Below are 57,671 nucleotides of genomic sequence, written 5' to 3'. Positions count from 1 at the left end.
AAATCATAAAGCCTAGAAATAATGCCCCAGTATCTCCCATGAAGATTTTAGCTGGATGGAAATTATAAAATAAGAAACCAATTGTAGCTGCTGCTAAAATTGCTGCAAAGGCTAATACGAACATATCGCCCATTATAAAGGCCTTACCAGATAAAGTAATAAGTGCAATTGAAGAAACGCCTGCAGCTAATCCGTCTAAGCCATCAATTAAGTTAATCGCATTCGTAATACCAACAATCCACAATATAGTAAATGGAATACTTAGAAAACCAAAATCTAATTGCCCACCAAATGGCAAGTTAATGAAGTCAATTTGAATACCGCCTACAAAAATAACGATTAGTGCAGCAACTATTTGACCGAGCATTTTTGCCTTCGCTGATATTTCACGCATATCATCAATGACACCTGTTGCCACAATAATACAAGCTCCGATAATAATCGCTAAACTAAATTGACTTTGTGGCTGTAGGACCGCCACACCTATTAAAAACGCAAGGAAAATTGCCAGACCACCGAGCCTTGGCATGATACGTGCATGTACTTTTCGATAGTTTGGCGCGTCAACGGCACCTATTCTAAACGCTAAACGTTTAACTAGTGGAGTTAACAAAATGGAAGCAACGAATGCTGCTATTAAAGACACGTAAAGCATGTCTCTCCTCCTCAAAAAAATAATCTACATTTGAATCCAATTTGATTATAGCACGAACATGCTCTGAAATATACTTTTTCTAATCATTTTCCGCTATTTCACATTTTCCATTTTTCTCTATTATTCTACCTTTATTACTTAATGTCAAATGTAGTCATCATTCGTAAAATTTGATAGAATAATGATGTGTCTAGCATTTAGACAACTTTAAAGGAGCGTAAATTCATGTTCTCAATTTTTAAACGCAACAATGAGCAAACAAGTGCTCGTCAATTAAAACGCTACTATAAAATAGTAGAACAAATTAATAATCTTGAAGAAAAATACGTCAATAAGTCAGATGCTGAGTTAAGAGAAATGACTTTTATTTTCAAGGATCGCTTAGATCAAGGAGAACCAATTACATCCATCATTCCAGACGCATTTGCAGTTGTACGCGAAGCCTCAAAACGTGTATTAGGAATGCGTCATTTTGATGTACAGCTAATTGGCGGACTCGTATTAACTGAAGGCAATATTGCTGAAATGCCTACAGGTGAGGGGAAAACGCTTGTTGCTTCACTTCCCTCTTATGTACGGGCATTAGAAGGCAAAGGTGTTCATGTCATTACAGTAAACGATTATCTTGCGAAACGTGACTATGAGCTTGTTGGACAAATTCATCGTTTCCTCGGTTTAACAGTCGGATTAAATGTACCGATGATGGAACCAAATGACAAAAAAGAAGCTTATAACGCTGATATTACGTACGGTGTCGGTACCGAATTTGGTTTCGACTATTTACGTGACAATATGGCACATAGCTTAGCTGATAAAGTACAACGCGCTTATCATTTCGCCATCATTGATGAAGTCGATAGTGTGCTTATTGACGAAGCGAAAACGCCATTAATTATTGCCGGTAAGATGCCTGCAAATGATGAATTACACCGCATTGCAGCTATGTTAGCAAAACGCTTTAAAGCAGAAGAAGACTACGACTTTGATGATGAAACAAAGGCCACTTCTTTAACGGATAAAGGCATTGAAAAAGTTGAGGCTGCCTTTAATGTTGACAATTTATACGATTTAGAACATCAAACACTTTATCACTATGTGATCCAAGCGGTTCGTGCACATGTCATGTTCAAGCGTGACGTTGATTATATCGTGAAGGATGACAAAATCGAGCTTGTTGATATGTTCACAGGTCGTATTTTAGAAGGTCGTTCTCTTTCCGATGGCTTACATCAAGCAATTGAGGCAAAAGAAGGCGTAACGATTACTGAAGAAAACAAAGCACAGGCACAAATTACAATTCAAAACTATTTCCGTATGTATCCGAAGCTTTCGGGAATGACAGGAACTGCGAAAACACAGGAAAAGGAAATCCGCGAAGTGTACGGAATGGAAGTTATTCAAATCCCTACAAACCGACCACGTCAACGTGTAGACCAACCTGACATTATTTTCAAAACACAAGCAGCGAAATATAAATTTGTAGCTGCCGAAGCAAAACGACGCCATGAAAAAGGGCAACCTGTTTTAATCGGTACTACGTCCATTTTGCAATCTGAAACCGTTGCAGACCATTTAAAAAAGGAAGGCTTAAAATTCCAATTACTGAATGCCAAAACAGTTGAGCAAGAAGTAGAGCTAATTTCGCAAGCTGGTCAAAAAGGGCGTATTACGGTTGCAACCAATATGGCTGGTCGCGGTACAGATATCGTGTTAGGTGACGATGTCCATGCCCTTGGTGGTCTTTACGTAATTGGTACAGAAAAACATGAAAGCCGCCGCGTGGATAATCAGCTACGAGGACGTTCTGGTCGTCAAGGTGACGTAGGTGAAAGTCGCTTCATTCTCTCTATTGAAGATGATATGTTCCGCCGTTATGCAAAAGAAGAAGTTGAAAAATTCACAGCAAAAATGATTGTAGATGAAAATGAAGTCATCCAAAACAAAGATGTTCAGGAGCTTATCAACCGTACACAACGTATTGTAGAAGGCTCACAATATGGCATGCGCGAATACAATTTAAAATTAGACGATGTCATTAATGATCAACGTACCGTTATTTATGGCTTACGTGACAAAATTTTAGCTGGTGAAGATGTAATGGGAGAGCTACAAAAAATGCTGCGTGAAACGGTCGATTTTGCAGTGCGCGATGCTGCACCTGAAGAGCTCCCTTCTGTAGAATGGAATTATGACCAAATGGAAAGTGCATTGAATTCATTATTCATTACTCCGGTTACAATTGATCGTGAAGTTGGCAAAGTAAAACAAATTCTAGCGGATATACAGCCTTCTGAACAAGAACTGTTAGATCATATGGAGAAATTCGCAGAAAATGATGAAGTCATGACGGTTATTCCACAAGTGATGTTGAGCTATATAGATAGTGGCTGGGTGAAACATTTAGAAGCAATGGCTCATTTAAAAGAAGGTATCGGCTTACGTCACTATCAACAAGAAGATCCGATGCGCATTTACCAACGAGAAGGACTCGAATTGTTCGGAAAGAATTTCCAAGAATTGCGTCGTTCTATTATTATTGAAATTACAGGCTTCATGAAAATGGTTGAAGGACAACAGGAGGTTTAATAATGGGTTTATTTTCATTCTTTAAAAAATCAGATAAAATCGTACAAGAAAACACAATTGACTCAAAAGATTTACTAGGAAATGCGTCTACAAATAAAGGGGACAATCGTGATGTTGTAACGAAGCTGTCATTCCATCCTGAATGGAATGTACCACAAGAACAAAAGTATATTTTTAACTTCCTTGCAAATGAGCTAGAGCCATTAAAACCGAATCAATTATCTCTATCTTCTATTAGTATTGAAGATGAGCCACGCACAGGTAAATGGCTTGTTCGTGCATTTTTCCGCTCATCATTAGCCGAAGCAATTGAGTTAGGTGAAATTGAATTATTCATTATGGATAAAAACGATGAGCTTGTAGCATCTAAAAAATTCGATTTTAAAGCGCTAGGCACAATTCCAGCTGAAAGTGCTCGTCCATGGGTTTTTGAATTTGAAAAATCAACGATCAAAGTAGACGAAGTGCCAGAAGATGGTTGGAAAATCGCATTTAACCTTGTATCTTTACGCGGTCACCAATTAGAATTAGATCCGTCATGGGAACAACAATTACCAGCAGCACAAAAAGAAGAGCTTGCTAAAATCGTTGATACTTTACCGAAATTAGGTGAAACAGAAGTTAACTTTACTGGTCTTCAAGCAAAACTTGCTGATAATGGTAACCTGAATGTTTCAATCTTTATCCGTAACGGTCACAATAAAGCAATTAATCTAGAACAATTACCGCTAGAAATTATCGACGCAACAGGTAAACAAATTGCCAAAGGATCATTTAAAATGGATCCGATCCTAACTGTCCAACCAAACTCAACAAAACCTTGGACATTCATCTTCCCAGCTGAACTAGTTGATGCACAACAAGCAGACTTATCTCGCTGGACAGCACGTGTAACACAATAATAATAAATGAAATCCTTCTTTCTACGGAAAGAAGGATTTTTGATTTCCTAGATGTACGGAGCGATTTACATTGGTTTACTGGCGATTGACTCATTCAATCAAATAAAAAAGCGATTTTTGCGCTAATGCAAAAATCGCCTGTTCATTATTTTACTGTATCGAATCGTTTATACCCTACTAATCTAGTTGACCAATAAGAGTACGTCACATCCGATAGTTCCACACCATCTGTACCCGCGTGGATAAATTTATTATTGCCAAGGTAAATACCCATATGAGAAATGCCCTCTTTATAAGTATTTTCAAAAAATACTAAATCCCCTGGCACTGGATTTTTCACATGTGTTGTACTGCCATTAAAGTAGCCTTCGCTGCTATCTCTCGCTATTTTCACACCACTTTGATTGAATGCATAATAAATAAACCCACTGCAATCAAGACCTTCTGGCGTATTACCGCCATAAAGATAAGGTGTTCCAATTAAAGTATTCGCCACTTCCACTGTCTTTTTGTAAATAGCTTGTCCATTCGCTGTAGGATCTTTTGTTGTTACTTTTGATGGGGTCCCCGTATCTGTAGTTACATTATTATGTACTGTATCATCCTCGGGTACGACAGCTACTGGAGAAATTTTCAATACTTGTCCAATATAAATCGTGTCGTTCTCTATGCCATTCCACTCTTTTATTTCCTTTATTGTCACATTATATTGCTTGGCGATTTTTGATAATGTATCACCTTTCGCAACTGTATGAACAGCAGTTGAAGGTTTTGAAGGTGTAGTAGTTGTTGGTTTTGAAGGTTTTCCTGTTTCAGCTGTTGCCTGCTTTGTAATTTCTAACTTTTGTGCTACATAAATCGTATCCTTCGATAGATTATTCCATTTTTTTATATCTTGTATCGTCACTTGATGACTTTGAGCGATTTTGGATAACGTATCGCCTTTTTGTACTGTATATGTTGCAGCTTCAGCATTTTGTATCGCAAAAAATGAAGTAGCAATAGTGCTTAAAGCGAGAATTCTCAATTTTTTTGATTTAAGCATATCCAATAGCCTCCGTTCATGTTAGAATATTTCCTTGTGTGTCTATCATACTAAAGAATTGTCAAAACAAAAATCGGAAATACTGACTATTTTTCAAACAATTTATCAATCCTATATAATACTACAGAATCCGACTGTTTAGCATTACTGTAATAATTGCAAGTTTAATAGTCCTATGATAACATACATTTCTGTATTTAAAATTTTTAGAAAGTTTTAGCTTTTCAATTATAAAGGAGTTTTTATTATTTATGAGAAACATCTTAGTTTTCATCAAAGAGAATTTAGCTGTAGGCTTATTACTTTTTGCCTTGTTCTTAGGGGCAGGTAATATTATCTTTCCACCGTTGCTCGGGCAACAAGCTGGTGAACATATTACAACAGCCATGGTTGGCTTTTTAATAACAGGCGTAGGCTTACCTTTACTGGCAATCGTTGCAGTTGCAAAAGCAGGCGGCGATTTACAACTACTTGCCAGTCGTGTTCATCCAATTTTCGGTATCATATTCACTTCAATTGTCTATTTAGCAATTGGGCCTTTCTTCGCTGTTCCACGTACAGGCTCTGTGTCATATGAAATCGGCATTGTGCCATTTCTTTCAGAGGCAGCACAAGAACATTGGGCTCCACTATTCATTACATCTATAGTATTTTTTGCTTTAATACTTTATTTAGCATTCAACCCATCGAAACTTGTCGATCGTGTAGGGAAAATTTTAACCCCTGCGCTCTTAATTGTTATTTTACTACTAGCTGTTAAGAGCTTTATTACCCCAATGGGTGAATCAGGCACAGCGGTTGGAAATTACACGGATTCACCATTTTACGAAGGTTTTGTACAAGGCTATTTAACGATGGATGTTCTTGGTGCTCTCGTATTTGGTATTGTTATTTTACAGGCGTTACGTGGTATGGGAATGAACGATACTAGAAAGCAAGTCAAAACAACCATTTTTGCAGGGATTGTCGCTGCCATTGGCTTGGCCTTTGTTTATATTTCACTTGGCTATATCGGCAATACAAGCATTGGAGCAATTGGTACATCTGATAATGGTGGCGTCATCATTGCAAAATCAGCAGAATACCTTTTTGGGGATTTTGGCAGTATTATTTTATCAATTACGATTTTATTAGCTTGTATTTCTACTGCTGTGGGCTTGTTGACAGCCAATGCACAGTTTTTCAATAAGCTATTTCCACAAATCTCATATAAAACATTTTTAATCGTCTTTACGTTATTTAGTGTAGCAATTACAAATGTTGGATTATCGACAATTATTAATACTTCACTTCCAGTATTATTAATTATCTATCCGCTTGCAATCGTACTGATGGTGTTATCACTTGTCGATCATTTCTTTAAAGGTGGACGAATTGTTTATGTGTTGGCGTTAATTCCGACATTCTTTGTCAGTCTTTACGATGGCTTAAAACAGATGAAAATCACGTTTACTTCTTATGAGAATATTTTAAATATTTTGCCACTGTATGAGCAAAGCCTTGGTTGGCTTGTTCCTGCAATGATTGGTACAATTATAGGTTTTATTATTCATAAGCTTTTTAACAAAAACTAAACTTCAAACAAACAGACACGTCTTCCTTTTATAGACGTGTCTGTTTTCATTCGCTGTAATTTGGTAATTCATGTATAATAAACATAAGTCATTAGAAAAGAGGTGTCTTATGAAAAAAGTATTATGGTCCTTCATTTTTATACTGAGTGTTATCCTATTTCCTTTATCAAACGCTTCTGCTGCAAATAACGAACAGCAACTCGTTGAGGAAATAAAGGAAATCATTACAGAAAATTATGTTGGTAAAGTAAATGGTAACTTACAAAATGCGAAAACTATTTCAGAAATCATTAATATGTTAGACCCTTACTCAACATATTTTACTAAGCAAGAATTTGAAGAATTTATGAATAGCATTAATATGTCGACAATCGGTATTGGTGTTGTCATTGAAGAGCATGATGACGGCATTCATATTTTACAAGTAATTGAAGAAAGTGGAGCAGCTGAAGCTGGTGTCGTGGCAGGAGATATAATCATCGGCATTAATGGTCAATCCATTGTAGATAGCTCAACTCAGGAAGCCTCTTCCCTGCTAATCGGTAATGAAGGCACCGATGTGCAAGTTAAGCTATTACACGAGAATGGGACTACTTCTACTAAAACTATTACACGTAAAAAATTCACACTACCAAACGTAGAATCTGCTTTATTGTTTGGTGATGTTGGCTACATAGCAATGTCTTCTTTCTCTGAAGATGGCGCACAACTAGTGAAAGACGCACTGACTCAGCTTAAGCAACGTGGTGCTACTTCTTTTATTTTAGATTTACAAAATAATGGTGGAGGCTATGTTGCAACAGCTGAACAGCTGACTGGATTATTCCCAAAAGCAAAAATCGCCTATTTATTACAGGAAGCCCATGCCTCTTATGAAGTGCGTGCAGCACAACAAAACATGAAATTCCCAACTGATACACGTATTTTAGTAAATCGCTATAGTGCAAGTGCTTCAGAAATGCTTGCAGCTTCGTTACAAGATCAACAATCGGCGATTCTATATGGTGAAACTACTTATGGTAAGGGCGCAATGCAAGGTTTCTTTGAATTACATGACGGTAGTTATTTAAAGCTTACTGTGGGTAAATTTACAGGTCCTGCTGGTCAAACGATTAACGAAGTAGGCGTGAAACCAACTATTCAAACGAAGACGGCACCTCTCTTCCAAGCTCATTACGATGCCATTAAAGCACAATACAAAGAGTATCAGGAACTAGTAAGCCTAAAAAATGTACCAACTACAAAAACATTTGTAGTTAAGTTTTCGCAAGCATTCTCTTCACCAATTCCTGAAGGAAGTGTACAGCTTATTGCTTTAGGCGGAGACGAAATTCCAATTACTACAAAAGTAGGAAAAGACAATTCCTTACTCGTTACACCTAAAAATCCTTTAGGAAAAGGCCAAGAATATATGTTGCTCGTTCATCCAACTATTCAAAAACCTACAGGTGACAAACTGCAAAAAGGTATTTATCTTCATATTGCAGTAACTAACTAACAACAAGCCATGAATAAAAGCGTTTGATTTGTCGCTCCAAAGCGGAAATCAAACGCTTTTTTATATAACATCCCCTTTTATGTGCCCCAACCAAGAGCGCGTCTGAAACGAAAATAAAAAATCCCTCCCTATATTGAGAAGGATTTTTCACTCACTGAATTTTCTATCACACATATGGAGGTTCTTTTAATATAAAAAAGACATGAACTAAATTTCGCGCAAGTTCACATGGCTTGCTTTTTTGTTCTAGTAAATTCGTTAATATTAAACGTTCAAAAGAGCCAACAAAACTATCCGCAACTATTTTGATATCGATATTTTGTAATTTAAACAATCTATCACAATCATGTCGATAAACTAGCTCAATAAATCGCTGTGTAAGCTGCGATTTAACGCTTGATGATTGTTTCGATTCAAAAAAGCCAATTTTCGTTAACTTTGGATTTTCAATAATATAGAGAAACATCAAATATAATTTATGTTCTAGCATATGAATAAAGCCTTCCAGCCCTTTTTCAGCCTGTTCGGAATGATTGTCCATAATCTCATAAAATCCAAGCTGAAATTGTATGTTTAAGTCCTCATAAAGCGATTCTTTACTTTTAAAATATAAATAAAATGTGGGCTGTGTTACATCTGCTGCTTTCACTATATCGCTTATTTTCGTAGCATGGTATCCCCTTTCAGCGAAAAGCTCCACAGCTTTTTCCAGTAATAATTGTTTACTTTTTTCACCATTTGAGTTGATTTTCCTACCTCTTGCCATCATTGTCACCTTACTCTGTTAAAAATTATTACCCTGTTTAAAAATTAATTTTAAATAGTAAACCATCACAAAACCCAACATTTTACTTTTCACTATCTGAATAATGTTAATTATAATATAATTCCAAAAATTACACTATGCATATTCAACAAAATATGATGTTTGGTACTTTTCTAATCTATTGAAAAGCAATGTAATAAGCTAAAAGCATTACCTTAAACAGAATTGATTTATGCTTGACAAGAAATACAAAAAGCATGCTGGAAGTACTACTTCCAACATGCTTTTCGCGCATTTTATTTTAACCATAATGCTTATTGCTTTAATAACTTCTTTTTCAGTTTATCCGTAAATTCTTTTACTTCTTTGATACCAAATACTAAGTAGGAACCTACAAAGACAGCAATAAAGATAGCTAGACCTACAATAAACGTTAACCACTTGTATTCAAATACTAAATAGTGGCTGGAGTAATACATAACTACCGCAATGACAATCATTGGTGGCACCGCTCTGAAAAATTGTAACTCTTTGCTAAAGATGCCCATTTTCAAGTCGTATTTAGGTATTGCATAAAAAATAAGCATCATAAAGTTTGTAATGGAACTAATTAATGTACCCCATGCAATAGCCTCAGCACCGTAATTTTCTACCATCAACATAATAACAGCAATATTGACACCAAATACATTGATTAAACTAAAAATAACTGGCGCCATGGAGTCGCCCTTTGCATAATAGAAACGCGTGATATACGTATTTGCCGCTAAGAAATACATGGACAACACGAATATTGCTAATACAGGTGCAGTAATGGCTGTCGAGTAAGCATTGAATTTACCATACTGGAATATCACCTGAATCAGGTTTTCAGCGTAAAAGTAAGAATATATTGTTACTGGTACAAGTAGCAATAGTAGATAGTGTAGCCCTTTAGAATAAAGGCTCTTGATTGACACAAGGTCATTGTTGGCTTCTTTTTGACTCAAAATTGGATAAATTACTGTTGTCACAGCTGTAATTAAAATCGCTTGCGGGAATTGCATCAGCTTGGAAGAATAGTTCACAGCTGCCACAGCCCCCTCTGAAAGCATACCAGCAAAAACACGCTGTAATAAGGCGTACAGTTGAATCGTCGCTCCTCCGAGCATTATTGGTAACACCATAATCCATAATTGCTTCGAAGAAACATTTCGCTCCAAAGAAAAACCAACTTTATGGGAATCTAATTTGCGATAACCAATTATTAAGAAATACACCATTATCGCCGCACTAGCTAAAGCACTAATACCATATCCAAGTGGCCCGATTCCTGGAATATAAGATAATCCAACAGCAATGACTAGGAAAATCGCGTTGTAAATTAAAATGGCAAAGCTTGATAAGTGAAATTTTTCGTTTACATTCAGTAAACCACTATACCAAGATGATAAAACAAGTAAGATAGATGATGGCATCATCCAAAAGTACAAGTTTTTCAATAAGTCTAAATCACTTTGACTATAATCATCTTTATTTTTACCTTGGTTGAACATATCCATAATTGGATTGGTAAATGCTAATAAAATAATCGTCATAATAGACACAGTCAACAGTACAATCGTAAAGGACTGTTTTACAAATAATGCTCGGTCTGTTGTTTCCCGATTATAAATTGAGATAACGGCTGTCGTAAAAGCGCCACCAACTACTAAATATAAAAAATTGGGAATGGTGTAAGCTGTAAAAATACTATCAGCGATATGGGAACTCCCATATTGAAATCCGATAATCATTTCACGTAAAAAGCCGAAAACACGGGCAACGATATTAATAATCGCTACTGCCCCTACAATTTTAATAAATTTATTCATAAGTCATCCCTACCTTTAATGGTCGACTTATAAATGTCTATACATCTAGCTGTAATATTTTTTTCATCGTGAATAGCTAATATTTCATTAACCGCTTCACGATTCATATATTGATCTTTCGGCGTGTTCACTGCACGCAGCATCTCCTCAGATAAAGCCATAGCGTTCCCAGGCTCCACTAAATGCCCTGCCCCTTCACCAAGTAGCGATACAAGCCCACCTACTTTAGAAGCGATGACAGGCGTATCTGTTGCTAGTGCCTCTAATGCTACAAGACCAAAACCTTCTAAATGTGATGGTAACACAAAGACATCACTTGCCTGGAACCACTTTACAAGTTCTTGTTGTTTTAGTGGGTCTATAAATTTGACGTCTTCACTGAAGAATGGTTGCAAGGATTGGAAAAAACTTTCATCTCTTCTAGATCCTATGATTTTCAGCTCGATAGGTCGCTCCACTTTTGTTTTTAACATTTGGAATGCCTGCAAAAGTTCCTCAACGCCTTTTTGCTTAATGACATTGCCTACAAAAAGAAAAATAAATGGTTCTTTCGCTAATTGCAATTGTTGACGTACTTCAGCCTGGCTCCCCTTTGAAAATACATGACGATTGACACCCATGCTAACAACAGAGATTTTGTCGGGTGCTATATCAAAGTCTTGCTCGATTTGTTTTGCTAACACGGGACCTACTGCAATAACATGGTCACTTTCACGTAAAATGCTCGCTGTCCAATTGCGAATTCTCGCATTTTTCTTTGCCATACGTTCAATGTCCCCACCATGAGCAGTAACAATGTACGGTATACCAAACATTTTCTTTAAAAGTAACGATAACATCCCTGAAGGAAACACATAGTGTGCATGTGTTACATCGATTGATTTTCGATATTTCAAACCCTTCATTAATGTAGAAAATCCCCATTTAGCATATTTGACAATCGTGTTTTTCTTGCCTGTAGCTGGGTTTGTATTCACTGCTATTTCAACGTCTAGTCCAGCTTTTTCAAGTGCTGTCACTTGGTTTTTTACAAAAATACCGAATGATAAATGATCAGATGAAGGATACATATTACTAATGACGAGTATTTTTTTCATAGACGTGTCACTGCCTTTTTCATTAATTCCTGACCATACATGGCCTCTTTATGAATATGTGTAGCAATTTGTTTCGTCTCTGCAATTGACTGTTCCCAATTGCTACTTAGTTTGCCAACTAATTTAGAAAGAGCTTTCTCATCATCTTCTATATCCTGCATCTGTAAGCATCGATCTGATGCGCCGACAAAGGACATAAAATCCTGCACCTTTGTATGATAGGATACAGCAATAATGGGAGTCTCTGAATTGGTCGCCAATATTAGCGAGTGTAAACGCGTACCAATTATAATATCTTGCTCGCCTGTTACTTCAAGTAAACGTTCAGGCACAAGATTTTCCTCAATTATTTCTGTATGAGCATGATGTTGCATTTTTTTCTGAATATCTTTTGTCACGGTTACATCTTGCGGAAACTTTGTTGCAAAAAATGTAATGTGAACGTTTTGCTCAGAAATGACTTGATCTAAATTTTTCGCCATACCTGTTACATATGCATCGTATTTTGCTACATTTCCTTCTGGTCAATAGTTTGCATTATAGTACGGAACAGCTGAAACACCAATTTTTATTGGCTTTTCCGCGTAATCTTTGCGATCCCCTTTTAACGTAAATGCAGGGTCACCAATGACTTCTATCGGTTTTTTGACCCCAATACTGTGTAAAAGTTTTTTAGACTGAGGATCACGCACAGAGATATTTGCTGCATAACGACACATAACACGGATACTAATTTTTCCTGAAAATGTATCTAGTGGTCCTGCACCACATCCGTAAATAATGTAGGGAATATTATTTTGTTTTGCCATCATTGCATATGTTCCATAAAGATGGGCCTAACGCTTATAAAAATCCATTAAAATACCACCACCACCAATAATGAGGAGGTCAAAGTTTGCTACATATTGTTTGTTATTTTTATACGTATGGATAAACGTTTTATATAAGTTGCCCTTTTTATAATACAATGGATAGCTATGTACCCCATAACGCGCGGATGTTTGTTGTGTGTTATTACTAAAAACGGTAATGTCGTCACTCGTTACCGAAAATGTTTGTTTTACTTGTTGAAGAATGCCGTATAATATTGATTCATCACCATTATTATCATTGCCGTAATTCCCCACAATGCCTATTTTCATTAAAAAACATCCTTTTACTTTTTAATACAGAGATTATACCACAATTGCACTTATTCGTTCTTTTTAAAAATAGTAAAAAAAAGGGGAGCCCCGAATTTCAACGAGATTCCCCCCTTTTCTAGCACCTTATGACAATACTAAATCCTATAAAACAGCAAAAAAGTACTACTTTATTTTTGCTTCTGCTAGTCATCTATTGCTAACTTTTACTTATGAATTGCTCTATAAAGGAACAAACCGAAATGTGCTCGACTAATCGCTTCATTTGGTTTAAAAATGTTACCATCATAGCCTGTCGTAATTTTGTTAGCAGCTAGTTGTTGTACAAATGTATACGCCCAATGATCTTTTGGAACATCCTTAAAGGCAATACCACTTGTTCCATTTAATTGATATGCGATGGCAACAATTTTCGCCATTTGTGCTCGTGTTAATGTTGCATTCGGGTCAAAAGTATTGTTTTCGCGGCCACTCATAATGCCTGCTTCTACAACGGCTGCAATTTCTTTAAAGTAAATGTGATTTGCCGGTATATCTTTGAAGTTTGGATTTTTCACATTTTTTGTATTTAAACCTAGTGCACGGCTAATAATGACAGCTGCATGTGCACGTGTCAGTTTGTCATTCGGTCTAAATGTTCCATCAGCCTGTCCCGTAATAATATTTTGAGACGTTAAATATTCAATCTCTTTAAAGTATACGTAATTATTTGGAATATCTTTAAATAGCGCTGGCTTCGCTACAGTAACCGTAGCAACTTGACTCTTCGTACCTAAAGTTGCAATGACCTTACCTGTTGTACCAGCATTTTGTGCGGTAAACTTACCATCGCTTGTAATGGTACCAATATTGCCTTCTACGGACCATTTCACTTGAGATGGATCATAAACAATCGGCTTACCTGCATCATCTTTTGCGTCGATAGTAAATTTCACAGATTCACCTGCTCCAACTGTTTTAGAGCTTGGCATAACAGCCATTGTTGTAGGAGCATCTACTACTTTGACTTGGAATGATTGTACCGCGGCGCCATCATAGCCGATGTAAATGCGTTCCTCACCAGCTTGCGTTGCTGTATAGCTTAAACCATTAATCTGTAATGTTTGGTTTTGAGAAGCCAACGTTACATGACCATCTAGTGGTAGTGTCGTAAAGTTATCATCTAAAACGTATTGTACTGCGACACTCGATGAAGCACCTACTAACAATGTTGCATAGTTTGTACTATTCGTAAATTTAATGTGTGTCGCCTTGCCATTTGGCGCCGTACTTACCGCTTGTAGTGTGGCAGATACAAGACGTTGTGTATTCCCTGAATTAGAAGGTAAATTCGCTAAAACAACATTATTACTGCCGTAGTTTCGAATTCCCATCGTTGTTGAACCACCGCCATCTAAATTAAGGGCTCTATCAACCCCAAGTGCCACTAAATAATTAGCAAGTTGCACCATATTCATGCCCTTACTATGGCTTTGACGTCCGTCTACTGTAATGAAATGTACAGTTTGTCCATTATTACTTGTAGCCACTACTGTACGTGGCGCAACTTCTTTTGCACGTGAACTTGTTGTGCTCATCATAATATAAGGTTTGCCATCCTTTACTAGATAAGGACCGCTAGCTAAGATAAATTGTGCATTTTGCCAAAGTTGGTCAATTGAAAAGTTAACACTCATTTCATCGCCAACCGCTACATGGCTTAACTTTTTGTGCCAATCGCCACCCTGTAAAGATACAACGAAGCCAGTAGATGGAATCGTTAATTTATCTTTCGAACCGTAAGGCTTAATTTGTGTGACTTTACCAGTTAACGTTTGACCAAATGTATTTTCTGTAATCGGTGAACCTGTGTCTACTACCATTTCAAATCCGAATTCATTTGTATCTGTTGTTTTACTATAAAACTGTGGTGTGTAAATAATCGCTTCATTTATATTACGAATACGATTTAAGCCTGACATTTCATATTTCGTGCCATTATGGGCTAGTGTGACGTCAAAATCAAAATAATCAATGACCCCACGACCATCCGAATTCATACCAAAAGCCGTTGGAACGTTCATATATTGGTCGGAACCGTTTGAAACTGCACCACCATTTAAAATAACATTATTTTTAGCTAGTAAAAATAATGGATAGCCTTCAGACATATTATAAAAACTTGCATTAATAGCACCAACTACTCGATTTCCCTCACGAGAATGACGATTCGCATTTGCTACTGTCGATTCTTTTCCATTGACTGCTGCGGGCATTCCTAATTGTACTTCTGTCGTTGCATCACCAACATTAATCGTTAAGTGATTAATAGAGTTTGTATAGGTATTGCTGTATGTATATTGGTTATACTGCACACCTTTTGAAAGTGGGTAATCCTTCTTTACTGTTTGAAATGCATAGGCATTTAGCGGACTAACAACAATCGACATCATTACAACTAAAATCAGTAAAATTTTTGCTATTCTTTTCATTTTTCGCGCTCCTCATGAAATGTAGAGCCCTCACCTTCCCTTCTATGTTTTTCTTCTATAAGATTATCAAAAATATGCCAAAATAGCTATGGAACATTTAAGCTATTTTCCAGTTTCATATAATTGGTAAAAAAACTGTTTATATTGACGCATTTTATGATAATACGCATATTTAACCTTATCTCAACTCTTTAACTTTGGTAAAATGATGTTAAAGTTTAGGAGGTTAAAAAATATGAAAAAACTATCAATCATTGCATTGATTATGACAATAGTTAGCTTGCTCTTTTGGCAACCCCAACTAGCATCTGCCGATGAACTTTCAGGGCATGCACACGAAAAGGGTCTTCGTTATTTAATTTCAAAAAATGCTATAGTAACGGATGCTAATGGCAGTTACCGCCCTAATGACAATGTTACACGCGGAGAATTTGCTTCGTATTTAGCAAAGGTCATGAAGCTTGAAGGGAATAACGGTATGGTATTTACCGATGTACCTGATACATATGTGTATGCAACCGATATTCAGCTTGCTGCTACAGCCGGCATTATAACTGGCTACATAGACGGGTCATTTAAGCCTGATGCTGCCATTTCAAGACAACATATGGCCATTATGTTGGAGAGAGCTATTGATTATTTAAAAATTCCTAAAGGTACGTCATCCATTACATTTAAGGATAATGCTTCTATTATTAAAGACTACCGTTCTGCTGTAGCAATCGGTGCACAGTTAGGCATCATCATTGGTTCTGATGGCTACTTTATGCCCGAAAAAAATGCAACAATTGGACAAGCTGCAACGTTCATTCAACGTTTGATGTTACTAGCTGGTGATGGAGCTGCCGACGTTTCAACGTATGCGATTAAGGAAATTTCAAATGGTACACTAGTTGGCAATAAAGGCTTTTCAAGTTTTGAAGCTGCTGAAAAAGCAATCACAAAAAATACACAAGTGATTGTCCAAAAAGATAAAATTGTGAAAATGTCCTCCGGCTATGTTGTCACGAATAATTATGTTGCACTTTATTCTGAAACGATTAAAGACCAAATCGCTGTTGCAGGTAATACAGAGATGGAATATATCAGCAGTGATGCCACACAAGTAAAAGTGAGATTAGCAGGTCAGGTTGGCTATTTAAAACAAGCAGATGTCACGTTAATTCCTTTTTCCCTAAGTAAAGGACGCTCTTACTACTCCGTCGAAAATGGTGAAATTAAACATACGCTATACGATTACAAAACAAATAAATATTCTTCAAGCTATGTTTACGGAAAAGCACCTGCCTTCATGAAACAAGGTGAAAAATACTATAGCTGGAATGGCATTTATTTCACCAATGGAAATGGTTCTTCGAAAGGTGAAGCTTATAACTATTATCAATTTTTACCTGCACGCGCAACAACTCAGTATACAGCAGAAGAAATTGATGCTTACATTTTGAATAAGCTTGCTGAGATTGAAAGTACAGGTATTACGCTTTATAAAGATGCTACAACAAAAAGTAAGTTAATTGGTTTAGGAAAGACGTTAAAAGAAGTTGAGGCAAACTCAAAAATTAATGCCATGCTAATATTGGCACTTGCGCAACATGAAAGTGCTTATGGTATGAGTGACCATGCTCAAAACTTAAACAACCTATTTGGTTTATATGTTTATGACACAAACCCACTTAACAAAAAATTCGATAGCGTCGCTACTAACATTAACGAACTTGTTGAGAAGTTTTTACAACCAAACTATATAACGCCAGGTGGTTCTCCAGGTAGAAACTACGCAAATGGTGCTGTAGTTGGTTCTAAGGCACTTGGCTTTAACGTAAAATATGCATCCGATCCATTTTGGGGTGCAAAAATTGCTGGCCACTACTACCGTGCTGAAAAAGCATTAGGCTTCAAAGATGCAAATAATCCATATAAAATTGGCTTAACAACTACTGCGGGCTTAAATGTTCGTTTAGAGACTTCAACTAGTAATAGTCCACTCTTCACATATGTGCGCAGTGGTATGCCAGTTATCATCGTTAACACGGACATCAATGGCTGGCATGAAGTACTGTCTGACAAACTTCATACAGGCTCTGCTTACATTAGTAAAGATTATATTAAGCTGATAGATACAGTGAAATAAGAAATAGCGCCAATCCAATAGCTAAAATTGGATGGCGCTTTTTTTTATGATTCCATCGGTGTGGGTGTGACTTACCCGCGGAATGCACATGTTTACCCGCGATTTTTTGTGATTTACCCGCGAAATATAGCTGTTTATCCGCGAATCACACACGTTTACCCGCGATTACAAAAACAAAAGGGCTGCCTAAAATAGGACAGCCCTTCATTTTTAATATTTAAGTTTTCTTTGCTCGGTTTTAATAATTGCCGATGCAATGACGACGAAGCCTAACATTAAAATAAAGATTAAATCAAGTAATCCAGTGTGCATAGACACGGTAAACAATGTAATGACAAATGCGTACGCTACTGAGTGGAAACTGCGAATGCCACCTTGTTTCACTTTATTATAGATTAATGAAATTAACACACCGTACAATAAGAAACCAATTGCCACAAGCGCATAGCCACCATCTAGGAATAGCTGTCCAATAAAGGTTGGTGTTGTCGTTCTTGTAGGTCGTGTAATAAATTTACCTTCTTCCACACTTAAAGAGTTAACAACCTCTGTCACCTTCATACGTGGTGAAATTTGCTCACCAGGAAGAATCGTATTAAAGATACCTTTATGAATTTGACCGTTTAAATAACCCTCTTCTTGTGTGTACTCAATAATTTTACTTAAAACGATATGACCTGTTACACTTTCACCATTTAATGAACGCATCCATTTTGGCGTTAAGTTTACTTTTTGCTCAACTGTTAACAGTTTTTCTTTTTCCGTCTCTGTCAGTTCTACATCTGGTTGATCGCGATTATTAAATTCTTTCGTAGTATCTTCTGTCACCACGCGTAAGAAACCGAACATTGAGAATGCTACACCAATAACAAATAATGCCGTTAAGAACCAAGTTAATTTTACACGTTTCACAACATAGTGGAAAATAATAATTCCAGTAAATAGCATAATAATTAAAGGCGTACGATAGCCCATTAATAAGAATAGGAACATTACAACAGCAAAGATTGAGCCGTATATTATTGCTTTCTTCCACGTCATATTCTTTTCTAAAATCATTTTGTAAGATAATAATAGTAAAATTCCGTACCATAATAACTGGCTAAAGAAGTTTAGTTTTGGATCAAGATTACGACGATTGGATTCATCGGAAATTCCTAAACCCCCGCCAAAGATCATCATTAAATAAGAAGCTAATCCGATTAACGTTAATAACACAACAAAGTGAATCACATATTTTCCTAAGAACGATAGCCCAAATGTTGGGATTGTCCACTGTAATCTATCGATTATATATACACCAAGGTAATAGCAAACAAGCGCAACTAATACTGCTGGTAAAATGGATACACGAACATTAAATAATTCAAATCGATGAAAATCAAATAGACTCGTAAAGAAATATAGCACTAATATAAAAGGTAAAAAGAAATACGGTGAAAACGTATCAATCTTATTGACCTTTGTGAAAACTTGCTTCAGTTTATTCATACATGTAATACATCTAAAAAGATGTTATTGCCCTCCTCTATCATGAATCAATAGTTGTCATCACTATTATATTCTTTAGTTTTCCCTACAAAAACAAAGGTTATTATATCATAAATACGGTTAGACTTATAGAAAGGATTGAATTGAATTTACATAAAAAAGCTAAAAAATTTCATTTTTACCTAATTCTCTGCGAATCAGTTAATATTTAGGTGTATGATGAAATTTAGTAATACGAGTTTTGAGAAAAATAAAAAGCAAGGATGTGGATTTATTGAAGAAATATGTTATTTCCTTCATCGCTGTCTGTGCTTGTTTGCTTGTTGCAATGCTATCTCCGATAAAGGCCCAAGCTACAACACAAAAAATCGGCATTGTTTTCTCTGAAAGTAGTGAAAAATATGCCAACACTACACACCCTGGTGGTACATATGAGGGACAAACAGTATCTCCAAAGGTCGACTATAGTTCAACGTATAACAAAGAACTTAAAGCATACCTTTTATATCAGCAACAAGGCTTCCATGTAGAGAAAATTTTCGAAAAGGACTTAAACAACCTAGAAAACTTAAGTCAATATGATGCAATCGTCTTTCCATACACGGTCATGATGAATCATCAACAACGCGAAAATATCAAAATATACGTTCGAAATGGTGGCGGTGCTATTTTTGCATTCCAAACAGCACGTAATGAATCAGCAAAATTTCCGAAGGCTGGTCAAATGGATCTTTCTCCATTAATCTATGATGTCGACTCTTGGGTGATGGAATGGGATAACTTATCAGAAGTTTTCAATGCACGCTTTATTGACGATATTGTGCTAGGTAACGCGACCATTAGCAATGCAAATTCAGTTCACCCAATTATCCAAAACGCCACAAAAGAGCTCGGTAAAAGCACGCTTAGTCTGACAAAATCGGATAAAGAGTGGGTTGAAATTATAAAACCTTGGCAAGGTGGCTCCGCTTCACCGATTTTATATTTCTCGAATTACAACTATACCGATAAGCCACAAACGATGAAGAAAAATGAATTTGGTGCAGCTCATGCCATTGAATATGGCAAAGGAAGAGTTGTACAAATCGGCTTCAAAATTTTCGATTATATGACGATTAATGTGAAAGCAGACTGGCAAGACAATGAAAACGGTGCTGCTTACTCGACCACACGGGGCGACACAGATGCTCAAGTATTTATGAAGCACGCTTTACATTGGGTTGCCGAAGATCACGATGGATATGTGCCACGCCGCTATAATCTTTCTCTATACTCTGACGGTGTGCAAAGTTATGTAGCGCCATCTGGTCAATTTGTCTTTTACTCTACAGTAACAGTAAAAAACAACGGTAATGTGCCTGCTCGTGGTACGTTAAAAGTAGAAATTGTTGATGCGAACGACCGTATTGTCGGAAAGGGGCACGATCGTTACATACCAGGTCTAGCCGCAGACGCGACAACATCGAACGCAGACCGGAAAGATATTAGTACCCACTCGGAAAAATATCAAATCTTGATGCCTGGAAATTTAGCCGCTGGAACGTATACGATACGCACTTCCTTCATTGAAGGTCGTGATGATCGTAAAAATGCAGACGAAAAATTTGCAACTATTGCAGAAATTAAAACGCTCACACGCACAAAAGGTTCCAATAAGGCCTCTATTGGCACTGCCTCTTTCTTCCAAGATGTACCAAAATCAAGTGCTGCTTATGATGATATTAAAAACTTACATGCACTTGGTGTTGTGAAAGGCAGTAATGGCAAATTTAATCCCCAAGGCACATTAACACGCTTGCAAGCTACCGAAATGGTGTTACGTGCACTAGGGATTTCACCTTTAAGTTCAGCAACATTGAACGCCAGTGATATTAAAGCAGGCGATTATGGTTATTCAGTATTAGCTACAGGCGTTCGTTACGGGATTATTACTTTAGAAGATGGTAAAATCAACGCGCACCAACCAATGACGCGTGCTGCTATGGCACATGCACTTGTTAAAGGTTTTAAGTTACAAGGCTATTCTAGTAAATCATTTTCTGACGTTCCTACATCTCATATCTATTTTAAAGATATTCAAGCGCTCTATGCGTTAAATATAACAACGGGCTATGCAGATCAAACATTTAAGCCAAACAATACAGTATCCCGCCAAAACTTTGCTCAATTTGTTAATCGTACGTTACACGCAAATGCGAAATAGATTTTGATTAGGATCAAAATCTACTATCGCCAGTTAAATCCAAATAAAAAAGAGCTACACAGTTCATATTTTGAACAATGTAGCTCTTTTGATTATTGTTTTGCGTAGTATTGATAAATTCCTTTATAAATCGCTTCAGCAAATAACTCAACATATTGATCATCTGTCATTTTACCTCGGTCTTCACTATTCGTTAGGAAGCCTAGTTCAACTAGAATCGATGGAATTAACATGTTACGAATAACATAATATTGTTGTTCTTTCACGCCACGATTTTTCATGTTTAAGTTATTCACAATTTGGTTATTTACAAAAGTAGCTAAATCAATATCTTCTTGATACATATCTCCTGTTGTCACAGCATAATATGTTTCAGTACCTTGTGCAGAGGTGCTAGATGCTGAGTTTACATGAATACTAACAAAGATTTCGCCATAGTTTGCATCTGTAAAGTCAACGCGATCTTGCAGTGATGGGTACGTATCACCTGTACGTGTCATTGACACTTTTGCTCCAGCTGCTTCCAGCTTTTGTCGTACAAGTGTCCCAACTTTTAAGGTAATAGCTTTTTCTGATTGGGAACCTACTACAGCGCCTGGATCTTTACCACCGTGACCAGGGTCAAGAATGATAATACGATTTTTAAGTGGATTGCCATTTTGGTTTAATAGTTTTAAATACGATTTATGCACGTAACCTTTTTGACCATCAAAAGTGATTTCAGCCCAATAGCCATTAATACTGTTGACATGCACATAATCGCTCTTGCTTAATTTACCTAATACCGTTGAAGTAGAGTTCGCTTCTTTACGAACATTTAAACTATCAACAGTTGCACGACCTAGTAAATCTCCTCCTGTTACAGGTGGAAGCGTTGGATCTGGTTTTGAAGGCTGTTCTACTTCTACATCCTCTGTGCTATTTGCAACAACATAACCTGGCAAGCCATTTACGATTGTTAAATGGTAGCCATTAACCGTCTTGTAGACAGGCAGTTTAACATTACTATTAACTGTTGAAATGATTTTAGAAGAAGAAGTTGGCTTCACATAAAGATTAATACCTTGTGTTGTCTTTACTTCTTTTTGAATTTTGCCTAATGCATTACCATCTGCATCTAAAAACTGTGCGTACGTTTTATAAATATAAGCAAAGGCACCTTTATACGTTACTTTTAACCAGTCTCCTTCAATTGCATAGACTGATAGTTTTCCGCCTTTATTGACTGTACCTACAATGTTTGTACTCAAATTTGAATCTTTTGATTTACGAATATTCAAGCCATCTGTTGTCACTTGAACTAAACCAATTACTTGTGATGTATCAGGAACAGCTACACCTTTTACAGGTAGCTCTAAACGATATTTTTCACTTTTTGCACGAGCAACAAATAATGCAAATTGTGCACGTGTTACCGAGCTATTTGGATTATAGTTTTTTTCCTTTTGTAATACCATTATAGTAAATCGCATTGACGTATTGAACGTAAGGATTTGTAATCGCTACATCCACAAAAGGAGAATCCATATTTTCGTATTCACTTGCATCCAATTTAAATGCTTTTGTTAATACATAACTCATTTCATCACGAGTTAAAGGCTTGTTTGGTAAAAACTGACCAGTTATGTTTGTTTTAAAGAACCCTAATTGGATAGCACGTTCAACATAACCTGAAAGCTCTGTACCAACCGTTACATCTGAAAAGTTGGACTTGCTAACCGTTAATGGTTTATTACCTGAAGCCACAACTGCCATTTTGGCAACTTGTCCACGTGTTACCGTATTATTCGGTTTATAATACGTTTTACCTTTTTCTGTATATCCTTTTATAACACCTAAACTAACTAAATAATTGATCTCTTCATAAGCTTCATGCTTTGGTGTAACATCTTCAAAACCACCACTTGCATTTGCACTATGTATCGTAAACATAGAAGCTGAAATGAATAAGACGCATAATATAAGACTGATTTTTTTAAAGTACAATGTCTTATTTCCTCCCTTCATGTTTCGTGTTCTCGTGTTCATTTTAACAAAAATTCACTTGCAAAACTATCATAGATTGTAACTATTCGACATTTTTTTGTTATCACCTCATTTCACAAAGATTCATAAAAAGAAGAGAGCCTGCATGTGCAAACTCTCCTCCATTTATACGTTATTTAAAAGAACTTCCATGCAATGCTTTACTCCAAACGTAGCCCTTGTCCGAAGCAAAGTAGAAATTGATTATTTATTCACTTGCTTAGCACGCTCAATAAATGTCTCTAATTGAGAAATTTTTAACATTTCATCATAACCGAAGTTACCATTATCTTTACCTGCTGTAATTCCGTTTGATGCGATAATTGAAATATATTCTGTTGCCCAATAGTTTTCAGGAACATCTGCAAATGTCACAACATCACCTTGATGCTCAAGACCAAAAGCAACTACTAAAACTTTTGCAATTTGTGCACGAGTCATTGGAGAAGATGGATTAAATTTGCCGTTGTCATCACCAGAAAAAATACCTAATTTCGCTACAGCAGCAATTGCCCCAGCATGTGCATAAGTAGGTTTTACGTCTGCAAATGACGTATTTTTATCAGAAGTATCTAAGTTAAGAGCTTTTGCGATTTGAACAGCAACTTCAGCACGTGAAGCATATACTGTAAAATCAATTGCAGCTTCTTTTACTTCCGCTGCTGCTACTTTCGTTACTTCAGCTTGTTGTTCAGTGTCAAATTGTGCTACGCGTTTTGCGCCAACATAACGTGAGCTCCAGTAATATGGATCGTTTACATCAGAATAACTTACACCTTTACCTGTTTGAGAGTGAATCATTTTACCGTCACCTATGTATATCGATACATGTGAGATACCACTACCACTCGTGTTAAAGAACAGTAAATCGCCAACTTGAAGATCACTCTTCGCTACAGCAGTGCCTTGTTGATATTGTGAGCTTGAAGTACGATTTAATTTAATGCCTAAATCACTGAAGACTTTAGAAGTAAAGCCTGAGCAATCTAATCCGCTAGTAGTTGTACCACCATAAGCGTAAGGAATACCTAAATATTTCGAAGCTGTTTCAGTGACCTCATCTGCAGTCGCCGCTTCAGCGTTATCTATTTGAATTGTTGAAAATAACATAAAAGATGCAAAAATCGGTAATAACCATTTTTTCTTCATAAGTTTGTAATACCCCTCTCAAAGAACTTTTTTGCCTATACATAGACTATCACAAATGATGGTATTTTAATTTTTCAATTGTGTAACGGTTTTGAAAGTAAAAAAAACGTTGATATACCAACGTTTTGTGGTTTATCAACGCTAAAATATGGGTATTAATTAATGGGTATTCCGGCTTTTTGTAACATTCCTGTAATATAAGCCACGCTTTGTTACAATAGAGGATGACGAAAATTGCCAATAAAAACTCACGAATTGCTCGTTAAACAAGCGTTATCGCCGATAAGGGTCCATGAATCGCCCGTAAACCATCAGAAAGTAGTCAACACATTCATATCAAAAAAGTGTTAGATTGAGCGCTCAATCTAACACTTTTTCTTTAAGCCTTCTAACCGACTTATTCAATACGAACATTCCCTACATATTGTACACTGCCTGCTGTACTGCTAAATTTAACTTCCAAAACATAGCTTCCTTTGTCGGTTGGGAATTGAAATTCTCTAAAATCATCAAATTCCAGTTCAATTCGCTCGTCATCTTTTAACAGGAAAGCTGACACTTGTGCATCAGTCCAAATATCTCCACCGTTTTTTTCGTTCTCCTCAAAATCCAATGATGTATGTTGACCTGGTAAGACTTTTATTTCATCCAATGACGATGCGTATTTTTTTGTATCTTCGATGGACTTCTGTACATCTTCACTTGCTGTCTTCCAATTGATATTTGCTTCTGTTAATTGAACAGAGACATGATTAAAATTTAAATGAGCAGTTGGCACTCCAACATCATAGTCCTCACCAATACAGCCTGTTAGCATAAAAGCACAAAGCAATCCAATCAATAAATTACCCAATACTTTCATCTTACACCTCATTATTTTAGTTTAGGCTACGTTGTCAATATTAGCGCTTTGGCTTGCTAGTAAAACTAAACTGTGGACATCACTTACACCATCATCATGAATCCGGAAAAATCCCTTCAGCATATTCGATTTCTATCGTTTGAATTGCTAACCGACAGTTCTCAACTGCTTCTTCAACATTTCTCCCTTTTGTAATAATAAAGCCATGTTCGTCTTTTAGACTGTTCGTTTCTGTTGTGCCAACGCCTTCTTCAATATTACATTTATAGGCTACAATGGTTTCATCCGCATTTTGGAAATTTAATTTCTTTATTTTTTTATTCGGCTGGAATCTTAAATAAAAAACTGCGGCAGCACGATATTGTTGACTTACATCATATTTTTGCCAATTCTCTGTATAGATGGCATCTAAAGTCCATTGTGTTAAATCAACACCTGAAACGAAACGATGCAACGCTACAATCTGGTCGCCACCTGTTCTACAATGTGCAGCAATTATTTTAGGACCACATGCTGTCATTTTTATCTCTATATGGCATGGGCCTAAAACTACACCTGTTAACGTTAAAAAATCCAAAACAAATAATGTAATCTCGGTTATTAATTCATCATTTAAAGTTGTTGGCACACTGTGACCATACGTTACAAAATCAGGTTCTGTATATTTATCTGTAATGCCCACGACATAGTGTTTTCGATTAAAAGAAAAAGTTTCAACACTAATCTCTACCCCTTCTTGGTAATCTTCCGCTATAAGGGTCGCGGGATTTTCTTTATCCAATAATTCGTATACTTCTTTAAATGTGGAGATTTTTTTAGCGACCTTACTACCTGTTTCAATGCATGGTTTTAGAATAAATGGAAATCCATTTTCATTAGCAAATTCGATTAATGCTTCTTTAGAATTAATGAGTTTAACATGAACATAACTAAAATTATTACGGTTTAGGAGATTACGTAAGTTACACTGATTCTTAAATAATTTTATTTGATCTGATTGTTTATATTTGTTTAATGGATATTCCTCTTGTAATGCCACGACAGCATTTTGACCATCTCCTGTAAATGATAAAATAGCATCTACGGGGTATTTTATTAATATCTTTCCTACTTCTTTTTTTAATAAAGTTATATCCTTATAATCTATTTCAAAGTAAATATCATCTGAATTCATTAAATCTTTCAGCTGTTTTTTTTGTTCTTTCTCGATACATATCACTTTTATGTTTAATTTCTTAATTGTTTTTAATGTATTCACACTACAATCAATAACCATTATCCTTTTTCTCATATTTTTTCTCCTTTTAATCCATTTGTTATGAAAAAACATCCTAAAAAATTAAATAATAGTTACATATCTCTTTATTTGAAGTTTTGTTCATAAAACTTATACAATTGTTATTTGCAGATAAATTAAAAAGGGAGGATAATGCAGATAATTATTATGATAGACAGCGCTATTAGTTCTTTTAATGCTTGATAGGCAAATACAATCAGGCATAGTTAAAAGGACTGAGTCGATACACTACCGATTTCAGACCTTAACTGACTTCCCAATTAACGATGTTGCATTTATTTAAAATTCCGAAGTTAAAAATACTACTATACGTATTTAGCTTGCTAGCTATTTAAAGTTCGAAAATATCTTTTACCATTATCCAACTAGTATAAAGTTACATTAACTACCGATTAAGTCCCAAATAAAACCGACAATCGCTGAAGAGTTAGCCGTAAAGATTTGTATGCCTGCCCACATCATTATTTCCCTCCTGCCATTCCATTTTCTATATTATCTTATGTTTTCAATATTATTTGTTAAAATGTAAACAAAAGTTAACATTTTACGAAGGGGCGAAGTACATGAAAATTGGAGAATTAATTCGAACGTTACGGCTACAAAAAAATTTACGTTCTAACGTACTCTATAAAAACCTACTAAGTCGACCTGCTATTGCTAAATTTGAACGTGGTGAAAGCGATACAACAGCTGAAAAATTTTTAAAGATGTTAGATCACTTAAATATTACGTTAGAAGAATTTAGTATCATTTATAATGATGGGAATAAGGACTTGGATTACATGCGAAAGTATGTAGAAGCTTTCTATAACCGAGATGTCAGTGCGTTATACATGGTCGCCGAACAAGTTGAAAATGAATACAAATTAACGGGCAATCTGAAGTTTTTGCATTATCGATCTTTAATTTTGTTATTAATTGATGATGTCCGAGGGACCGATGAACATCTTAACGAAATAACGTTGCTTCAAGAATATTTAATGAACTGCGAAAGTTGGGGTTATTACGAAATTACCTTATTCGCTAATAGTTTAAGCTTCTATTCTATAGAATTAATCGACCTTGTTTTTGAGCGTGCCAAAAACACATTACAACGTTATCAAAATCTTACGAGGTACCGTAACGAAATCGCCTTAATGATTTTCAATATTTTAGAGAAAAAAATTACGTGCAAGGATTTAGATGGTGCTAAAACGTATCTCACGGAGTTAGAAAATATAAAAGTAAGTGTAGTAGATAATATGTACATGCAAACAATGATTAAATTTTTCTCTGCCATCATCGCCCTTATCGATGGTGATACAACGAAAAACAAATCCATACTGCAAATTATTGAAGTTTTCTCTTTGTTGGAGCTAAAACTTAAAGCTGCTCAATGCCTAGAGTTTTATGACAAAGTAAAGGGAATATATACAATAAAAATAAAAGAGGACATCTTCTCCTAGTAAGTGTCCTCTTGTTCCTATTTCCCCACTGTCATCAAGTTATTGACTAGAAAATAATTGTACCCAATAGAAATTCCCTTTGCCATCCACTGCGATGGCCACACCAGTGTTTGTATAATTTTCACGTAAAATATTATCGCGGTGTGCTGGTGATGCCATCCATGCTTTAACAGCCGCCTCTGGAGTCGGAATATTTCTTCCTATGTTTTCACCTAAGCTCGTATATGAATAATCAAATAATGTTGCTAAATCCCATGGCATTCCGTAGTAGGGTGATTCGTGTTCAAAATAATGACGATTAACCATGTCCTGTGCCTTGATAACAGCCACTTGTGTTAAAGCTTCATCATAGTTAAGACTCTGTAGTTTTCTTTTTTGTCTTTCGTTATTGACTAACCTAATCACATCATTAGACATGGCAGATGAGTAATTTTTGGTCGGAATATAAGACTTCGATAAGTAATCATAGGCTGCTTCGAAATTGGTTAGTGTCATTGAGAAATCAAGACTCCGTTCAACTATCGAGGCAAATTGTGCACGTGTTACCAATTGATTCGGTGCAAATTGTTTTGCATTGATTCCTTTAATAATGCCCACATCTGCAAGTGATTCAATATAATCCTTTGCCCAATGCCCTTCAGTAATATCACTAAACTTACTATTATTTTGTGAATCGACCTCAATATTGTAAGCAAGTGTTATCATTTTAGCAATTTGCATGCGCTTCAATGGCGCATCAGGATTAAAACAATCGCCATCTTGTAATATTCCCAATTCCACCAATGCACAAACTTCCTTGTAATAAGGATGCGCTGGAGATAAATCTCGAAAATGAGGTGCAGAGGGATCAGTCATATTTAGTTGCATCGAACGGGCAATTGCCGCAGCTGCCTCCGCTCTCGTAATAGTCTGCTCTGGCTTAAATGTCCCATCCTGATAGGTTGTCATATATTGCTTATCCAACATGTGCTCGATGGAACGATTCGCCCAATGTGTAGATGGAACATCCTTTACAGATTCTGCCGCTAAGGCAACATCTAGTAGGTTTGGAAGAGGCACAGCATGTGGTGTAGCCAGCAAAATAAGCGACAAACCGACAATACTAGGTACTTTTTTTAACATAGCTTCCTCCTTAAATATGTATGAAAATTTTTGCATTCATGCCGATATTTCATCGCTTCATCAGCAACGAATATCCACTAGTGTATCGTTTTTACCCTATTTACCACATAATAAACATACCATTATTACCTGTTTTTTCCTACATAGATTTTTAAAAAAATCACTCTACAGGCACGTTCATTCCCAAGAGTGATATTTATCTTATTATTCAACCCCAATAATGTATAGGTCATTATTATTTTTTTGTAATATGCGATAAAGGAATAAAGCCATTTGACCACGTCGTACATCTGTATACGGAGAAAATGTCGTAGCGCTAGTACCTTGCGTAATCCCATAATCTACTAACGTTTGAATGTATCGATTGGTTTCAACGTCTTTTGTAAAATCTGTAAAAGGTGCAGTTAACGATGTCGCTTGTTGTAAATGAAAGCCCAGTGTCAGCATTTTTGCCATTTGACTACGCTTAATAGAAGCATCCGGATTAAATTGATTTCCTTTTTGGATAATACCATTAGCTGCTAGTGCTGCTATATAGGCATAATACTGATGCGAAGTTGGCACATCGCTAAAACCTGGATTGTCCACGTTGTTCGTTTGCAACTGGAGTGCTTGTGCTAAAAAATAAGCTGCTTCTCCACGCGTTAATTGTTGATAGGGGCTAAATGTTGAAGGTGTTGTACCAAATACAATGCCTTTATTGTATAGCTCGCTGACTGCATGATAGAGCTCAGTTTCACTATTATTGTTTGTAATATCTACAAATGGCATGGAAGCCGCTTCCGTAGGAATTACGGCAACACAAGGTGCTACAGCTAAAGCCGTAGCAAATGCCCATGCATATTTAGTATGCTTTATTTTCATAGACCTTTGCCCCTTTGTAATTGAATATATATTAACCATTTAAAATAACGAAAAGAGGGACCCCATCCCTCTCTTCATCCATTAGTCCAATCCTAATGTCTTTGCATGCTCTTGTAAAATGCGATAGTTGTAAACTAAATCTTGTTGCTCCAACGTTAGTGAGCTATATAGTTTTTGTGCAGCAATCACTTTCTTTTCAAAAGTTTTTGAATCGGGATCTAGTTCTCCAATCGCATTGACTACTTTTAATACTGCTGCTATATCTTTTTCTGCACCTTTTAGCTTATCGTAGTTGATCACTTGTCCTCTTACTTTGGAGTCTAGCGCCTTATACGCAGCTACTGCATTTTCAACATCTTGGATATACGTACTTGATGTTGGAGAAAGACTAGCGATGATTTCCACCACTTTTTTTACTTCACTCATGTTTTTCTCTGCTTCTAGTAAAATCGAATAATTCGATACTCTTTGTTTATCGACTGTATTAAGGCTATCGTAGTCTTTACGAACGGACTCAATCATCCCAAAATACATTTTATCGCTCGGTTTTAAAGCTGCAATACTCTTGTAAACGTTAATTACATTATCTAAAGAAAGAAGCACTTGCTCATTATAGACATATTTACGTTGTGTAGCAGTTAAATTATCATAGGCTTTCAAAATCTTTTGATATTGACTATCCATATTTTTAGATGTCATCAATTTATCAATCTCATTGATAACACTAATAACTGGCTTAATCAATTTTTCTTGGTCTTGTAGCGTTCTATAATTCGCTACTGCCAATTGCTGATCTTTCGGCAATGCATTATAAGCTGCACGAATTTCCTCAATACGTTTGACATATTGTTGTGGTTCAGTATTTGGCAACTCATCAATCATGCGTTGGACATTGCCAGCACCTAATATGCTTGTTTCCGCAGCTTGCAACAACTTGTAATTCGTCACATACTGCTGCATTTCTTTGCTGAGTGCTTCATACAATGCACGCGCATGTACAGTATCTTCTTGGAATGTCTTGCTCGATGCTTTTAACTTACTGATTAATTCGATTACGTTAGCTAATGGTTCATAGCTTTGTAATGTTGCCATATTGTTGACAAACGCCTTTTGTTCTTTTGTCAATTTATCATACGCTTTACGTGCTGCATTGACCTTGCTAACAAAATTATTGGCACTTGGTTCTAACGTATCGATTTGCACCATGACACTTAAAATTGGCTTCACTTGTCTTTCACGATCCGTTAATGTCTTGATATTTGAAACAAGCTTTTTCTGTCCAGTTGGTAGTTTATCGTAAGCAACACGTGCATTCATTAGCTTAGTTAAATAATCCTCTGCTTCTGGAACTGCCGCATCTATTAATGCAATTACTGTACTTGCGGAAGTAAGCTCCGTTTCCGCTGTCACCAGCTTTTCATAGTTAATGATTTTTTGTTGTTTGTCTGGTGGTAGTGCATCATAATTGGCACGTGCAGTTTTTAAATCGTTTAAAAACGTCTTACTTGTAGGCTTTAACGTTTCAATTAACCCGATTAATGATGCTACATCTTCGACAACTGTTAACTGTTCATAATTGGTCACACGCTTTTGAGATGCTGCATCTAATGCATTGTAAGCTTTACGTGCTGCTATTACCTTTTTCGTATAGTCTTTATTGGCTGGGTTTAAGGCAGAAATTAAATTAATAACCTTCACAACGTTGGCATTATTTTTCTCATACGTTGTTAATGTTTTATATTGCGTTACTAATCTTTTGGCATTTTTGTCCATCGCTTTATATTCAGCCGATAATGCCACTACTTTTGCAACAAATGTGGCATCTGGTTCATTGGCTAATGCATTGACTCTATCATCAAACTGTTGAGCAGTGGTGATATAGTTGTTTGCTGTTAACAACGCTGTGTAGTTCGTCACTAATGCTTGCGCTTCTGGCGATAGTTTATTATATTCTGCAAGTAAATTAACAACCGTGTCTTTATAATCTTTGCGTGACGTATTTAACCCCATAATAGGATCAATAAGATTCATAGCGTCCACTTGATTTTTTAAGTTTTTATAGCTTTTAACATACTCGCGTTTGGTCGGATCTAACTTTAAGTAAGCCGTGTTAGCAGCCTTTGCTCTTTTTGTATAGTCCTTCGCCGTTGGATTTAGTTTTTCAACTAACGTAATAACATTTAAAACTGCTTTATGAGAGCTCTCCCACGTTGTTAACTCAGACAAGTTTTTCACGATTTTTTTCACACTTGCCGCGTCAATTTTTTGTCCAGCAGGTGCTACAGGCGTATTATAGGCTAAACGTGCTTCTTCTATTTTAGAGATTTTATCTGGCGCAGCCGCAATTTCAGAAATCAATGACTCAATGACTTCTGCAGCCGCAATATTAGATTCAGCTAATTGTAAATCTTCCGCATTTTTTACAAATTCTTTATTAGAAAGCTTATCATATTCCGCTCTTGCCGCCTTTACTGCTATACGATACGCGTCCGTATTAGAAATACGTAATGCTGTAATTTGCTTGGACACGTTGGCAGCCTCTTGGAAAGGTTTTAAATCGCCATAATTGGAAACTAAACGTTTTGTCTCTGCGTCCTTTAAATTGTTATAAGATGCTTCAATTGCTGCTACAGTACTGATAAAACTAGTAGCTGAAGTAAAATCTTCTGGTTTTTTCGTAGTTAGCTGCGTAATACTTGCAACAATCTTATCTGCAGAAGATAAATTGACTAGTACATCGGTATATTTTTTAAATGGCGTAACTGTTGTGCTATTTGGATTATACGCTGTAACAATTTTCTTTTGGTCAGCAGTTAGAGCATTATAGCTTGTTGTTACTTCAGCGGCTGCTGTAGCAATATCACTAGAGCTCGAAGATGACTCTATTTTAGAAATTAAATCTTCTAAGTTAATAATCGTGATGTCTACTGCATTTGCATCATCATTCATTTTTACAAGCTTGGCGATATCTGCACCGTTCTTTTTAAAATAATTGTTACGTTCCGTGTCGTCATAGCCGTATTGAAGTGATGTACCGCGAACAGACGAGACAATGTCTTTGGCATCATTGGCTAATGCTGTATTGACAGCTACATTAAAATTATTTTGAACAGCCAGATAGGAATTGGCTGCTGAAGTTGAACCTAAAAATGCAGTATACTCTGCTTGCACAGCGGCAACATCGTCAACAAATGTTCTACTTGTATAAGTAATTGCATTAATACTTTTACCTAGTTCATTTAATTTTTTGACGAATCCTCTTTGTGCCACTACATACTCATATTTCGCTTTAATAAAAGCTCGTTCATTATCATTAAAATCAGTCGTGCTTAAAACTTTAACATCGCCGTCTGCAATAACCATCTCATTCGCTGTGGATGTTTCGGAAAGCTTGCCGAATTGTTCAATCGTTTTATTTCTAGTTTCCGTTGTTGCTACAGCGTTGACATAAGCTACTTGTTCAGCTTGTACTACAGTTTGTGCTTGTGCTTCTTGTACATTAGCAAGGGCTGCTGGTGTTAATAAAAGGCTCGTTAAGACACCCACTTTTAAAGGTTTCTTCAACTTGCTCATCCTTTCTTTTTACGTTATATAGGAAAATCGATATGTATCATATATTGCGAATCTACTATCTTTAGTATCGGTGATAATAACTTGATTTCAAGCTATTGTTGTAAACTCACATACAACCTTTACTAACTTACAGATAATTGCTAGTTTTAGATATAATAGACTTTTTAAAGGAAGTTATTGTTAGAATACTATATAATTGTGATAGACGCATTTATCCCGCATCGGACGTTTAAAATTAAGCCTAATTAAAGTCCCACCTTATTGAGAGAATTCCTTAAAAAAACTAGCATTTATACTATGTCATTTACCAGTAACTAGGTGTATACTACATCTTTAATATTTAATTTATTAGAAAGGGAGCTAGATATGTTTTATCACTACAAGTTTTGGCATAGCTTAACGCATCCCCTGAACTTTACACAAGCTTTGGAAACAGGAGAAATAAGAGGCTATAAAAAGCGTTCCTTTACGATTTTCTTTCTCTTCATGCTCCTTTTTGCAATACGTGAGTTTTGGGGATTAGGCACTGAAAGTTTAACAACATTATTTGCAACGAACCAGCAAGATGAATATTATACAGCCCGTTTGCTATCAATGGTCGGAGCCATTGTTTGGGGAATCATTTATTTTTGCTTCCACTATTATGGCGTTACATATATATTACATCTATTAACGGACATACCTTACAAATGGATTCAAAAAGTACAACTGTTTGTACTGGCATTTATACTTATTGAAAAGACCATTTTATTCGCAGTGTTTTACGCAGTAGGCTACTCTACAACCTTCTCCTTCTTATCACTTGCCCCTGTGGTACAGCAAGTGATAGATAAAGATGTTGTGTTATTCATTATTAATCAGCTAACAGTTACTACTGTACTGACGATTATTGTGCACTTTACTTTCCTTTCTAAATGGGAGGAAGCAGCTGATCGCAAAGCGCTGTTAGCAAAAATTATCATACTACAAGTAATAATGGCCGTTTTTGTTGGGATGATTAGCGTACTACCACTTCAAGAATGGATTACAAGGGGGCTAGGATGATGCGTTTTATAAAATCCAGACCTTGGACATGCCTTAGTATGATCGTGATGGCGATTTTAGTTGGCTTAAATGCCTTCTACGTATTCAAGGAAAATAGCAAAGTAGCGCGTTCCTATTTTGTTGATGAATTTCAACGAGCTACTGTCGGTGACCGTGTAGAAACGGTGAAAAAAGATGCAATAGTTGCACCAGCCGAAACATATACAGTTTCTGCAGATGCGAAAAGTTTATCAGCAGTAAATGTAAAGCGTGGTCAGCACATTCAAGCAAGCGATTTACTCGCTACCTATAAAACAGAGCAAGTTGACGATGAGTTAACGAAGCTTGAGGCTGAACGGGACGCTTATGAAACTGAATTAAGTGACTTGCAATCCGCCTTGTCACAAATAGAATCGGATTTTGGAGGTACAGATAATCCAAAAAGTTCGATTAATACAGATCAAATTAGTGATAAATTAAATGTCACAGTAAAATTGGAGTTAGGTCAACAAAATACTCCATCTACAGCTGTAGCTATTTTAAATCGCCATATTGCAGAAGCTACACGTCAAATTGCCGTAATGGATGCTCAAATTGCCCAAATTCAAGCACGCCAAGGAGTAGTAAGCCCTGTTGATGGTGTTATTGCCAACGTCACAGACGAAGCTGGTACAGTAACATTTGAAATTTATTCAACAGAAAAAGCAATGCTTGTCTACTTATCTGAAGAAGAATGGCAACAGGTTGCGGCTGGGCAAAGGGTCGACTTTGAACTACAGCATTTCAAAGATGACCTATCAGGTATCGTACTTGAAAAATCAATGATTGCTACAAATCATGACGCTATATGGGCAAAAGAATTAGCAAAATCAGCGAAACTACCGAAGCCTACTAATTATGAAGTAATGCTACAACAAGACGATATGTTAGAAAATATTCCGTTTTCAACAGTTGGTCAGGCTGCAATCGTAGTGAATGAAGCTTTTGATGCTTATAAAGTGAATTCTTCTTGGGTTAAATCAGTAAAAGATGCTAAGAGCGTCTATATAATTGACGAGGATGGAAAAATTCGTCTTGAAGATATTGAAGTTGCTTTTTCAACGAAAGATTCAACGATATTCACAAGCTATATAGATGTTGGTACGCCTATTTTAGCTAATGAAAAACGTAATATTTTAGCACGCACTTTCTGCTCAATGCCCGTGAAAAAAATTGAGTGGCAACACTTTAAAGAAATTGGCTGGAAAGACTACGTCAAATATATAATTTTCTAAACTAAATGGAAAAGTGTTAGATTGACGCAGGTCAATCTAACACTTTTTTGCTATATCGTTATGTCCGCTATAGGAGTGCCTTGTTACATTTCTACTCCATCGTTTTAATCCTTTAATCTGTTTTTAAAATATTGCTGATTATCTAATATAAGTTTATTTGTTGGATCGTATTGTAATGCTTGTTCATTGTAATTATTCGCTATGTCATATTGTCCCAGACGGTCGTAACAAACAGCTAATTGAATATATGGTAGCCATGTCCAAGCGATATGTTCAATTAAATTCCCCTGTTTTGGTTTGTTCTTCATACTGATTGCTTGTTCATACCAATAAATAGCTTGTTCGTATTGTGAATCTGCCAAAAATTTTGCACCTAAACGACAACAACATTCTGGGCGAGGCGTGCTATAAGCGAAAGTTTTTAATAAAAAATGCAACTGTCTATCAGCATCATTCAGCATTTCATAACAATCTGCTATTTTTATACAAGCTGCAATTTCATCCTCAATCCACCCTTGTTTTGTCGCTAAAAATTGTTGATATTTATCAATGGCTTCTTTGTACAATGCATGATCTTTTAATTCATTTCCATAATAAAACAAATCCCGTGCCGTAAATTGCTCTTGTTGCGCTTCCCTGCGCTTATAAATTTTCAAATTACGGTCTGTATAGGCTTTTTCTTTACGATGTGTAATGGCTATATTACGCTGTATAACATTCCCTTGGACAGCTAAATATTCATGTACTGCCCCAACCCATTTAAAATCGCAAGAACGTTTTACTACTCTATTTCTTTTAAGGCTATATGTTGGATTGCCATTCTCATCAAAGGCTAAATGATAATCCATCATCACACTATCCACTTCTTTATTCGTTAGTTCTTCTAGTAAGTTTAGAAAATGTATTCTTTCCCTCTCTTCTATAATATCATCTGCATCTAACCATAAAATATAATCCTTGGTGGCTTTGCTAAATGAAAAATTGCGAGCTTGTGAAAAATCATCTATCCATTCAAAATCATAAATAAGACTTGTGTATTGCTTGGCAATTTCTTTCGTTTTATCGGAGGAGCCAGTATCTACAATAATTATTTCATCCACAAGTCCTTGAACAGAAGATAAACAACGCGCTAAAACTTGTTCTTCATTTTTGACGATCATACATAAGCTAACAGTCGCTTGTTGCTTTTTTCCAATAATGATTTCATTTTTAAATTTTTCCGCACCTAGTAGGTCTGACTCTCGATAAATATGAAAAGCAGGCAAACGAGTATCAACAAATAACGGTAATTCCAAAGCGGAAGCCCTTATGCAAAAATGTCGATCTTCTCCCCAAAACGATAAATTTTTTAGCTGTTTAAAACGAACACCCTTTAAAAGTGCTTTTCTACTTATTAATGTGCAAGCACCTAGCCCCCCTACTTCATAGATGCCTGGTACTTTTAATTTATTGATAAAAGCGGACGTTCTATTGGCAATATCGATTGGTTCTAATTTTTCGCCATTATTAATCTCGTATAATGTATATTCATCCATCATCCACACTTGAGGTAGTGCTACTTCATTTTTGTTCCACTCAGTCCAGAAAATATTAGAGATAATGTCTTTTTGCGCATTCCATAAGTTTTGAAGTGTATTCGGATACAACATTAAATCAGAATCTATCAGTAGCAAACCATCATATTGTAATTGAATTGCATGTTCAATAATCCTATCTTTCATTTTCCCTACTTTTTCAATTAGCGAGTCGGTCCAATAATGTGTGTGTTCATCCTTCCTATAAAGTTCATTTTGCTGGTTATTTTTAATAATTTTTACACCTTCATTTTGTGATTGAAATAACGTTAAAAGTTCCGTTGATTGTTGGTCATCATTATCATCAATAAATAAAAAATCCACTTTATGCTCGTCTTTGTTTAACGACTGAAGTGAAAACAAAAAATAATCTAAAATTAAAGGTTTTTGTCGTACAGGACTAGCAATTAATATACGAGGTTTCATGCAGTTCTCCTTCATTTGGATATTTTCAGGAAATCATACAACATACCATCCATGTCTTCAATTTAGAGCCAAGTAGGAACTTCCTCGTACTATCATTATTCATCATGCATTTAATTTGTGACAAACCGTTAATATATACTTCAACTAACGAAAAAAGTGAAATTGACAATTGTCAATTTCACTTTTTCGTATCACGATGTTCTATCGGTGAATTACCACGCATTTTCCATATCTTGTTGTGTCGCTAATTCGTAATACATCGTCGTTATTCCACTTACTTCATACATCATTCCTTGGACAAATAGCTTTTCACCATTCGTACCGTTTAGGCGAATGGCAAAAATGGTTTCACCTTTGCCAACTTTTTTAACTGTTACACCATCAGCAGCATTTTCCACATCAACAATTTTGTGATCATACAATGCTCCTGTAAATTGCTCTACGTGAACATCTTTCACAGTAAAGCCTATTTCACTCTTCGGAATGAAAACACTGCTGACTTCAACTGCTGCTGAAGTATACATTTCATAACCATCTGTTTCAGCATGAATACCTACACGTACAGATTGTCCTTTATCATCCGACAATGTTGCAATGTAGTCACCTGCCTGCAATAACTTCAATTCATAATTGCCGCCTTTTGGAATGCTTTCTGGCTCCCAACCATCAAAATTGAATGGTTGATAGACGTAGACTTTGTCACTTACTTCATGACCATTTGCAGTTGTTAGCTGAATATGAGACGGATTAAAGCCTAAATCCTCTTCGAAAAGTAATGCTGAACCCGGTGTAATTTCATCTGTTTGTTGGCAATCAAGTTGAAGCTTGCCATCCACTTCTGTAACAACCACTTTATATTTTTGCGTGTCAATTATCTCATAGTTTTCTTCTTTATCAATATTGTAGCTTACTAACATAAAGTGGCCAGATCCTTCACGCAATGCCTCTACCGTCAAACCATTCGTTGTTTGATGAATTTTGAAAAATTCATGCTCCCCATCAGCCGCTATATTATCATAAGAATAGGCTTCCAATTGAGTAGCTCCAAAATCACGCGCAGCGAAACTTTGGACAACGCGATTTGCTTGTATCGCCTCTATACGATGAATAAATAATGCAAGTTGTGAACGTTTGACTGTTTCTTTTAAACCGAATGTTGTAGGTGTAATACCCTTTGTAATATTGTGTTCAAACAATGGACCTACTGCATAATACGCATCAGAGTATTTTACAATATCCGTAAACGGCAGTGTCCAATCTTCAGTATTATTACTTAATTGGAAGGCAGATGTTAACATGCTCGCTAATTGCTCACGTGTGATGGCTTGATTGACACCAAAGCTACCATTGGCAAAGCCTGTCGCAATTCCCTCATTTGCTAATGCCGCAATTGCGCCGTAGTATTCATCACTTTGCTTAACATCGGTAAATTGAGGGTCTATTACATTTTGCGTATCTAAAGCCAATAAATTTGCTAAAATTTTGGCTACTTGTCCACGTGTGACATCTGCAAACGGTTTAAATGTACCATCTGCATAACCATTAATAATCCCGCGGGTAGCTAAATCTTTCACCGCAGTTCCATATTCTTTCGTCATATCCACATCGCTAAATCCTTCAGCTGCGTGCGCTGTCGGCACTACTACAATGGCACTTGTAGCTAAAGCCGCAACGATTGCACCTTGAAATAATTTATTTCGTTTCATTCACTCGACCCCCTACGTCTTTTCCCTATCATACTATGATAACACATGGAAATAATACTAAAAGTTTCATATTCTTCTATAGTTATGTAGTTTATAGCATTGTAGCAAAGTCAAATGTATTCATACCCTCTGTTTTTTCCATTAAAAAAGCCTTGTGACTAGGATGAATCAAAAGATTTCATCTAATCACAAGGCTAGTTATAACACTAGTAAACTAGTGTATAAAGTAACACTTCGTTTTATTAAGGAGTTACAATTGTTGCTTTAAGTTCTTTTGTTGCGTTACCAACTTTAATTTTTAAAGTTACTTTAGCTTCTGTAACGCCAGCTTTTAATGTAGCTGTTGCAGCTGCAGTACCGTTACCAGCAATTGTTACATCAGTAACTTTTTCAGGTACGATTGTAACTGTTTCTGCTGCAAGTGCTTTGATTTCTTTGTTACCATATTGGTCAACAGTTGCAACGTTTACTACTACTGGAGCATCTCCTGTAGTTTTTAAGTTTGCTACAGTTGCACCAGATGCTAATGTAGCTTCTGTAATAGCTTTCGCTACGTTGTAATCAGCTAAATCTACTGATACTGTTGATGCTGTAAAGAAGAAATCTTGTGTTTTTTCAGCGTCAGCTGAAACAACGAATTTTTGTTCTAATACTTCACCAGTTGCATTAATTGTTACTTTTAAAGTGAATTCTGTATCAATTTTGTTTGCTGCTGGAGTTGTATCAGTGTTTAAAGCTGTGTCAGCGATATTTACTTTACCTGCAGTTACAGCTTGTGGCGCAGTTAATTTACCGCCAGTTACTGTTGCTGTATATTCGTTTGGCTCAAGTGCAACTTTACCACCGTTTAATAAACCGTTAACAGTGATTTTTTTGTCAGTTGCTACTTTTGTTTTACCGATTTCAGCAATTTCGTAACCTTTGTATTCTGTACCATCAGTTACTTGTACTTTTACTTCTACAGCAGAATCAATTGTGCCATTTGGCGTTACTAGAGCAACGTTTAATGTTGCAGTACCATTTTTAAGTGGTGTAACTTGGTTTGCACTTACTGATACTACATCAGAAGTACCAACTAATGTAACTGTTACAGGAGCTGCAGAGTTTTTCATTTCACGACCGTATTGGTCTTCAATGATTAAGTGATCTTTTGCAGTAATTGTCACTGGTGCTTGAGCAGTTGAAATTACTAATGGGTTTTTAAGTCCGCGAACTACAGTTGGTACTGCTGCAGCTTTAACATCTACAGTGATAGTAGCAACTTTGAATGTTGAAGTTTGGAATACTAATGCTTGTGTTCCAGCTGCTCCAAATGTTGTTTTGTAGTATACTTGACCGTCTTTTACTTCAAGAGCAGATTCAGCAACTGGTGTGCCGCCAACTTTAATACCTTTGTTAGCATCAGCTAAGATTTTTTTGTTAGTGATAACATTGCCTTCTTTATCAGTAACTGTTAAAGGAATTAATGTAGCTTCGTTAGCAACTGCGATTTCTGGTTGAGAAACAGAGATTGCGTTAGTTGTAGTAGTTTCTGCCACTTTCACAGTGTATTTTGCAGATTGGCCTTTAGTTGTTGAAATTAATAATACATCAGTATCACCAGCTTTTAAGATTGATGATAAAGCAACTACTAATTTATCTTTTTCGCCAATTTTTACTTTTGTTACTTTGTTATCGATTGTTAAGTTTGTAGTGTTAGTGTTTGTAATTACTAAACCACTTGCTTTAGCAGCATCTGTAATTTCTTTACCGTATTGGTCTTTAAGGTTTAATACGATGAATGCTTCAGAAGCTTTAGAGTTATCATTTAAAACTACTTCTTCACCTTTAGCGTTGTAAACACCCGCTACTTCAATAGAAGAAACTGTAGATTCAGCAGATAATTTCACAGTTTTAGAAACTGAAGTACCTGTAGCAGTATCAAATAATACAACTGGTACTAAATCGCCGATTTTTTTACCTTCTACAACAGCGCCTGATAATTTAACTACACCTTTAGCAGCATCAGCTACAACAGTTGTGTTAGCAGTATCATTTGTTTTTAAAGAAGTTGTTTTTGTAATATCTGTACCGTATTGGTCTTTCACTACGTAACCAACAGTTGCAGTTGTACCTGCAGCGAAAGTACCGTTAGATTGGATAGCTGTATCAACTACTGCTACTTCGTCTAAGATTTCGATAGAAGTAACTTTTTGAGCTTCGATTTTAACGTCGCTTGTTAATACTTTTTCAGTTAAACCAGAGATGTTTACAGTGTAATCTGCAGCTTGGAAGTTTGTAGCGCCTACTAATTGAACTGATTTTTTGTCAGCAGCCCAAGTAAGAGTTACGTTTTGCTTGAATGTACCGCGTAATAATTCAATTGTAGCTTTAGAAGTATCTTCTACTGCTTTGTTGAATTTTACTTCGATTGTTTTAGCGTTAACAGCTTTTACAGATTCTAATTTAACTTCAGCTACTTCATATGTAACTACAGCTGAATAAGCTTTGCCTTCGATTTCGAAGTCTACTTTAGTTTCTTTGTTTTCTGGAAGTGCAGTTTCTAATTTTACAGTATGTTTTGTATCATCAGAAAGAGTTACTTCTAATGTAGTTGCGTCAACAACTTTAGCTTCTTTTACAGTTAAAGGAGCTTCTGCAATGTTCGTGATTGTACGGTTTAAGAATGATGCGAATTGACCACGAGTTAAAGTGTTTTTAGGGTTGAACGCTTTAACGTTTGTAAGACCAGCATATTCTAACGCGATAATTGCTTCACGGTTTTCGTTAGCTGTAGCGTTATCTAAGTCAGTGATTGTAGATTTGAAGTCAGATTCTTTGTAATCTGCAACTAAGTCTACACCGTAAACAGTGTTGATAGCACGTACTAATACTACTGCCATTTGTTCACGAGACATGTTTTTAGTGTACATTAATTGGTCGTTAGAACCTTTGAATACGCCAGCATCTTTAACAAGTGCTGCATATTGTAGTAATTCTTGGTCTGGAGCTGTAGTTGGTAGGTCAGTGAAACGAGCTTTTGTTGCATAGTCAGCTGGCACTTCATAACCTTCAGATACTAACCATTTACCTAAGAATTTTGTTACGTTACCGCGTGTTACTACTGCATTTGGTTTGAATGTACCGTCAGTGTAACCTCCTACGATTTTAGCGTCCGCTAATGCTAAGATTGCGTCCTTGTGATCACTATTTTCAATATCAGAAAAGCTTGCTGCGCTAGCTACTGGTACGATTGCTGATGCTACTAGAGCTGCTGATGCTGCGCCGACAACCCATTTACTATATTTTTGTTTCATGTGCAAAAACCTCCTAGATAAATTAGCCACTTTTGTGACTACGTTTCTATTATAAAAGAAGTAGAACATACATTTCTATGTGCAATATTTGGAATGAAGGATGTGGTAATAGTTTATCTTAATTGGTTACAAATACATTTATTAGTTTATTTATAATTTGTTTTCCATCCGAATTTTGGCATACTAACGTTTCTTTTGTTCGAAAAATATACCATTTTACCCATAGATATTGAGACTTTTTCCCTTCCAATAATTTTTAAGTAAGCCAAATATCTCACTTAAAGGAATAGTGAACAAATCGTGAATTTAAGTTACAATAATATAGGTAATTTATTCATTAATTCCCTTGGAAAAATGGATTAATATTTTATGGAAACCAGAATCTAGCGATAGCTATTAAAGTAAATGGGTATTACTAGACTTCTAATAGTGGTAAAACTCGGTTTTGTGACGATTATCTCGGGTTTTGTGGCGTTTCGTTCGGAGTTTGTGGCGATTTGCTCAAGCTTTGTGGCGTTTCATACTGCTAGTCAGCGATTCACGAAGTTTTATTTTTTACAGAGATGGGGAATTGACAGAAATGGTATTTAGTAGTCTTATTTTTTTATATGTCTTTTTGCCATTAGTGATTGTTGTGTACTTCATTTCTCCGAAGATGCTACGCAATACGATTTTACTGTTGGCAAGTTTGTTCTTTTACGCTTGGGGTGAGCCGAAATATGTGCTTCTCATGATGCTGTCCATCGTACTCAATTATGTGCTCGGTATCGTTATTGAAAACACCGCTTCCCAGTCCAAGCGCAAAACATTGCTTTGGTTAGTCATTGTTAGCAACTTAGCCATCTTAGGCTATTACAAATATGCTGGCTTTTTCGTGGATATTGTCAATAATTATTTGTCGCAACCTATTGAATGGCAGGCTGTACCGCTGCCAATCGGTATTTCATTTTACACGTTCCAAGCACTTAGTTATGTAATCGATGTCTATCGTAAGGACGTAAAGGCACAGCGCAATTTTTTAGATTTATCACTGTTCATTACATTATTTCCGCAACTCGTTGCAGGCCCTATCGTTCGTTATCAAACGGTAGCTGAACAAATTAAGAAACGTATTGCGACAGCAGAAGATTGGATGATTGGGTCGCGTCGCTTTGTACAAGGGCTGGCGAAAAAAGTACTGATAGCCAATCCGATGGGCGAAGTTGCCGATCATGTCTTTAGCTTATCAGGTGGGGATTTAACAACGGGGACTGCCTGGATTGGGATTTTAGCGTACTCCCTGCAAATTTATTTTGACTTCTCAGGCTATAGTGATATGGCAATTGGGTTAGCACGAATTTTCGGCTTTAAATTTGAAGAAAACTTTAACTATCCATATATAGCACAATCTGTTACAGACTTTTGGCGACGCTGGCATATCTCACTTAGCAGTTGGTTTAGAGATTATGTCTACTTCCCACTTGGTGGTAGTCGTGTTAGCCATGAATGGAAACTATATCGTAACTTACTTGTTGTGTGGACACTTACTGGTTTTTGGCACGGGGCAAGTTGGACCTTTATGGCATGGGGCTTTTACTATGGTATCTTAATTTGCTTGGAAAAATGGGTGCTGTTGAAATGGTTGGCACGCATTCCACGTATCGTCCGACATATGTATATATTAATGATCGTAATGATTGGCTGGGTGTTCTTTAGAGCAAATGATTTTACATATGCATTTTCATTTATCAAAACGATGTTTGGGCTTTCCGATGCCGCACTGTACAATTATGAAACGATTTTACTGACAAAAGATTATGCGCTTTACTTTGTCATCGCTATTATTTTTGCCATGCCGATTTATAAGCTTTACCAAACATGGAGTGAACAAAAGGCAGCCGCTTCCCTATCATTTGACTGGGGTCTGCGCATTACACAAACCGTTTACTATGGTGCACTTTTGTTATTTATTACGATGTTTTTAGTAAACGCAACACATAATCCATTCATTTACTTTAGATTTTAGGTGGGACATCATGCGAAAAATTCAAACGTATCTATTACCAATTACATTTTTTTGCATTATTTTCGGTGGCTTCGTCGTGCATGTATTAACGGTGGATCGTCCGCAATCAGAAATGGAAAACCTACCATTAGAATCTGCCAACATTACGCCAAGCGCTAAGGAAATTTTAACAGGGACATGGTCCAAGCAAGTAGAGTCGTATATTTCTGACCAGTTTCCTGCACGTGATACATGGATGCGCAATTATGTAAACTTTCAACGTGTTGTGGGCAAAACGTATTTAAATGATAAGTACGCTGTTGATAATAAAACTGGCTGGATTATTTCGAAGCCGGCCGCAGTAAAACCCGAAGAAGAGCTAGCTGCTTTTGCCTCTGATTTACAACGCTTAAGCGAAGGTCTAGCCGAAAAGCATATACCATTTACATTTTACTCCCTACCAGCAAAGGCGACTTATTCACGTGAGCCAAGCCCACGCTATATGCCAGAAGATGCTGGTATTGCAAACAATGTAAAACTGCACGAACTTGTTACCGCTGCAGGCGTAGACAATATTCGTCTCTATGATGAAATGCAAGAAAACTTTTCTGCCGAGCGCAACTTCTTTAAAACAGATCATCACTGGACAATTCGCGGTGCCTATTCAGGCTACGAAGCGCTTATCCATACACTAAACAAACGACTGGGTGAAACAATAGCAACCATTCCTTTTGAAGAAGCCAATACATTTTGTTTACCAAATAAGTTCGCCGGCTCATGGAATAAAATACTCTATATGACCGTCGAGAATAATGAACAAATTTGCTATAACGAACCTGCATCGTTTGCAACACAGTTTACAATCTACGACGGTACAATTGAAGGTGGCGTCACTGCACCGTACGACGCAGTGTACGGTCGGGCGAAACAGATGAGTCCTGACGCCATAGTGAACTATGCGGATGCCTACAGCCGCGACTTTGCTGAACTTACAATCGTCAACCAAAACTATGACAGCGACAAACATCTCGTCGTCATTAAAGATTCATACTTTAACACCATTCAATTTCATGTAGCAAGTCACTTTAAAACTGTGACCATTTTAGACTTACGTTATTTAGAAAAAGATATTATTCCTTACTTACAAAACATGCAACCGGACTATGTCATTCTTGCCTATAATGATCGCAATTTAAAACTGATGCCCGAGTAACTATCGGTCAATCACGTGATAACGAGGTACCCGCGATTTGCTTGGGGTTACCCGCGGTTTACTCTGATTTACCCGCGATTCGCTCCGGTTTACCCGCGATTTACTTCGATTTACCCGCGATTCGCAAAACAATTACAAAAGCAGTGATTTCTATCTAGTTAGAGATCACTGCTTTTTAACGTTTTTTCAACTTTCCCACAATCCATTGACTAAACGGTAGGAATGACAATAGTTTCGTCAGCCCAATGCAAACAACAAGTGTCCACAGCATAAGCATGGAAACACGCGTCAATGTGCTATCAAAATGTGCCACAAACCAGCTTGTCGATAGACGTAGCACTTCCCAATGGATAAGGTAAATCATAAACGCATATTGACTAATAATACGAACCAACTTCGTAGCTGGCAATGACTGCCCCCAAGCAATAACACAAAGCACAACACTAAAGACAAGTGGGACTATATCGAGACGCCTCGAATGCACCTCAGTATAGCCAAGTAACATACGAATCATCAAAAACAGTACAGCAAGTACAACGAAAACAACCGTTGCACCTCGGTACTTCTTCGCCAATGCAGCTAGTCTCTCATATGAGACTCCCATCGCATAGGCAACTGCAAAATAACCAAGCCATCCTGTAAACAGCAAGCGTAGCACATTCGCATGATCCTCAAAAATTGGATAAGGCAAGGCAATGACCGCATGATGTACTAGCGTAATCAGCACACTGAGCGGTAGAAACCACGTAATCGACCATTTAAAACGCTTCATCAACGCAAATACTACATATAACTGGAAAATAACTACAACAAACCAGCCCACAAACTCTCCATAAACTACATTATAGAAATACTTGTCCCATAACAAACCTTTACGATAAATTGACTCCACCAATAATGCATCGACAAAAGCCCACACTAAAAAAGGCACTAAAATATATTGAAGACGACTCGACCAAAAATAAATTGGCAGCCGTTCACGATAACGATTTGACAATATGATAATCGATAACACAATAAACGTCGGCGTTGCATAGCAAAGCGCAATCCGCAAAAACAGATAAACCTGTTGCTCGGGTTCTACACCAACCTCCAAAATTACCCAGGATGATGTATGTAATAGTAAAATGGATAGGCATGCCACTACACGTAGGAAATCCCACTCTTTAATCACTACAACATTCTCCTAGTACTATACTCTCTCTATTAAGCATGTCATAGTTTATCAGATAATGCAATGGCACTAGTTGGTAGCTATTTTTTTAGTATTTTTCTATAAAATAAAATAGCGATGCTAAGTGTCGCAATATCAGCAAGTGGAATTGACAAAAATATGGAGAAAGCAGGACTAATATCGAACAAATTTTCTTTACGAAAAAAAGTCGGTAAAAGCAGAACGAGCGGCACAATTACGATAACCTGTCTGATTAGACCAAGGATTACGGCATAAATTTCTTTACCTGTAACCTGCAATACAGTCATAATTGTATAGGTAATACCCAATAGCGGAAATGTTAGAAAAATGACCTTTATCACATGTTGTGTTGATGTTAACATCGTTTCATCAGAAGTAAACAAATACAAAATCACATTACTGAACATATACATAGCTATAGTAATACCAATACCATAAATAATCGCATACAACATTGTCTTTTTTACAGTTTTATTTTTTTTCAATAATTCTCCCTTACCCTCAAAATAAGCAAGAATTGTTTGAACTGCCTGCGTGATACCAATAATCGGCATTAATACAAGCATATACATCTTGTTGGCTATATTCCAAATCGCTATTTGACTATGGCTTCCTATTGATATGAGCTGATGGTTTACTATAAATGCAGAAACACCGGCTAATAATTGTATGGCCGTTTGGGCAAAACCAATTTTCAACATTTGAAAGGACAGCCATCCATGTTCTCCTAAAGATACCTTGCTCGCTAAAAACCAGATATGACGTTTCACCAAATAAACAATGGAAATAATAGCGCATACTAACTCACTAATGAAAGTGCCTAAAGCAATACCAACAACGCCTAATTGTAAACCGAAAGTTAAAATAGCATTGCACACAATATTAATCACCACTGCAATGGTAATAATAATTGCCTCTACTTTTGGATAACCAAATGCTCGAATAACGCTCGTCAATGTATAACCAATAGCACTCAAAATATTACTAAGTAGAATAATAGTTAAATAATCTTTGGCAAGCTTCCATACTTCACCTTTAGCACCCAACATAGTTAAAAGTGGCTCCATCAAAATCCATGTAGTACCAGATGTAACAAAGCTAACAACACACGTCATCACAAACCCACTCTGAAAATACTTATTTAATTGAAGTTGATCGCCACTACCTAAATACTTTGAAATCATGATTGCCGTTGACGTGGCAAAGAGCGTCTGCAGTGCTACAAAAGCAGCAAGAATCGGCGATAATAAGCCCATGGCAGATAAGGCACTTTCACTTTGGCTACCTATATGCCCTGCAAAAGACGTATCCACTACGGAAGTCATCATTTCAAGAATTAAGGACAAGATTGCAGGAAGTGAGAACGTTGCAATTAATTTACTGATTGAATAGTTGTCGAAGTTATTGGACTTCATCTAGCATCCCCTCCAACACAAACAATATCATGTCAAATAAGACACCTAATGTCTTATTTAAAAATAATTGTGTGATTTTGTTGGTACGGAGTAAAATTTCGTTCAAACTCAATATTCGTTATATGCGAATAAGTAATTGAAGCAATCTTTATTAATACATACTCCCTTTCAAAAGCATATAAATATAATCCATCCGCTTTTAAAACATAACTAATCGGTGCAACGTCCATTTGTTTCTCACCAATAACGACACGAAGATAGTATTCCTCGTCAAGACAATGGTTTATCCGTTGATAGACTGCTTCTGTCATATCGACCTTATTATCGAAAAGATCAACGATAAAATAATCTTTGGCATCTTGTTCATACAGATAAATCAATTCTGGAGAAATGAGTGCCAGTTTCTTTAATATACGCTCCTTATGCATTTGCATTGACAAACTATCATAAACAGATAACGCAAATGTTAAAACTTGCAAATCTTCATCATTAAAGAAGCTACTAGATAATTTATAATGCTCTTCAATATACACGCCACCCCTATGCCCCTGCTTACAAGTAACTGGAACACCCATCATCGATAACTTATCAATATCCCGCTGAATCGTTTTTACACTTACTTCAAACTGACGCGCCAGCGCCTCATGCGTTGTCTTTTTCACCTTCAACAAATGTAGCAATATCTCCATTTGACGATTACGAATCATCTTACAGCTCCCCCCTTCTGTCACTTCTATATTTAGTATGGACTAAAATCATCAGTACACAAAGTGGCTACAAGTGAAAAATCGTATTTTTGCTTTATAGTAAATTATTTGCGTATAGAATAGGAATTGACTTCCTTTCAGGTATATTGCAATCATTTAGTGATAAAAATAGAAGAAAGCTTCTAGCTATAAGAGAGGTATAAAATGTATAAAATATCAATTGTGGAAGATGACATGGATATTGCTCAAACATTGAAAAATCAACTAGATAAATACGGCTATCAAAGCGTTATTACACAAGACTTTGACAAAGTGCTCGATCATTTTCAAGCATTTCAACCGCACCTTGTTTTGCCTTTGATGGTTACTATCTATGAGCATTCTTTACTTCTACTTACAAACATCAGTGGAAGGTGAAAAAGCAAAATATACAGGCATTCGAAAAATTGGTCTTTCTGTAGTGACAAAGGAATTAGCAATGCTAGTTTTTATCCCCTTCACCTTTGCTAGCATTCTATTAGTTTGTGTAATGTTCTCCATGCGCAATATGATATCATCGTCATTTTATGAAATGACGGCAATGGGCATCAGTATATTTTTACTGTTATTTATAGGAAGCTTCTTCATTATCTGACGAAGCTATTTAAAGAAATTAGTAGTAGCACATTAAATAGAACCGTTCCCTTTCATTTACAGCGACGACGGAACTGACACCAATAGAATAGACAATAAAAAAACACCTTTGATTGAAATAGGGTTTAGATACCTACACTTCAATTGGAGGTGTTTTTCTACGGGAACATGTGCGTAAAAAGGAACGTTACAAATTTAAAATTCTATACAATCCTATACTTATTCAACAAATAATCAAATGTGACAAATATTATAATATAAACGCTCCCCAATAAAGAACTAATGTAAAAAGTATCTTTATACGTGTTTATATCAAAATTAAGGAGTGTAAACAACAGTGAAAAAATTAAGGCACAAAGGAGATGTTTAATATACATCAATACTATATGTTTATTTTTACTATGTTTCTCAATAAGTAAGGAAACTCCTAAAGCTACAAGCATAGAAGGTGCCGTAAATGCAGTACCATACATACCATAAACAATACTGTATGTAGAAGTAATAAATAGTGGAATAATAAAGATGCCAATAATAATTGTAACGACAGCAGCGATTGCTTTGTTTTTAACCATTCTATTTCACAACCTTACTAGTTTTGAAAAAACCATTTTATAAATTACATAAGTAATTAAATTAAATAGAAGGAAAATAATCGACTGGACTATTGTCACAACTATAATAAATAAGAGATCTGCACCTAATACAATCTCGCCCGGAGGCAATTCTTTTTTTGTGCTTTCCACCAAAACAATAGTGCCCCAGACAAAGATAGATACGTATAATCCTAAATATGCGAACAGTGCATATTGATAAAACTTCATTCTAAATTTAAATCCTAACACCACATTCAGAAGAATTATAACGAAAGGAAAAGCTAAAAATTGAACTAACGAATCAAACCTTTCGTCTAACATTGAACCAAGAAATTGACTTATACATGCCATTGCACTATTTGCAACCGCTACTATAATGAAAGCATTTTTTGATGTATCCATTTTTCACCCCTCTATTAACTCCTATAGAGTGTTGTAATAAATTTTATCATAAATGGAATACATACCCATGACTTTCACAACTATATTTTGTATTATGTATTCACTTTCAAGCTCGTTTGAAATTAATTGCTTGTCGCCAATCCATAATAAAATCAGCCAGTTTTCAGCGACTTACCGCTGAAAACTGGCTGGTTTTTGCATTTTGCTAATTCACCATCTGCACCGCTGGTTTGTTGCCATAAATCGTTTCTACCCATTCTGGATGGTCGATAAATGGATTGCGGTTCCCTTGGATTTCGTAGATTCTTTCGTTTCGTCGTTTTTCATAGTCATCTACAGGGTCTTGTAGATGCCATTGTAAAAGAACCGAAAGTTTACCGTGATACGGAGCCGTTCCATTGTTGACTTTGTCATTTAATTCAAGGTCTACTTTATCGCCTAGCTCATAACGCGTTGCCATATAAAACAGAATGCGTGCAACGTCCCCTTTGACACGATTCGGTGGTTCGAAGGAATCGGCGTCTTTCAAACAACCGTTACAGCCAGCGACTGGACTACCGCCATTGTCAAAGTCTAAATTTCCTCTCGCGCTATTTACTTGCACATCGGTAGGGCGTAAATGATGGATATCAGTTCCTGGTCCTTGACTTGTGCCGAAATTCCCATGTGATTTTGCCCACGTATGCTCTCGGTTCCAGTTGCCTACATTGCCGCCGTTGTTTGTTTTTGGACTAGATTTACCAGAATAAAATAACAGGACATTATTTGTATTATTCGGATCTTCGTCTGTGTATCTCAAAGCATCCCATGCAGCATCATAGGATAATACTTTTTGGTTTGCAATAATATCGTGAAGCGCCTTTTTAAGTGCTTGCCCCTCTTTGTTATAGGCAGCAGTATAGTAGTCGTTAGCCGTTACAGTAACACTAAAATTGGCCGTAACACTTTTTGTACCATCAGATGCCGTGACACCCACAATATGACTACCCGCTTCTAAAGTTAACGTTAAGCGTTTGCCCGTTATCGAACCTTTTGTAGCGGTAAATGTCAATTCGTCATTATCAGGGTCAGCAAAATGCTCTGTTAAATCGATGGTAATGTCCGTTCCTACAGCTACTGTCTGATTTGTAAAAGGCTTTTTGATGATTGGTTGCTTGTTTTCAGCAGGGACAGGAGGGTACACTATCGGTTGCCCCTTAGAATTTGTAAATTTAATGTTTTCTAACGATGCACCCTTCTTCAATTCAATCAACTGTAAGTCAATATTTTCTGCGCCTCTAATTTCACTTACATTTTTGCCTTCAATGGTAATTTTTTTAAACGTATTGCCCTTTAAATCTACAATGGACTCTGGATGATTTGGCGTAATAATCACATCTGTCTTGTTAAAGCCTTCACCGTGAAGCTCGACATACTTCCCTTTTAAGTGTACGCCCTTCGTAATATACGACGCTGCATCTAAATGTAATGCTACACTCGGTTTTGTAATAACTAAGATATTTTTCTTAAAGTTCTCATAGTTATATGTGATTTCAGGTTGAATCGGTTCTACTGTAGGACCTTGTTTTAAATCCAGTTGCACCATGACAGGGTCATGGTCACTTGCACGGCCTACCATATCTGTAAAGTCTGCATTAATATGAAGAATATCAATTATCGTTTTTTCTTGAAGGTTATTAGAAACTAAAATATGATCTAATACTTGCGAATTTCCTTGATACAAATACGTATAACGGTCAGATGAATCGGCTTTATTGATCATATTAGTCATCCATTCACCTTCATGAATTTTAAGCGCTTTGGCAAATTGGTAATCGTTAAAATCACCTAACGATACAATGTTTGCATCTGGATTTTTCGTTTTAACATCCGCAACAAAGTTATACACAATATTGGCGATTTTCTGGCGTTGCACTTCACTTTTATATTGCGGTGGTTGTGTTGCTCCGAATAATGGTGTGTCACCCGATTTAGAATTCCAGTGATTAGCAATCACAATGACATCTTCACCTTGGAACTCAAATTGTGCAGCTAACGGTTTACGGCTATTATTAAATGCTTCATTCATCGGGTCAATTCGGCCTAGGTTCAGCGTTAATTGACCGTTTTGATAACTAACCGCAGTAGTCGCATCCCCTGCTTGGATTCCTTCCTTCAAGTTCACCCTTGCTGGATTGTATAAGAAACCAACACGAATATTCGCGTTCGGTGCACCACCATCTGCATTATTCACCGGGTCAATATTGACATACTTATAATCAATACCACTTTCAGCTTTAATGGCATCAATTAAGCGTTGATAACTTTGATCTGCCTTGGCATCACCAGCCGACTCGCCGTTATTATCTTGTACTTCCGTCACCCCTACAATGTCTGGCGTTTGCATATCAGTACCAATGGCGCGTGCTAATTTTCGCGCCTTATCATCCGATGTGGATGTTTTGTTATTAGAAAAGTTTTCCAAATTATACGAGGCAATTGTTAGCTTATCCTCTGCTTTGACTATTTTGGTAGTCTCAGGTGTTGCCGTCCCTTTTACATGGGCTTGCTTCATGTTATCTAATGGCACGTAAATTTTGAAGTTTTGATAAGAGTAGCCCACAATACCCGTAATCGGTCCGCTAAACTTATCGCCTGTGGCAACTTCGAAATCACGAGCTGTTCCGTTCGGTTCCAATCTAAATTGGATACGATTTGGGTTTGTTTTTCCTTCCTCATACAAGACCCCACCATGCAGCGTGTTTGTTGGCTCACTTTCAAGAACCGTTACTAAATCGCCATGTTCCTGTGGAGCAACAGCTTTGACATTGCCTACCTCCACTCGCATCGCTTCAATACTTTCCCAAAAATCAATAGCATCAATTGTTGGGTTGAAAACTTGAAGATTGTCACTATCAATTTGGCTAAATGACATTTTTAATTTATCAATTTGAATGGCTTTTGGTAATGCTACACTGGCATTAAGTACTTGTACTTTGCCCCCTTGATCATTTCGTACATTGATTTGCGTCGTTTTTAAATCTGTTTGGTTCGCATCACTGTAGCCATCGTACGCATATTCATCTACTTTACCTGTTACCGATACTAAATTTCCTACTTGAATCGGCCAAGCATTCTTTCCGCTATAAAGTAAGATCCCTTCCGATGTATTCGGATTATCATCCGCCAACTCATCAGGTGTTTGAATTGTATAATAATAACTACCATTTAAAGAAAATGAATATGTCACAATTCCTTGAATGCCATCAACGGTTTTGCCAGCAAATGGAGAGAGATGGCCTTCCCCTTGAATATCATGAATTTGCAGCGCATCTGTAATAACATAGTCATAGGTCATCACTTCACTAAACGTGCCATCATTTGCTTTGACAACCGTTTTTAAAGTTGTGTTTTGCGTAATATCGATTGGTTTTTCGTATTTAATACCTGATACAGTAGGATTTGTACCATCTACTGTGTAATAGATTTCCCCATTAGCTGTCGATGTTGATAAAGTGACCGTTGTTTGATTAATAAATGTACCACTACTTGGCGACGCAATCGCTGGTTTTAATGCTGTACTATCCACAACAATATCGTTTACAGAACGTGGTATCACTTGGTAATCCTGATCAAATTGTTGAACAATGCCCGTAATTGATTCATATGTTGTGCCGACCCTTAAGCCTAGCGTATTCGTTTCATCGCGTACTAGGAAATTGCTACCATCACTAGCTGTATAGTTTGCCCAGCCACTTCCTGTTTGCACATTCGTCAGCGCAACATTTTTTATCGTAACAAGTTGTGATTCATTTGCTTCTGCTACCTCTGCACCTGTTACTACTTTTGCAGTTGGTGCACCAACACCTGCCACTTTGTCGATAATTTGAGCTCCGTCTAATTGCAGTAACCCTCTATAGTCCGCAAGCTTCCCTTTAAGCGTTACTTCGTCCCCAATTTCTACATTTAGACTCGTCGGTCGTACAGCGATACCACCTGTTCCATCCTGTGCAGAGATGGTATTTTTCAGCTTCCCTGCCACAATACCTTTGATTGTTACTGTTGTACCGTTCGCTTGTGTTCTTGCATCCGCGATTGACTGAACATCTGCTTGTCCAATGACGGTATAATTAAATGTCTGCACATCACTATTTTCCAGCCCCTGTGCAACTGCTATCGCTTTTATCGTCATTGTTTTATCAATAACGATTGGTTGCGTATAACTAGCACTTTGTAATGTTGGTTCTGTTCCATCCGTTGTATAATAAATCATTGCACCAGCAGTGGCAGAAGATAATGCAATGGCAGTACCTGACGCAACCGTTCCAGAAGGTGTAGAAGCTGTGACAGCTTCTGCCTTTATAATAGGCCCACCCTGTCCTCCATCCATTGTATGACTGCCTAAATGTTCGAATGTATCGATTGGATAGGGCTGCCATTCTAATGAAGGGTCAAAGGTGTCACTTGGATTTTTATCACCAGACGTAATGGAACTCTTTCTAACCAATGTTGTATCAACAGTAGACACCCCATTGTCATTCCATGACTTGCCTGGATCAAACCCCATTTGACCAAAAGAATCTACTACCTCTTCACCTTTCTTTAAAACAATCGCATCATTACCATTAAAGGCGGTAACAGCTGAAGCAATTCCACCTTTCTCTTTAATCGCTGCCACTGCACTAGAATTATAGAGAATGATTGTCTCATTATGTGCTAAAGTGCCACTTAACGTCTGTTTGTTCGTTGGTGTCGTACTACCATTTGTATAAAGTTCAAGTTTGTATTGGCTTAAATCAATCGTTGAACCCGTTCCATTGTAAAGTTCAATCGCCTTATTATTACTGGACCCTTCAATATACTCAGAGATAATTAAATCAGTAGCTAATTCAGCCGCAACAGCTTGACTAGGCATTACTGGCATCGATACACTCGCAACGAATGTCGTTGCGAGAAAAGCATTGAATGACTTGTTCCATTTCTTTTTAGACATCATCAGTTAGCTCCTCTTTAAGTATTTGCTTCATAAAAACCTTCTTCTTAACTGAAGAAGGTCTACCATCTCTCTATCTCGGCTGTCGGTTTGTACCTACACCATACGCATCAAGCGTGCCATCAATAGTAGTAAAACTTATTTCCCCAGTATATATATATGAAACCATATAACTGTTAATGCACTATTGAATTACTATATAGTAACTGTTAAATTATAGCATTTTTCAAGAACCTAAGCACACAACAAAATAGTACAATTGTTAACCGAAACTTCACTTTTGCTAAACAATCCGTACTTTTTCATGGTTACTCCTTACAGCGGTTAGCTATAGATAATCGTAGGAAAAGTGTTAGATTGATTGGGGTCAATCTAACACTTTTTTACTATATTGTTGTTGTTCGCTATGGCGGTGCTTTCCGCTCATCACAGTAAGCCGCAATCCTCTGCTCGCGCGCGGAATGTCCGCGTCTTACGTGAGGAAATTTTTCTATGGCTAACCAACCAAAGAAATACAAAAAATTCGTAGCTACGGCTGCAACGGCTACTTTAGTAGCTTCTGCTATCGTACCAGTGGCTTCTGCAGCAGGATTCTCAGATGTAGCAGGTAACGACCACGAAGTAGCAATCAACGCACTTGCTGATGCAGGTATCATCAATGGATACGCTGACGGCTCATTCAAACCAAACCAAACAATTAACCGCGGTCAAGTGGTTAAATTATTAGGTCGTTATTTAGAAGCACAAGGTAAGAAATTCCAGCTGACTGGAATTCAAAACAACGCTTCAACGATCTACCAGTAACAGCTGAAGAAGAATTAGTTAAATATGCTGCACTTGCAAAAGATGCAGGCGTATTCAACGGTTCAAATGGCAACCTAAACGCTTCACAAACAATGCAACGTCAACAAATGGCAGTAGTTTTAGTACGTGCTATTAAAGAAATCGCTGGCGTAGACTTAGTAGCTGAGTACAAAAAAGCGAACTTCGTAACAGAAATTGGTGACTTAGACAAAGCTTACTCTGCAGAACAACGCACAGCGATCGTTGCTTTAGAATATGCGGGTATTACAAATGTTGCTCACTTCAACCCAGGTAACAGCGTAACACGCGGACAATTCGCTTCATTCTTATACCGCACAATCGAAAACGTTGTAAACAACCCAGAAGCTGGTGTTGCAGCAGTAAAAGCAATCAACAGCACAACTGTTGAAGTAACATTCGACGAAGAAGTAGACAACGTACAAGCTCTTAACTTCTTAATCTCTGATCTTGAAGTGAAAAACGCGGCTGTTAAACAAACAAACAAAAAAGTTGTTGTATTAACAACTGCTGCGCAAACAGCTGACAAAGAGTACACTGTATCTCTTGGCGAAGAAAAAATCGGTACATTCAAAGGTATCGCAGCTGTAGTTCCTACTAAAGTAGATTTAGTAGAAAAATCAGTTCAAGGTAAACTTGGTCAACAAGTAACTGTTAAAGCACAAGTAACAGTTGCTGAAGGTCA

Annotated in this window: 39 protein-coding genes and 1 pseudogene (2 of these 40 cut by a window edge); 15 read left to right on the top strand and 25 right to left on the bottom strand. The window is 36.7% G+C overall.

The genetic code is table 11. The features are described from left to right. Positions 1 to 655, bottom strand: the 5' portion of a protein-coding gene (locus LO754_RS02840) for an MraY family glycosyltransferase (protein ID WP_231785558.1). 389 nt of this gene lie to the left of the window's left edge; the window shows 655 of its 1,044 coding nt (coding positions 1-655); it begins with the start codon at positions 653 to 655; its stop codon lies beyond the left edge, outside the window. Between the two features lie 225 nt (positions 656 to 880). Between LO754_RS02840 and secA2 the strand changes: the two genes are divergently transcribed. Both secA2 and LO754_RS02830 read left to right on the top strand, forming a co-directional pair. Next, entirely contained in the window at positions 881 to 3,241 is a 2,361-nt protein-coding gene (gene secA2, locus LO754_RS02835; protein WP_025218628.1) for an accessory Sec system translocase SecA2, read from the top strand. A 2-nt stretch (positions 3,242 to 3,243) separates the two neighbouring features. Further along, positions 3,244 to 4,143, top strand: a complete 900-nt coding sequence (locus LO754_RS02830; protein WP_229388550.1) for an accessory Sec system S-layer assembly protein — start codon at positions 3,244 to 3,246, stop codon at positions 4,141 to 4,143. Positions 4,144 to 4,288: 145 nt separating this feature from the next. Here LO754_RS02830 and LO754_RS02825 read toward each other — a convergent pair whose 3' ends face one another. Beyond that, on the bottom strand, positions 4,289 to 5,188 hold the full coding sequence (locus LO754_RS02825) for a C40 family peptidase (RefSeq protein ID WP_024362457.1): 900 nt from the start codon (positions 5,186 to 5,188) through the stop codon (positions 4,289 to 4,291). 251 nt (positions 5,189 to 5,439) lie between these two features. Here LO754_RS02825 and brnQ point away from each other — a divergent pair, with 251 nt between their 5' ends. Both brnQ and LO754_RS02815 read left to right on the top strand, forming a co-directional pair. Continuing rightward, positions 5,440 to 6,762, top strand: a complete 1,323-nt coding sequence (gene brnQ / locus LO754_RS02820; protein WP_229388545.1) for a branched-chain amino acid transport system II carrier protein — start codon at positions 5,440 to 5,442, stop codon at positions 6,760 to 6,762. A gap of 109 nt (positions 6,763 to 6,871) precedes the next feature. Further along, positions 6,872 to 8,260 carry a S41 family peptidase gene (locus tag LO754_RS02815; protein ID WP_231785557.1) on the top strand — a complete coding sequence of 463 codons (1,389 nt, stop codon included), beginning with the start codon at positions 6,872 to 6,874 and terminating at the stop codon, positions 8,258 to 8,260. Between the two features lie 166 nt (positions 8,261 to 8,426). Here the strand turns inward: LO754_RS02815 and LO754_RS02810 are convergent, their stop codons facing one another. The 6 genes and pseudogenes from LO754_RS02810 to LO754_RS02785 form a co-directional block, all read right to left on the bottom strand. Then, positions 8,427 to 9,029, bottom strand: coding sequence for a TetR/AcrR family transcriptional regulator (locus LO754_RS02810; protein ID WP_231785556.1), 603 nt, complete (start codon positions 9,027 to 9,029; stop codon positions 8,427 to 8,429). Between the two features lie 311 nt (positions 9,030 to 9,340). Next, a complete protein-coding gene (murJ, locus tag LO754_RS02805; RefSeq protein WP_024362453.1) occupies positions 9,341 to 10,879 on the bottom strand; it encodes a murein biosynthesis integral membrane protein MurJ in 1,539 nt (512 codons plus the stop codon). After that, positions 10,876 to 11,976, bottom strand: a complete 1,101-nt coding sequence (locus tag LO754_RS02800) for a glycosyltransferase (RefSeq protein WP_231785555.1) — start codon at positions 11,974 to 11,976, stop codon at positions 10,876 to 10,878. Before LO754_RS02800 ends, murJ begins: the two co-directional genes overlap by 4 nt. After that, positions 11,973 to 12,785 (bottom strand): annotated as a pseudogene (locus tag LO754_RS02795) (polysaccharide pyruvyl transferase family protein). Before LO754_RS02795 ends, LO754_RS02800 begins: the two are co-directional and overlap by 4 nt. Positions 12,786 to 12,812: 27 nt before the next feature. Beyond that, positions 12,813 to 13,118, bottom strand: coding sequence for a hypothetical protein (locus LO754_RS02790; protein WP_231785554.1), 306 nt, complete (start codon positions 13,116 to 13,118; stop codon positions 12,813 to 12,815). A gap of 206 nt (positions 13,119 to 13,324) precedes the next feature. After that, positions 13,325 to 15,589, bottom strand: coding sequence for an S-layer homology domain-containing protein (locus LO754_RS02785; RefSeq protein WP_231785553.1), 2,265 nt, complete (start codon positions 15,587 to 15,589; stop codon positions 13,325 to 13,327). Between the two features lie 235 nt (positions 15,590 to 15,824). On the opposite strand from LO754_RS02785, the gene LO754_RS02780 reads away from it, so the two are divergent. After that, positions 15,825 to 17,720, top strand: a complete 1,896-nt coding sequence (locus LO754_RS02780) for an S-layer homology domain-containing protein (protein WP_231785552.1) — start codon at positions 15,825 to 15,827, stop codon at positions 17,718 to 17,720. A 210-nt stretch (positions 17,721 to 17,930) separates the two neighbouring features. Here LO754_RS02780 and LO754_RS02775 read toward each other — a convergent pair whose 3' ends face one another. After that, positions 17,931 to 19,211: a membrane protein gene (locus LO754_RS02775; protein ID WP_024362448.1), complete on the bottom strand. Its 1,281-nt coding sequence runs from the start codon at positions 19,209 to 19,211 to the stop codon at positions 17,931 to 17,933. A 274-nt stretch (positions 19,212 to 19,485) separates the two neighbouring features. Between LO754_RS02775 and LO754_RS02770 the strand changes: the two genes are divergently transcribed. Continuing rightward, positions 19,486 to 21,414 carry an S-layer homology domain-containing protein gene (locus LO754_RS02770; protein WP_108029399.1) on the top strand — a complete coding sequence of 643 codons (1,929 nt, stop codon included), beginning with the start codon at positions 19,486 to 19,488 and terminating at the stop codon, positions 21,412 to 21,414. 92 nt (positions 21,415 to 21,506) lie between these two features. Here the strand turns inward: LO754_RS02770 and LO754_RS02765 are convergent, their stop codons facing one another. The 5 genes from LO754_RS02765 to LO754_RS02745 all read right to left on the bottom strand — a co-directional run bounded on the left by LO754_RS02765 (position 21,507) and on the right by LO754_RS02745 (position 26,741). After that, positions 21,507 to 22,871 carry an N-acetylmuramoyl-L-alanine amidase gene (locus LO754_RS02765; protein ID WP_231785551.1) on the bottom strand — a complete coding sequence of 455 codons (1,365 nt, stop codon included), beginning with the start codon at positions 22,869 to 22,871 and terminating at the stop codon, positions 21,507 to 21,509. Continuing rightward, on the bottom strand, positions 22,843 to 23,400 hold the full coding sequence (locus tag LO754_RS02760; protein ID WP_231785550.1) for an S-layer homology domain-containing protein: 558 nt from the start codon (positions 23,398 to 23,400) through the stop codon (positions 22,843 to 22,845). The genes LO754_RS02765 and LO754_RS02760 overlap by 29 nt, the downstream gene beginning before the upstream one ends. Positions 23,401 to 23,643: 243 nt before the next feature. Next, positions 23,644 to 24,588, bottom strand: a complete 945-nt coding sequence (locus LO754_RS02755) for a C40 family peptidase (protein ID WP_024362445.1) — start codon at positions 24,586 to 24,588, stop codon at positions 23,644 to 23,646. A 397-nt stretch (positions 24,589 to 24,985) separates the two neighbouring features. Then, complete coding sequence (locus LO754_RS02750) at positions 24,986 to 25,450, bottom strand: hypothetical protein (protein ID WP_231785549.1); 465 nt, start codon at positions 25,448 to 25,450, stop codon at positions 24,986 to 24,988. A gap of 94 nt (positions 25,451 to 25,544) precedes the next feature. After that, positions 25,545 to 26,741: an ATP-grasp domain-containing protein gene (locus LO754_RS02745; RefSeq protein WP_231785548.1), complete on the bottom strand. Its 1,197-nt coding sequence runs from the start codon at positions 26,739 to 26,741 to the stop codon at positions 25,545 to 25,547. Positions 26,742 to 27,310: 569 nt separating this feature from the next. Between LO754_RS02745 and LO754_RS02740 the strand changes: the two genes are divergently transcribed. After that, positions 27,311 to 28,192, top strand: coding sequence for a helix-turn-helix domain-containing protein (locus LO754_RS02740; protein WP_024362442.1), 882 nt, complete (start codon positions 27,311 to 27,313; stop codon positions 28,190 to 28,192). Between the two features lie 39 nt (positions 28,193 to 28,231). Here LO754_RS02740 and LO754_RS02735 read toward each other — a convergent pair whose 3' ends face one another. The 3 genes from LO754_RS02735 to LO754_RS02725 form a co-directional block, all read right to left on the bottom strand. Beyond that, positions 28,232 to 29,314, bottom strand: coding sequence for an S-layer homology domain-containing protein (locus LO754_RS02735; protein ID WP_231785547.1), 1,083 nt, complete (start codon positions 29,312 to 29,314; stop codon positions 28,232 to 28,234). 204 nt (positions 29,315 to 29,518) lie between these two features. Next, positions 29,519 to 30,178, bottom strand: coding sequence for an S-layer homology domain-containing protein (locus LO754_RS02730; protein WP_231785546.1), 660 nt, complete (start codon positions 30,176 to 30,178; stop codon positions 29,519 to 29,521). An 81-nt stretch (positions 30,179 to 30,259) separates the two neighbouring features. Beyond that, on the bottom strand, positions 30,260 to 33,742 hold the full coding sequence (locus tag LO754_RS02725) for a hypothetical protein (RefSeq protein ID WP_435892048.1): 3,483 nt from the start codon (positions 33,740 to 33,742) through the stop codon (positions 30,260 to 30,262). A gap of 375 nt (positions 33,743 to 34,117) precedes the next feature. On the opposite strand from LO754_RS02725, the gene LO754_RS02720 reads away from it, so the two are divergent. Together LO754_RS02720 and LO754_RS02715 are read left to right on the top strand one after the other, a co-directional pair. Continuing rightward, entirely contained in the window at positions 34,118 to 34,795 is a 678-nt protein-coding gene (locus LO754_RS02720; RefSeq protein ID WP_024362438.1) for a hypothetical protein, read from the top strand. Further along, positions 34,792 to 36,048, top strand: a complete 1,257-nt coding sequence (locus tag LO754_RS02715; RefSeq protein ID WP_231785544.1) for an HlyD family secretion protein — start codon at positions 34,792 to 34,794, stop codon at positions 36,046 to 36,048. The genes LO754_RS02720 and LO754_RS02715 overlap by 4 nt, the downstream gene beginning before the upstream one ends. A 104-nt stretch (positions 36,049 to 36,152) precedes the next feature. Here LO754_RS02715 and LO754_RS23655 read toward each other — a convergent pair whose 3' ends face one another. The 3 genes from LO754_RS23655 to LO754_RS02700 form a co-directional block, all read right to left on the bottom strand. Next, positions 36,153 to 38,048: a glycosyltransferase gene (locus tag LO754_RS23655; RefSeq protein ID WP_038509405.1), complete on the bottom strand. Its 1,896-nt coding sequence runs from the start codon at positions 38,046 to 38,048 to the stop codon at positions 36,153 to 36,155. A gap of 212 nt (positions 38,049 to 38,260) precedes the next feature. Then, positions 38,261 to 39,754 (bottom strand): S-layer homology domain-containing protein, encoded by a 1,494-nt coding sequence (locus LO754_RS02705; protein WP_231785543.1) that lies wholly within the window; start codon positions 39,752 to 39,754, stop codon positions 38,261 to 38,263. 242 nt (positions 39,755 to 39,996) lie between these two features. Further along, positions 39,997 to 43,050 carry an S-layer homology domain-containing protein gene (locus LO754_RS02700; protein ID WP_231785542.1) on the bottom strand — a complete coding sequence of 1,018 codons (3,054 nt, stop codon included), beginning with the start codon at positions 43,048 to 43,050 and terminating at the stop codon, positions 39,997 to 39,999. Positions 43,051 to 43,630: 580 nt separating this feature from the next. Between LO754_RS02700 and LO754_RS02695 the strand changes: the two genes are divergently transcribed. Together LO754_RS02695 and LO754_RS02690 are read left to right on the top strand one after the other, a co-directional pair. Beyond that, positions 43,631 to 45,055, top strand: a complete 1,425-nt coding sequence (locus LO754_RS02695; RefSeq protein ID WP_024362433.1) for an MBOAT family O-acyltransferase — start codon at positions 43,631 to 43,633, stop codon at positions 45,053 to 45,055. 10 nt (positions 45,056 to 45,065) lie between these two features. Beyond that, the gene (locus LO754_RS02690) at positions 45,066 to 46,247 is read left to right on the top strand and encodes an alginate O-acetyltransferase AlgX-related protein (protein WP_231785541.1); all 1,182 of its coding nucleotides are present in this window, start codon (positions 45,066 to 45,068) and stop codon (positions 46,245 to 46,247) included. A 175-nt stretch (positions 46,248 to 46,422) separates the two neighbouring features. On the opposite strand, the gene LO754_RS02685 is transcribed toward LO754_RS02690, so the two are convergent. From LO754_RS02685 to LO754_RS02675, 3 genes are all read right to left on the bottom strand, one after another. After that, a complete protein-coding gene (locus LO754_RS02685; RefSeq protein ID WP_231785540.1) occupies positions 46,423 to 47,421 on the bottom strand; it encodes an acyltransferase family protein in 999 nt (332 codons plus the stop codon). Positions 47,422 to 47,501: 80 nt separating this feature from the next. Continuing rightward, positions 47,502 to 48,857 (bottom strand): MATE family efflux transporter, encoded by a 1,356-nt coding sequence (locus tag LO754_RS02680; RefSeq protein WP_231785539.1) that lies wholly within the window; start codon positions 48,855 to 48,857, stop codon positions 47,502 to 47,504. A 53-nt stretch (positions 48,858 to 48,910) separates the two neighbouring features. Further along, positions 48,911 to 49,564 carry a helix-turn-helix transcriptional regulator gene (locus tag LO754_RS02675; RefSeq protein WP_167492683.1) on the bottom strand — a complete coding sequence of 218 codons (654 nt, stop codon included), beginning with the start codon at positions 49,562 to 49,564 and terminating at the stop codon, positions 48,911 to 48,913. Between the two features lie 204 nt (positions 49,565 to 49,768). Here LO754_RS02675 and LO754_RS02670 point away from each other — a divergent pair, with 204 nt between their 5' ends. Both LO754_RS02670 and LO754_RS02665 read left to right on the top strand, forming a co-directional pair. After that, the gene (locus tag LO754_RS02670) at positions 49,769 to 49,981 is read left to right on the top strand and encodes a response regulator (RefSeq protein ID WP_024362428.1); all 213 of its coding nucleotides are present in this window, start codon (positions 49,769 to 49,771) and stop codon (positions 49,979 to 49,981) included. Continuing rightward, the gene (locus LO754_RS02665; protein WP_231785538.1) at positions 49,938 to 50,198 is read left to right on the top strand and encodes a hypothetical protein; all 261 of its coding nucleotides are present in this window, start codon (positions 49,938 to 49,940) and stop codon (positions 50,196 to 50,198) included. Before LO754_RS02670 ends, LO754_RS02665 begins: the two co-directional genes overlap by 44 nt. Positions 50,199 to 50,775: 577 nt before the next feature. Here the strand turns inward: LO754_RS02665 and LO754_RS02660 are convergent. Together LO754_RS02660 and LO754_RS02655 are read right to left on the bottom strand one after the other, a co-directional pair. Beyond that, positions 50,776 to 51,192 (bottom strand): hypothetical protein, encoded by a 417-nt coding sequence (locus tag LO754_RS02660; protein ID WP_231785537.1) that lies wholly within the window; start codon positions 51,190 to 51,192, stop codon positions 50,776 to 50,778. A 205-nt stretch (positions 51,193 to 51,397) separates the two neighbouring features. Beyond that, complete coding sequence (locus LO754_RS02655; RefSeq protein WP_231785536.1) at positions 51,398 to 56,167, bottom strand: endonuclease; 4,770 nt, start codon at positions 56,165 to 56,167, stop codon at positions 51,398 to 51,400. A gap of 489 nt (positions 56,168 to 56,656) precedes the next feature. On the opposite strand from LO754_RS02655, the gene LO754_RS02650 reads away from it, so the two are divergent. Together LO754_RS02650 and LO754_RS02645 are read left to right on the top strand one after the other, a co-directional pair. Beyond that, complete coding sequence (locus LO754_RS02650) at positions 56,657 to 56,968, top strand: S-layer homology domain-containing protein (protein WP_231785535.1); 312 nt, start codon at positions 56,657 to 56,659, stop codon at positions 56,966 to 56,968. Between the two features lie 92 nt (positions 56,969 to 57,060). Next, positions 57,061 to 57,671, top strand: partial view of a hypothetical protein gene (locus LO754_RS02645; RefSeq protein ID WP_231785534.1) — the 5' portion only. It continues 2,284 nt past the right edge of the window; the window shows 611 of its 2,895 coding nt (coding positions 1-611); its start codon is at positions 57,061 to 57,063; the stop codon falls past the right edge of the window.

The sequence above is a fragment of the Lysinibacillus sp. GJ-1 genome, from assembly GCF_021166035.1.
Classification (GTDB): domain Bacteria; phylum Bacillota; class Bacilli; order Bacillales_A; family Planococcaceae; genus Lysinibacillus; species Lysinibacillus sphaericus.
The sequence above is the reverse complement of the archived record's forward strand: the minus strand, read 5'-3'. Positions and strand labels throughout refer to the sequence as shown.

What these genes read in the sequence shown, in the direction of transcription:
- secA2 (WP_025218628.1), top strand. Translation starts at nt 881, where the DNA reads ATGTTCTCAATTTTTAAACGCAACAATGAGCAAACAAGTGCTCGTCAA.
- LO754_RS02830 (WP_229388550.1), top strand. Translation starts at nt 3,244, where the DNA reads ATGGGTTTATTTTCATTCTTTAAAAAATCAGATAAAATCGTACAAGAA.
- LO754_RS02825 (WP_024362457.1), bottom strand. Translation starts at nt 5,188, where the DNA reads ATGCTTAAATCAAAAAAATTGAGAATTCTCGCTTTAAGCACTATTGCT.
- brnQ (WP_229388545.1), top strand. Translation starts at nt 5,440, where the DNA reads ATGAGAAACATCTTAGTTTTCATCAAAGAGAATTTAGCTGTAGGCTTA.
- LO754_RS02815 (WP_231785557.1), top strand. Translation starts at nt 6,872, where the DNA reads ATGAAAAAAGTATTATGGTCCTTCATTTTTATACTGAGTGTTATCCTA.
- LO754_RS02810 (WP_231785556.1), bottom strand. Translation starts at nt 9,029, where the DNA reads ATGATGGCAAGAGGTAGGAAAATCAACTCAAATGGTGAAAAAAGTAAA.
- murJ (WP_024362453.1), bottom strand. Translation starts at nt 10,879, where the DNA reads ATGAATAAATTTATTAAAATTGTAGGGGCAGTAGCGATTATTAATATC.
- LO754_RS02800 (WP_231785555.1), bottom strand. Translation starts at nt 11,976, where the DNA reads ATGAAAAAAATACTCGTCATTAGTAATATGTATCCTTCATCTGATCAT.
- LO754_RS02790 (WP_231785554.1), bottom strand. Translation starts at nt 13,118, where the DNA reads ATGAAAATAGGCATTGTGGGGAATTACGGCAATGATAATAATGGTGAT.
- LO754_RS02785 (WP_231785553.1), bottom strand. Translation starts at nt 15,589, where the DNA reads ATGAAAAGAATAGCAAAAATTTTACTGATTTTAGTTGTAATGATGTCG.
- LO754_RS02780 (WP_231785552.1), top strand. Translation starts at nt 15,825, where the DNA reads ATGAAAAAACTATCAATCATTGCATTGATTATGACAATAGTTAGCTTG.
- LO754_RS02775 (WP_024362448.1), bottom strand. Translation starts at nt 19,211, where the DNA reads ATGAATAAACTGAAGCAAGTTTTCACAAAGGTCAATAAGATTGATACG.
- LO754_RS02765 (WP_231785551.1), bottom strand. Translation starts at nt 22,871, where the DNA reads ATGGTATTACAAAAGGAAAAAAACTATAATCCAAATAGCTCGGTAACA.
- LO754_RS02755 (WP_024362445.1), bottom strand. Translation starts at nt 24,588, where the DNA reads ATGAAGAAAAAATGGTTATTACCGATTTTTGCATCTTTTATGTTATTT.
- LO754_RS02750 (WP_231785549.1), bottom strand. Translation starts at nt 25,450, where the DNA reads ATGAAAGTATTGGGTAATTTATTGATTGGATTGCTTTGTGCTTTTATG.
- LO754_RS02745 (WP_231785548.1), bottom strand. Translation starts at nt 26,741, where the DNA reads ATGAGAAAAAGGATAATGGTTATTGATTGTAGTGTGAATACATTAAAA.
- LO754_RS02740 (WP_024362442.1), top strand. Translation starts at nt 27,311, where the DNA reads ATGAAAATTGGAGAATTAATTCGAACGTTACGGCTACAAAAAAATTTA.
- LO754_RS02735 (WP_231785547.1), bottom strand. Translation starts at nt 29,314, where the DNA reads ATGTTAAAAAAAGTACCTAGTATTGTCGGTTTGTCGCTTATTTTGCTG.
- LO754_RS02730 (WP_231785546.1), bottom strand. Translation starts at nt 30,178, where the DNA reads ATGAAAATAAAGCATACTAAATATGCATGGGCATTTGCTACGGCTTTA.
- LO754_RS02720 (WP_024362438.1), top strand. Translation starts at nt 34,118, where the DNA reads ATGTTTTATCACTACAAGTTTTGGCATAGCTTAACGCATCCCCTGAAC.
- LO754_RS02715 (WP_231785544.1), top strand. Translation starts at nt 34,792, where the DNA reads ATGATGCGTTTTATAAAATCCAGACCTTGGACATGCCTTAGTATGATC.
- LO754_RS23655 (WP_038509405.1), bottom strand. Translation starts at nt 38,048, where the DNA reads ATGAAACCTCGTATATTAATTGCTAGTCCTGTACGACAAAAACCTTTA.
- LO754_RS02705 (WP_231785543.1), bottom strand. Translation starts at nt 39,754, where the DNA reads ATGAAACGAAATAAATTATTTCAAGGTGCAATCGTTGCGGCTTTAGCT.
- LO754_RS02700 (WP_231785542.1), bottom strand. Translation starts at nt 43,050, where the DNA reads ATGAAACAAAAATATAGTAAATGGGTTGTCGGCGCAGCATCAGCAGCT.
- LO754_RS02695 (WP_024362433.1), top strand. Translation starts at nt 43,631, where the DNA reads ATGGTATTTAGTAGTCTTATTTTTTTATATGTCTTTTTGCCATTAGTG.
- LO754_RS02690 (WP_231785541.1), top strand. Translation starts at nt 45,066, where the DNA reads ATGCGAAAAATTCAAACGTATCTATTACCAATTACATTTTTTTGCATT.
- LO754_RS02680 (WP_231785539.1), bottom strand. Translation starts at nt 48,857, where the DNA reads ATGAAGTCCAATAACTTCGACAACTATTCAATCAGTAAATTAATTGCA.
- LO754_RS02675 (WP_167492683.1), bottom strand. Translation starts at nt 49,564, where the DNA reads ATGATTCGTAATCGTCAAATGGAGATATTGCTACATTTGTTGAAGGTG.
- LO754_RS02670 (WP_024362428.1), top strand. Translation starts at nt 49,769, where the DNA reads ATGTATAAAATATCAATTGTGGAAGATGACATGGATATTGCTCAAACA.
- LO754_RS02665 (WP_231785538.1), top strand. Translation starts at nt 49,938, where the DNA reads ATGAGCATTCTTTACTTCTACTTACAAACATCAGTGGAAGGTGAAAAA.
- LO754_RS02660 (WP_231785537.1), bottom strand. Translation starts at nt 51,192, where the DNA reads ATGGATACATCAAAAAATGCTTTCATTATAGTAGCGGTTGCAAATAGT.
- LO754_RS02655 (WP_231785536.1), bottom strand. Translation starts at nt 56,167, where the DNA reads ATGATGTCTAAAAAGAAATGGAACAAGTCATTCAATGCTTTTCTCGCA.
- LO754_RS02650 (WP_231785535.1), top strand. Translation starts at nt 56,657, where the DNA reads ATGGCTAACCAACCAAAGAAATACAAAAAATTCGTAGCTACGGCTGCA.